Here is a 57288-nt window from a genome sequence, read left to right on the forward strand (position 1 = left end):
CGGGGAATCCGATCGGGTCGGAGGCGTCGGCCACCACGTGGCGCGCACCGATCTCCGCGGCGGCCGCGCGCAACGGGGTTGACGCTTACGGCGCCGGGAACGGTTTGATCACCGATTCGCCGAATTCGTGCAGGGAGTCCGGCGCGGCGAAGTCGGCGAACCAGACGTAGAACCGCTGCACCCCCTGCGCGGCCAGGCCGGTGAAGTGCCCGGTCAGCTCGTCGGAATCCCCGCAGATCAGTCCGGACCCCAGGTTGCCGAATCGCCGAGTGCTCACCGCGCGCACGGCATCGGGGTCGCTGCCCGACCCAACGAAGCCCACCATCTGCTGGATCGACAACCGGGCCGTCCCCGCGGCGGGGGCCAGCTTCGGCAGCCTGTCAAGCTGGTGCGCCGGCAGATTCCACCAATCCGCATATCTGCGAACGAGTTCCATCATCCGGGGCCCACTCCCACCCAGAACCAGCGGTATCGGGTGGGACCTACGGGGAGCCTGCGCGGCGTCCTCGGCCTCCCCCGTCCCGTCGCCCCAGTACTGCCTGAGCAGTTTCAGGTGACGGTCGAGCTGATCGACCCTGGCTTTCGGATCCTGCTGGCCGACATCGAATCTGGCGAACTCCGCGGGCCAGGACCCCGCCCCCAGACCCAACTCGAACCGGCCGCCGGACGCCTCCGACAGCGTGACGGCCTGTTTGGCGAGCACCGCGGGATGGCGGAACGCGTCGCAGAGCACCAGATGACCGATCCGCAACCGCTCGGTCTTGGCGGCCACCCAGGTGGCAATCCCCATTGCCTCCCAGATGTTTTCGTCGCGCAGCCCGGGCGCCTCGAGGTGATCGATGAAGGCGATGCCGTCGAAACCGCTGGCCTCGGCGTGCCGCGCGCGCTCCGCGATGTCGGCCACCGCCAACCGGACCTGCGGCAGGAACAGATACCACTCGACCATGCGCCACCTAAGCGTGTGATTCGGTGCGATTGCACCGGCCGGGCTAGTTTATTATCTTTACTATGTTAGAGGTCTTATGGATGTAGGGCTGAACTCGGAACAGCTGTCGCTGCGCGACGCCGTACGCGACATATTACGTACGGAATGCCCGCCTGAGGCCGCCCGTCAAGCGATCACGGATCCGGAGCGCTGGCGCGCCCTGTGGAAGACCGTCGTCGACCTCGGCTGGACCGAGCTCGCCGCCTCCTCTGAGGAAGGGGCGGGCGACTACGGACCGGTCGAGCTTGCCGTGGTTCTCGAGGAATGCGGCGCCGCCATCGCGCCGATCCCCTTGCTGAGCAGCGTCGGTCTGGCCGCGGGGGCGCTGCGCGACACCGGCCTCGACTCGGTCCTCACCGAGATCGCGGATGGGGTCGTGGCCACGCTGGCCGTTCAGGCGCCCGGGTCGCGAGTGCCCGGGGCGCCGATGACACTGCGTGACGGGCGCCTGCGTGGCCGGGCGGTCGCGGTCCCCAACGTCTCGCGCGCCGAGTTGGTCGTCACGCTGGCCCGCGCCGACGACGGTGACACCCTCGCGGCCGTCGCGCGGTGTGGCGACGGGGTCGCCGTGGTGCCGGCGGCCGAATCCACCGACCCCGCCCAGCCGTTGGCCGGGGTCGACATCGACGCCGAGCCGGTGGCCGTCGCCAGCGTTGACATCGAATCGGCATTGACGGCGCCGTGGGTGGCGTGCGCCGCCGACCTGGTCGGTGTGGCGAGCGCCGCGTTGCATCGGTCCGTCGAGCACGCGAAGTCGCGGCGCCAGTTCGGCCAACCGATCGGCGCATTCCAGGGAATCAAACACGCGCTGGCCGACAACTACGTCAGCCTGGAGCGCGCCCGTAGCCTCACCTACGCGGCGGCGGCCGCGCTCGCCGATCCGGCCACGGCGCCCGGCGATGCCTGGACCTCCGCCGCCCTCGCCAAAGCGGCGGCCGGTGAGGCAGCCGCCGCTTGTGCGCGCACCGCGGTCCAGGTGCACGGTGCGCTCGGACAGACCTGGGAGCACGACGTGCACCTCTATGTCCGGCGCGCGTGGCAGGGCGCAGCGCTGCTGGGCGACAGTCGCGCGCTCTACCACGAGGTGGGCCGCCGATTCTGCGGGGGCGCCGCGTGAGCCGCACCGGCGACGATGCAGAGCGCAGCGATGAGGAGGAGCGGTGCCCGGTGAGCCGCACCGGCGACGATGCAGAGCGCAGCGATGAGGAGGAGCGGTGCCGGTAACCGCAGTGGTGGAGGAGTTCGGCGCCTGGTTGGCGGAGTTTCTGCCCGACGACTACTACGAGAAGTATCGGCAGTACCGGTGGGACCTGGGATTGCGGCGCGAGTACCAGCGCGCCGCCTTCGAGTCCGGATGGATCCAGCCGACCTGGCCCCGCGAGCACGGCGGCCGATCCCTGGGCTTGCGCGACGCCATGGAGGTCCGGCTCGAGGCCGCACTGCGGTCGGCGCCCAAACTGCCCAACATCGCCGGCCCCAACGTCGCCGCGCCCGGCATTCGTCAGTTCGGCACCCCGGCCCAGATCGAGCGCCTGCTCGTTCCGCTGTTACGCGGTGACGAGTGGTGGGCACTCGGCATGTCCGAACCCGAAGCCGGGTCCGATTTCGCCGGACTGCGCACGCGCGCCGAACGCGACGGAGACGTCTTCCGGGTCAACGGCCACAAGATCTGGACCACCCAGGCCCACATGTCGCGGTGGTGCACCCTGTATGCCCGCACGGATCCCGACGCGCCGAAACACCGCGGCATCTCCTGCCTCATTCTGGATCTGCACGCGCCCGGGGTCAGGATCGAGCCCATCCGCATGGCGTCGATCTCCGACGAAACGTTCTGCGAGGTCTTCCTGGACGACGTCGCGGTTCCGGCGGACAATCTGCTCGGACCGCTCAACGGCGGCTGGAACGTCGCCCTGTCGTCGCTGCACCATGAACGCCAGATGATCTGGATCATGAACTGGGTCGAGATCAAGCGCGGACTCGACTCGGTGCGCGCCGCCGGCGCCGCGGGCGTGAGCCACGACGTCTACACCGAGCTGGGTTCGCTGCTGGCCGACGCCGACGCGTTGCGGGCCACCGGATATCGCGCGCTGGGCAACGAACTCGCGGGACGGCCCAGCCCGGAAGCCGACACCATGAAGCTGCTCGGATCGCTTACCTTGCAGCGTGTTTGGGAACTCGGCGCGGCCGCCGCGGGCCCGGAGTCGGCCGCCGACCCGGATCTGCTGTTCGAACGCCAGGACGCGCTGGCCGCAACCATCTACGGCGGAACGTCGGAGGTGCAGCGCAACATCATCGCCGAGCGACTGCTCGGGCTGCCGAAGGGATGACCACGATGGATTACGACCTCGGCGACGACGCCGGCCAACTGCGAAACCACCTGCGCGAGCTGGTCGCCAACCATATCCCCGCCGACTTCCTCGGTGCGTGCACCGAAAATCCGCAGGACCTCGCCACCACCGAGACCTTCTGCAAACTGCTGGCCACCGAGGGACTGCTGGCGCTGGCGTGGCCGAAAGAGCATGGTGGCGGCGGTGGTTCGGTTTGGCAGCAGACGGTGCTGCGCGAGGAGATGTGGGCCCAACACGAGCCTCGCGGTCCGCAGTACATGGGGATCAACTGGGTTGGTCCGGCGCTGATGCGTTACGGGACCGAGGAACAGAAAGCCAAACACCTGGCGGCGATCGCCTCCGGGGACGTCATCTGGTGCCAGGGCTTTTCCGAGCCCGAAGCCGGAACCGACCTGGTGTCGTTGCGTACCCGCGCCGTTCCCGACGGTGACGGATGGCGCATCACCGGCCAGAAGGTGTGGACGTCGTACGCGCTGATGGCTTCCTGGTGCGTGCTGGCGGCGTGCACCGACCCCGACGCTCCAAAACACAAGCGGCTCACCCTGTTTCTGATCCCGATGGACCGGCCGGGCTTCACCGTCCGGCCGATCCCGTCGATGCTGGGCCCGCACCACCTCAACGAGATGTTTTTGGACGACGTGCAGGCGTTTCCCGGCGACGTGCTCGGCGAGGTCGGCGACGGCTGGCGGGTGATGCGCGAAGCGCTGGCTTTCGAGCGGGTGGGCATCGCCCGGTACGCGCGGTGCGAGTCGCTGCTCGAACGCATGCGCAGCCAGCTCGGCGACGAGTGGAACGAACTGTCCGAGACGATTCGCACCCGATGGGTGCGGGCGCTGGTCGACCTACGAGTCGCCCGGCTGCTGGCCTATCGCGCCGTGTCACTGCAGGACGATCCGGCGGCGGGCGCGGCCGCCAGCGCCGCTCGCATCGTCACGACGACCCTCGATCAGCAGGTGGCCGAGCTGCTGTTCGACGTGCTGGGCCCCGCGGCGCTGGACAGCGGCAGTTCCGCCGCACTGCACGGGGCGATCGAAGACCATTGGCGTTATGCACAGGCAGCCACCGTGGCATCGGGCACCATCGAAGTGCAGAAGATGCTGGTGGCACGAGACGTGTTGGGAGCGAGCCGGTGAAAACCGATCTGCCGCAAGACATCAGCGACTTCGCCGCCGTCGCCGGCAAGCGGCTCATCCGATTGGGTGGACCGCCGGCGGCGCTGCGCGCCGAGACCGACGACACCGTCCGCGACGCGGCCCGCGCCGCGTTGAACGAGGTGGGCGCGTTCGACCTCGACGTGCGCTCGGCCCCGGACGATCTGCTGGCCGCCGCGGTGCTGTGCCAGGCCGCCGGCGCCACGGTGCTGTCCTATCCACTGGTGGAGGAGCTGCTGGCGATCGACGGCGCGCGCCTGGCCCTGGTGAATCCGAAAGCCCCGCGCATCGACCACGGCGACCTGGCCGGTGACTGGATCGCCGCGGACCTGGACGGCAATCGGTATCGGCCGCGGCCGGCGGCGCGGACCGGCGCCAAGCTGGGGCCGTTCCTGGTTCCGGCCACTCTGAGCGCACCCGAGGGAAGCGTCGGAGCCGCCGACGTTAACCTTCATCTCGTGCTGGGATCATGGCGGATTCTGGGGGCGGTGCAGCAGTCGTTGCAGATTGTCACCGACCATGTGCGCGCCCGGATTCAGTTCGGCAAGCCACTCGCGGACTTTCAGGCCGTCAGGTTCGCCGTCGCGGACGCCGCCGTGGCGGTCCGCGGACTCCATGAACTCGCGAAGTACACGATCTGCCGGCCGGAATCACTGCCGGCGCAGATCCATTCGGCCGATGCCCTGGTCCTTCGGCTCAAGGCCGCCGACACCGCGCGGCAGGTGATGCGCACGTCCCACCAGCTGCTCGGGGCGCTGGGTTTCTGCGACGAGTCCGACGTCAGCGTGCTCGACCGGCACACCCAGCCGCTGATCCGGTTGCCCGTGGGCACCGAGGAACTCGCCCTTCGCCTGATCCCCAGCGTGTCGGACGGGTCGCTGGAGACGCTGTTCAGCGAGCCGGTATCGGCATGAGTTGTCCCGGCGACGAGAAGGAGCGGCGCAGTTGAGCACCGAACCTGTCGCGGCCGAAGCGCCGGCGAACCCCTTCGCGGACGGGGTCCCGTTCGGAACCAAGCTGCAAGAGCTCGCCGAACAGCGTCGGGATGACCCCGCCGTCACGATCGTGGCGCTGGACGGGACCGTCCAGTCGTTGACGTTCGGTGAGCTCGACGCCCGCGCCAACCAGTGGGGCCGGGCACTTGCCGCCACCGGGGCTGCGACCGGTTCCCTTGTGGCGCTTGCTATTCCGAACTCCCAGCATCTGGTGCTGGCGACGCTGGGCTGCTGGAAGATCGGCGCGGTTCCGGTGCCCATGCATTGGGACCTCCCCGAGTGGGAGCGTGACCGGGTGCGCGAGGTGATCGACCCGGCCGTCGTCGTCGACGAAAAGAGCCGCTGGGAGCTCGACGCCCGCGCGGCCGGCGAGCCCGACGGCCCCCTGCCGGTGGCCGTCTCCCCCACCGCCAACGGGATTTGCAGCAGCGGTTCCACCGGCGTGCCCAAGGTGATCCTCAACCTGGCGCCGTCGCTGTGGATCCCCCAGCAGGGTGAGCCGTTCTTGTCGAACTGGACACCGGTGGCCCAGCCGCAGACCATCATGGTGCCCGCGCCGATGTATCACACCAACGGCTTCGCCACCTTCCTCATGCTGCTGGCGGGCGACCATCTGGTCATACTCGAAAAGTTCGACGCCGCACTGGCTCTCGATGTGATCGAACGCTTTCGGATCACCAACTTCACGGCCACGCCCACGATGCTGGCGCGCATCGCGGCCCGGCCCGACGTCCGGCAGCGCGACCTGTCCAGCATCGTCTTCATCCTGCAGGGCGCGGCGGTGATGCCGCCGTCGCTCCTATATACCTGGTTCGAACTGCTCAGCCCGGAGCAGATCGTGACGGCGTACGGCATGACCGAAAACCTGGGGCTCACCGCCCTGCGCGGCGACGAGTGGCTCGCCCACCCGGGCAGCGTGGGTCGCGGATTCCGGGACACCGAGATCCGGATTCTGGACGCCGAAAAACGGCCGCTGGGCCCCGGCGAGGACGGGGACGTGTATCTGCGGGCGCCGATGAGCGCGGGGTACCGCTACCTGGGTGGCGCGCCCCCGCTGCCGTCGACCGAGGACGGCTTTCGCTCCGCCGGCGACATGGGCCACCTCGACGAGGACGGCTTTCTCTACATCGTGGACCGTCGCGTCGACATGATCGTCAGTGGCGGTGCCAATGTCTTTCCGGCCGAAGTCGAGTCGGCGCTCGCCGGCCACCCCGGAATCGCCGACGTCGTCGTGATCGGCCTTGCCGACCCGCAGTGGGGGCGCCGCGTGCACGCGGTGATCCAGCGCGCCGACGGCGCCGAGCCCCTCACCGAACAGCGCGTAATCGAGTACGCGAAGAGCCGCCTCGCCCCCTACAAGGCGCCCAAGACGGTCGAATTCGTCGACGCGATACCGCGCACCGCGGCAACCAAGGTCAACCGCTCGGCGATGATCGAGGCCCGGGGCGGCTGAACGCCGCGTCTGGCAAAGGTGCGTGACGTTAGCGAAGCGCCGTGGGCGGGAGCCGATCGGCGGCCGGTGACTGTCCGTTGGTCCCGTTGGTCGGCAACAGCAGGGAACGAACTAGGCCGCGGCTTCCCACGGGGGCCAACAGCTGACTGGCCGGGCGGGAGCGCACCCGCTGCGGCCACCAGAACCAGCGCCCGAGCAGCACGGTGATCGACGGCATCAGAAACGAACGCACGATCAACGTGTCGAACAACAAGCCCAGGCCGATGGTGGTGCCCACCTGTCCCAGAATGCGCAAGTCGCTGAACACGAACGAGGACATGGTTGCCGCGAACACCAGGCCGGCAGACGTCACCACCCCACCCGTGCCGGCCATCGCCCGGATGATCCCCGTATTCAAACCGGCACCGATTTCCTCCCGGAACCGCGAAACCAGCAGCAGGTTGTAGTCGGATCCCACTGCCAGCAGCAGGATTATCGACATCGCGAGCACCATCCAGTGCAGTTCGATGCGAAAGATGTCCTGCCAGACCAGCACGGACAACCCGAACGAGGCGCCCAACGACAGTAATACGGTGCCGACGATGACCAGAGCGGCAACCACGCTTCGGGTGATGATCAACATGATGATGAAGATCAAGGTGGTCGCGGCTATCCCGGCGATCAGCAGATCGTATTCGGAGCCGTCTCGCATGTCCTTGTACAGCGCGGCGAGGCCGCCGACAGAGATCCTGGCGCCCTCCAGGGGTGTTCCCTTGATCGCTTCCTTCGCCGCCCCCCGGATCCCATCGACACGCGAGATGCCTTCCGGTGTCGCAGGATTGCCCTCATGGGAGATGATGAAGCGGGCGGCCTTGCCGTCCGGGGACACGAACAGCTTGAGAATCCGCTTGAAGTCCGGGTTTTCGAAAGCCTCGGGCGGCAGGTAGAACGAGTCATCGTTTTTCGCGGCGTCAAACGCCTGTCCCATGGCGGTGGAATTCTCGGCCATGGCCTCGGTCTGGTCGTAGAACGACGACATGCTGCTGTGCATGCTCAACACCATGTTCTTCATGTTCTTCATCACCGCGATCTGCGGTGGAATCTGCGTGAGCATCTGGCGCACCAGCGCAGCCGTGATGTCCATATCCGCGGTGATCTCTCGCAGCTTCGCCGTCTCCTGGTCCACGCCGTCGAATGATTCGAACATGGACCTCAGCGACCAGCAGATGGGGATATCGAAACAGTGCCGCTCCCAATAGAAATAGCTGCGGATCGGCCGCAAGAAGTCATCGATGTTGACGATGTTGTCTCTCAATTGATCGATGATCGCCAGCATGTCGTGCATGTCGCTGTCGGTGCGGTCGGTGGTGGCCGACATCTTCTGCATGACCTGATACATGCGTTCCAGCGTGTCGATCGATTGCTGCATCGTGTCCGCCTGCCTCAGCATGTCCGCCGCCTGGTCCTTCAGATACTTCAGGTTCTCGATGCGGACGGCATTTTGCACACTGATCAGAAACGGTATCGACGTATGTTGGAGGGGCGTTCCCAACGGCCGCGTAATCGCTTGCACCCGTGCGATACCCGGTAGGTGAAAGACCGCTCTGGCCACCCTGTTCAGCACCAGCATGTCGCCGGAGTACGCATATCGTGGTCGGTCTCGAGCAGCAACAGCTCCGGGTTCATCCGGGCGTTGGGGAAGTGCCGCTCGGCGGCGTCGTACCCGACGTTGGCCTTGGTGGATCCCGGCAGATACTTGCGGTTGTCGTAATTGGTCTTGTAGCCGGGCAGGGCGAGCAGGCCGATCAGGGACACGGCGGTCGTCACCGTCAGAATCGGTCCGGGCCACCGCACGATCGCGGTTCCCAGCCGGCGCCATCCCCGGGTGCGCATTCGTCGCTTGGGTTCGAACAGCCGAAAGAAACTGCCGAGGACCAATATGGCCGGTCCCAACGTCAGCGCGCCCAACACCGTGACGAGCATGCCGATCGCGCACGGGGGGCCCAGGGACTGGAAATACGGCAGCCGGGTGAAGCTGAGGCAGTACATCGCACCGGCAACAGTCAGCCCCGAGCCCAGCACGACGTGAGCAGTCCCGCGAAACATCGTGTAGAACGCGGCCGTCGGATCCTCGCCGACGTGGCGCGCTTCGTGATAGCGCCCGACAACAAAAATGGCGTAATCGGTGCCGGCCGCCATGGCCATCACCACGAGCAGGTTGACCGCGTACGTCGAAAGCCCGAAAGCGTTGTGAGAGGCCAATACCGCGACGAAACCCCGGGCCACGACCAGTTCAATCGACACCGTGACGATGATCAGGATCACCGTGGCGATGGAGCGATAGATGAAGAGCAACATCGCCAAGATCACCGCGCCGGTGATCGCGGTGATCTTGGCGATGCCTTTGTCACCAACGTCGACCCCGTCCGCGGTTACCGCCGCGCCCCCGGCAACGTAGGCCCGCACGCCGGGCGGCGGCGGCGTGGTGGCCACGATGTGCCGCACCGAAGTCACCGACTGGTTGGCCAAGTTTTCGCCTTGATTGCCGGTCAGGTGCAGCTGGACGTAGGCGGCTTTGCCGTCGGGGCTTTGCGAGCCGGCCGCCGTCAGGGGATCTCCCCAAAGGTCCTGAACGTGCTCGACGTGCTTGTCCTGGGAAAGCCTGCGGACCAGCCCGTCGTAGTACCGGTGCGCGGCGTCGCCGAGCGGCTTGTCGCCTTCGATCACGATCATGACCGCACTGTCGGTGTCGAATTCGCCGAACACCTGGCCGATACGCGTCATCGCCTGAATAGATGGCGCGTCGGTGGGGACCATCGCCACCATGTGCGCCTTGCCAACTTTTTCCAATTGCGGCACAACGGTATTCGTGATGACGGCAAGCCCCAGCCAGAAGAAGACGATCAGCACCGGCGACCCGTGGATCATTCGCGCCAGAAAAGAACCCGAACGCGACGCCGGTTCGTCCTTCATGCCGCCCAAAAGGCACATGTCAATACCGCTCCGATTAAGTGCAGCCGAGATGGTGAGATCTGCGCGGCGCCGAAGTTCGCTATTTCGGCGACGGCCGCGCAGGTACCCATACGGTGAGGTTCGGGCCCACCTCCGCACATGGTCGGCATATTCGATTGCGCCCAAAAGTTTATTGACCGAAAATTAAAATTTGCGTCAGCAACACACCTTGAGAATGGCGGCAGGCTCAGTTGATTTCGGCATGATGCGACGCGGCCCGCAGCAGCCGAGGAGGATCGCCACGCGTTCGGGCTTCGCGGATACGCCACCGATCGCGGTAACCTCATTCTCGGAGCGCAAGGATTGCGCCACGGAAGGACCACAGCGCCGATGACCGCCCCTAATGACGAAGCCGAAGTGACGCGCGGCGACCGCTTCATCAAGACCGCCGTCGCGATTCTGGGGGAAACGGGACGCACCGACTTCACCGTGCAAGAGGTCGTCGCCCGCTCCAAGACGTCGCTGCGTGCCTTCTATCAACACTTCAACGGAAAAGACGAACTGCTGCTGGCGCTGTTCGACAGAACCATCGCCCAATCGGTGCAGGCATGGCGCGCCGAGACCATGGGACTGGACAGCACCTCGGCACTGAAACTGCTCATCGACCGACTCAGCCAGCAACCGGCATCGAGCACCCAGGACAGCCTCAATCGGGCGCTGACCCTTTACAACCAGCACTTGGCCGAGACCCGTCCCCGCGACTACGCCCGAGTGCTCTCACCGTTGCACCGGCTGATTCGCGACATCGTCGGCCAGGGCATCACCGAGGGGGTCTTCAACCCCGGATTGGATGTCGGTGCGGCCGCCGCCATCGTCATGCAGACGGTGATGGGAGCGCAGCGATTGCACTGGCTCGGTTCGGAATTGAACGGCACACCGGTCGACACCGGACAGCTCTACGACTTCTGCAGCCGCGCCCTCGGCATCCGGGAAACCGACGAAGTCTCGACGGTCCCGTCGCTGGCCGAACTGTTCGGTCAGATCGGCATGCGCCCGGGCAGCCGCAACGGCGAGTTCGCCATGACCATGCCGGTCAGCCCGCAGGTGGTCAATACCTCCGGCGCGCTGCAGGGCGGCCTGATCGCCACGCTGGTCGACGTGGCCGGCGGGCAATTCGGGCTGGACTACCTGCAGCCGGGTACCACGATGACCACCTCGGACCTCTTTGTCCGCTACCTGCGACCGGTCCGGCAGGGCTCGGCCTTCGCGGTGCCCAAAGTGTTGCGATCCGGCCGGCGGGCGATGGTGATGCAGGTGGACATCTTCGGCGACGGCGACGGCGACGACGAACTCCTCGCCACGGCCACGGTGAATTTCGCCATCATCAACGGCCCGACGCCGACGAATGGGCTACGGGCTGACGGCTAGGCCCTTATGCCTTGTTATGCCGAAGTGGTAACGTCATTACCACACAGTGAGAATTGCCTCTGCTAGGAGATCGCCATGCCCTCACGCGAGCTTCCCTACCCCGTATTCGACGCGGACAACCACATGTACGAGCCGCAGGAAGCGCTGACCAAGTTCCTGCCGGACAAGCGCAAGAACGTCATCGACTACGTGCAGGTCCGCGGCCGCACCAAAATCGTGGTGCGCGGCCACATCAGCGACTACATCCCCAACCCGACGTTCGAGGTGGTGGCCCGCCCGGGCGCCCAGGAGGACTACTTCCGCAACGGCTCACAGGGCAAGAGCTACCGCGAAATCCTCGGCGAGCCAATGAAAGCCATCCCCGCCTTCCGGGAACCGGGCGCACGCCTGGAGGTCATGGACGAACTCGGCATCGACTTCGCGCTGATGTTCCCGACACTGGCCAGCCTGGTCGAAGAGCGCATGAAGGACGACCCGGAGATGACCCATGACGTCATCCACGCGCTCAACGAGTGGATGTACGAGCAGTGGACGTTCAATTACTCCGACCGCATCTTCGCCACACCAGTGATCACCCTGCCGATCGTCGACCGCGCGCTCGAGGAATTGGAGTGGTGCCTGGAGCGTGGTGCCCGCACCGTGCTGGTCCGTCCGGCGCCGGTGCCCGGCTACCGCGGCAGCCGGTCGTTCGGGCTCGAAGAGTTCGACCCGTTCTGGCAGGCGTGCGTGCGCGCCGAGATCCCGGTGTCGATGCACGCGTCGGACAGCGGCTACTCCGAATTGCTCAACATCTGGGAGCCGGGCGACGAATTCCTGCCGTTCAAGCCGACCGCCTTCCGCAGCCTGGCCATGGGGCATCGCCCCATCGAGGACGCGTTCGGCGCCTTGATCTGCCACGGCGCGCTGACCCGCAATCCCGACCTGCGGATCCTGTCCATCGAGAACGGCGCCGACTGGGTGCCGACGCTGTTCAGGGGCCTCAAGGGTGTCTACAAGAAGATGCCGCAGGCATTCGCCGAAGACCCGATCGAGACGTTCAAGCGGTGCGTCTACGTCAGCCCTTTCTGGGAGGACCGATTCGCCGAGATCGTCAACATGGTGGGCACCGACCGGGTGGTCTTCGGGTCCGACTGGCCGCACCCGGAGGGTCTGAAAGACCCCATCACCTTCGTCGACGAGCTCGCCGACTTCAGCGATGAGGACAAGGCGAAGATCATGGGCGGCAACATGATGAAACTGATGAAGGTGTCCGCGCCTGCTTCGAAGAAGCCCGTCTCGGCCTGATCGCTGACCGGGCTCAGTCCGGCGACGGCCGAAATTGTGTGTGCGCCCGTGGTTTTGGGCGAAGCCTCGCGGACCGCTCGCGGGCGACACGTCGCCGGTCTTCGGAATGCACCCGTGGACAGGCCCGGTGACGGGCGTGCCGGACGCGCCGATGGTGCACTCGTGCAACCCGTTTCCGCGTACGGGCGTTCCGATCGTTGACGGCTATCGATTTGCGGGAACGTCAATTTTAGGCGGTCGCCCAATGTGTTGAGGTAACACGCCGGTATCAAACCCTTGCGATATGCACCTAATACCATTGCTAATCTGAACATCTACGTGTGCAAAATAGGTCAATTCATTTGACCCGGTTTACGACTCTCCTTTATCCGCAGGCCCGTCGAAAACTCCTAGGAGGCGGCCAGATGGTGGCCGAAAAAGACTGGGACAGAACCGTCGGTACGGCCGACGACGTGCGGCGCGTCTTCGAGAACGTCCCGATGCTGTTGGTGGGCCTCGAGGGGCCCGACCACCGATTTGTCGCGGTCAACGCGGCTTACCGCACACTCAGTCCGCCTATCGACTCGATCGGGCTGCTAACGCGCGACGTTTACCCCGAGCTGGTGAGCCAGGAAATCATCCAGATGTTCGACCGGGTATACCAAACGGGCGAGCCGCAGTCGGGAACCGAGTGGCGGGTGCAGGCCGACTTCGAAGCGGCGGGGCGCGCCCAGGAACATTTCTTCGACTTCGTCGTCACGCCTCGGCGCGCGGAGGACGGCTCGGTCGAGGGCGTGCAGCTGGCCTTCACCGACGTCACCGAGCGGGTGCAGACGCGGATGGCCGCCGAAGCGCGCCTGCAGGAGTTGTCCGAGCGCTACCGCAACGCCCGCGATTCCGCCACCGTCATGCAGCAGGCGTTGCTGGCACCGTCGGTGCCCGTCATTCCCGGCGCGGACGTGGCGGCGCAGTATCTTGTCGCCGCACAGGACACCGCAGCCGGCGGCGACTGGTTCGATGCGATCCCCCTGGGGGACCGCCTGATTCTCGTCGTCGGTGACGTCGTCGGCCATGGCGTCGAAGCGGCCGCGGTGATGTCGCAACTGCGGACCGCGCTGCGGATGCAGGTCGTGGCGGGATATCCGATCGCCGAGGCGCTCGAGGCGGTCGACAGGTTCCGCAAGCATGTGCCCGGTTCGAACACGGCCACGATCTGCGTCGGCGCGCTCGACTTCGCCACCGGCGAATTCCAGTACTGCACCGCCGGACACCCACCGCCGCTGCTGGTGACGTCGGACGCGACCTCGCGCTATCTCGAACCGTCCGGCGGGGGTCCGCTCGGCAGCGGCACCGGGTTTCCGGTACGCACCGAATTCCTCGGCGTGGGCGACTCGATCCTGCTGTACACCGACGGCCTGATCGAACGCCCCGGCCGGCCGCTGGGCGCCAGCACCGCCGAGTTCGCCGAGCTGGCCGCGAATATCGCCGGGGGCCAGCGCGGCTTCGTCATCGAATCATCGGTACGACCGATCGACCGCATCTGTTCGGAGACGCTGGAATTACTGCTGCGCTCGACCGGCTACAACGATGACGTGACACTCCTTGCGGCGCAACGCCGGACACCGCTCGCGCCGCTGAACATGACTTTGGACGCGACGCTGCACGCCGCTCGCGCGGTGCGTACCCGGCTGCGGCAGTGGCTGTCGGAGATCGGCGCCGACGCGGATGACATCTCCGATGTCGTCCACGCGATCTCGGAGTTCGTCGAGAACGCGGTCGAGCACGGGTATGCCACCGAGGTCACCGACGGCGTCGTCGTCGAAGCGACGCTGTCCGGCGGCGGCGATCTGCATGTCTCGGTGATCGACCGCGGACAGTGGAAGGATCACCGCGAAGGCGGGACGGGCCGGGGCCGGGGTCTCGCCATGGCCGAAGCGCTGGTGTCGCAGTCCCATGTCAGTCATGGCCCCGGCGGGACGACGGCCAGTGTTACGCACCACCTTTCGCGACCGGCGGAGTTCATCACCGACTCGCTGGTCAGTCGCGCATCCAGTCGACGGACGGGCAGCTCCGAATTCGTCTCCGCGGTCACCGAACCGGGCCGAATCGTTGTCAGTGGTGACGTCGATTCCAACACCGCGTCCACCCTGGATCGTCAGATCGCGGTCGAAAGCCGTTCCGGCGTCGTACCGTTGACGATCGATCTCAGCGCGGTCACCCATCTGGGGTCGGCGGGTGTCAGCGCTCTTGCCGCCGCCGGGGAGCGGGCGCGCCGACAGGGCAGTGAGTACGTGCTGGTGGCCCCGCCCGGAAGTCCGGCGCACCACGTGTTGTCGCTGGTGCAAATCCCGGTTGTCAGCGGCCTCGCCGAGAACGTCGTCGCCGAAGGCTAAGTCCGCTCCGATCGCCCGCCGTGCCGCACCTGGTTGAACGGCACCCCGCGGTCGGCGGCATATTCGCGGGGGAAACCCAGCACCCGTTCGCCGATGACGTTGCGGGCCATTTCCGTTGTGCCGCCGCCGATGGCGACGGTCTGCCGGGACAAATAGCGCAGTCCAGCCTCCAGGCCGGCGCCCTGCTCCCCGACTACGCCGGCGCTTCCGGCGATCTCCAACGCGGTGTCGACGTCCGTGGTCACGGTCTCGGAGTGAAACAGCCTGATGAGCGTTCCGGCCGCCGGCGGCAGTATGCCGTCTCTGACGCTGCGGTACACATGGCCGATCAACTGCTCGGCCACCGCCCGGTGCACCAGGACCCGACCGGCCTTTTCGTGCACGCGCTGGTTGTCGGCTTGCCCGGTCTTCTCGGCGAGGCTCACGTAATCGACCGGGATCGCGTTGCCTCCCTCGCTGCCGCTGCCGCTGGCGAACTCGGAGCCCTGCCCCACCGCTCGGCGTTCGTGGTACAGCTGTCGTGAGGCCACCGCCCAGCCGCCGTCGACTTCCCCGACGACGGCTTCGCCTCCGACATCGACCCCGTCGAGGAACTCCTCGCAGAACTCAGTGGAACCGCTGAGCATGGTGATGTGCCGCAACGTGATTCCCGGGTGAGCGATGGGCACCAAGAACATGGTCAGGCCTTCGTGCTTAGGCACATCCCAATTCGTGCGGGCCAGACACAGGCCGTAATCGGCGGCGAACGCGCTCGTGCTCCAGGTCTTGGCCCCGTTGATGATCCACCGGTCGCCATGCCGTTCGGCCCGGGTGAGGACGCCGGCGAGGTCCGATCCGCCGCTGGGTTCGCTCAACAACTGCACCAGCACTTCTTCGCCGCGCAGCGCGGCGGCGATGTGCTGCTTCTTCTGGTCTTCACTGCCGGTGTCGAGCAGCGTGGCGCAGCAGATGGTGAACGTCGGGGTGTTGAGGATCAACGGCATTTCGTAGTCGAGGGTTTCGGCGTCGAATGCCTTCTGGTATTCGTAGTCCAACCCCAGGCCGCCATACTCGCGGGGAAAGCAGATGCCGGCGAATCCGCCGTCGTACAAGCGCTTTTGGAGTTCCCGGGCCCTGAGCCATGCCCGCTCGTCGTCCCGCGGGGCCGGTGGCGGGGACTCGCGGTCGATGGCGGGCAGGTTGTCGGCCAACCAAGCCCTGGCCCGGGCCGCGAACTCTGCGACAGATTCGTTGTGCGTCATCTGTCCGAACGACCCGCCTTTTCGAACTCGTACACCCGCAGATTATGTTCCTCGGGCGTCCCGAACATGCCGCGGTACAACGCAACCCGGCGAAGATACAGGTGCAGGTCGTGCTCCCAGGTGACGCCGATGCCGCCGTGCATCTGCACACAAGCCTGGACAATCTGACCTGCCATCTCCCCCACGTAAGACTTGGCGATGCTGGCCGACAGACCCGCCTGCGGCGCGCGGGCGGCCACGTCGGCCACCGCCGCCCAGGTGGTGGCCCGGCAGGCTTCCAGCCACAGCTTCATGTCGGCGAACTTGTGTTTGAGGGCTTGGTACGACGCCAGCGGCCGACCGAATGTGTGCCGGTCCAGCGCCCATTGGGTGGTGAAGTCAAACACCGTTTGCAGGACGCCGACCACTTCGGCACACTGCAACACCTGGGCGATCTGGCTCTGTCGATCGACCAGTGCGGCGGTCTCGTCGGCCGTGCCGACGGCCGCGGACTGCGGTACGACGACGCCGTCGAAGTGCACCCGGGCGTATTGCTTGACCAGGTCCACCGACTGTTGGGGCTCGATGCTGACGCCGGGCGCGTCCGTCGGGACCAGAAACTGGCGAATCTCAGCGGCATTCGGGCCACAGCGCGCCACCACCAGCAGCACCGTGCTCTGGGCGCCCGCCTCGACGCGGTCCTTGCTGCCGTCGATGCGGTAACCGGCGTCGGTTTGGGTCGCCGTCACCGAGGGTTCCAGCGGCGCCCAGCCCTTGCCGGGCTCACACACCGCCCACGACGCCACGGTCTCACCCGATATCAGCGCCTCGATGGTGTCCGCGTGCGCCTCGGAGTTCGTGCACTCCGCCAGGGCCGACAGCACGGTGCTGACCGGGTACAGCGGCCCGGGCGCCACCGTCTTTCCGAGTTGTTCGGCGACCATCGCCAGATCGGCTAGGCCGCTCTCCGAAACGCTTCCGCCGCCCAGTTCCTCCGGAACGAGCAGGCCCGTCCAGCCGAGCTCGGCGGCGCGCCGCCACCATGCCGGATCAAACGACGCACCCTCGGCATGTAGCTCCCGTACTCGGCGCAGCGGCGCTTCCTTTTCGAGAAAAGCTTGGGTGGTCGAGGTGAAAAGGATCTTTTCGGGAGAATCGAGGGTGGTCATGGCGCCGAGGGGGTCCTTCTTGGCATTCGATCGCTGCGGGTGCAACGGAAACGGTTTGGGTATTTGATCATCCGCCCGATCGGTCCTCGGTTGGCTGGCGTTTCTGATGTTAGCAACGCGCAATACGGTAAGAGATACCGGAGTTCAGTCGGTAAAAGTGATGCCGAGTGTCCGCCGCGGGGAATCGCCGACGCCGCCCGGGTTAGCCGCGCGAATCGCGCTACATGGCGAACACACGGCGTACCGCCTGGGCATGCAGCGCCCGGTTCTCCTGGGAAACAATCCAATCCGGCACCATCGAGTCGAAGCCGTTGAAGGTCGCTGCAATCACATGCAATTCGGTATGGACATAGGCATGCAGGAGCCGGTTGGCATAGTCGATGGCCTCGTCGCGGCAGGGATCGATCTCGGAGCAGCTGACGAACGTGGGTGGCAGCCCCTCGAGGTTCGCCCGGTGCGCGGGGACGTGTTGTCCACTGGCGCTGGCGTGGCCGAGGTAGTGGTTCCACGCCCGGCTCACGGCCGGACCATTGAGACCCGGGGTGCGCTGGAATTCGCGACGCGACGGTGTGGCGTCGGAGTCGAGCATCGGCTGGTGCAGGATCTGCATCAGGATGGGCGGCCCCTCCTGGTCGAACATGCGCTGGGTCAGGCCGGCGACCAGCGCCGCCCCGGCGTCCCGGCCCATCACCGCGATGCGGCTGGCGTCGGCGTCCAACTCCGCGCTGTTCTCGACCGCGTAACGGAAGGCCGCTTCGACATCGTCCAGCGCCGCCGGGCAGGGATTCTCGGGCGCCAGCCGGTAGTCGACGGAGATCACCAGACAGCCGCCATCGCGGGCCAACTCCACGCAGTGCGCATGGTCTGTCTCCAGGTTCCCGGTGACGAACCCACCGCCGTGGGCGTACAGCACCAGGGGCGCTGCGGATCCGGTACCACCGCGGTACAAACGCAGACCCAGCGGCCGGCCATCCGGCCCCGCGAAGGAGCGGGAGTCGATCCAGACGCCACTGGCGTCGGCCGCTGCGGCGCGCTGGGCGGCCAGCAGGTTGGCGTGCTCCCGTTCGGCGGGCAGCGTCTCGGCGCGGAACTCGAAGGCGCCTAACTCAACGGCGGCATCGCGCAACACCGGGTCGATGCGGGTAAGGCCGTGTGGCCGGGCCAGGTTCGTCTGTGTCATACCTACTCGTTTTCTCCGGCTCGTCATGCAGGCTCGTCGGCGGTCCCGGCCAGGGAGGCGCGCCGGAAGCCACCTTCAAGGTAGACCTGCGCTTTTAGGTGGCGCAGACGAGGTATCAAGCGCCGCGAGAAGATTCCCGGGCCGGCGGCGCGGACGATCGCGCACAAGCCGGCGTTGGGCTTCGTTGCTATTTATACTATGATAGCTAAATTCCGCTCGATACTAACCCGCCGTGGACTCGCGGGCGGTCGGCAATCGGTCCGCGCGAACGGCCTTACTCGGTTGTTTCCAGGAGGAAGCGCTGATGACGCTCAGCACTGACCCGAACAGTCAGCCCGTGGTCCCCCCGCTCGACTTCACCGGCGAAACCAGTCCCTATCCGTTTTTTGAGCACATGCGGCGCACGGACCCGGTCTGGCACGGTTCCCTGGCCGATTCCGGCCAGCTGCCCGAGGAATTGCGGCCCGACGACGAGTGGGTCCTGTTCGATTACGACGGCGTGTCCCAGGCTTTCCGCGACGACCGGGTCTTCACGTCGGCCGCCTACGACAAGACCATCGGATTGGTAATGGGGCACACCATTTTGGCGATGGGCGGCCGGGAACACCACGACCATCGCAACCTGGTGGCGAAGGCCTTTCGCGCCACCGCGCTGGCACGCTGGGAGCCGTCGGTCATCGGGCCGGTGTGCGATCAGCTCGTCGAAGAAATCAAAAACGACGGCCAGGCGGATCTGGTGAAGGCGGTGACCTTCGAGTTCCCGACGCGGATCATCTCCACGCTGCTCGGCCTCCCCGCCGAAGATCTCGACCTGTTCCGCCGACTGTCGCTCGACCTCATCTCGATCCCGACCGATATCGAGGCGGGGTTGAACGCCGCCAACGAGCTCTACGACTACTTCCTCAAGCAGGTCGAGCAGCGCAGGCGCAAGCTCACCGACGACATCATCGGCGACCTGGTCGCCGCAGAGATCGACGGCGAGAAGCTCACCGACGAGGCCATCATCGCCTTCTTGCGGTTGCTGCTTCCCGCCGGACTGGAGACCACCTATCGTTCGTCGGGCAATCTGCTGTACCTGCTGCTGACCCATCCCGAGCAGTTGGCGATGGTCCGTCAGGACCGGTCATTGCTGCCGATGGCGATCGAGGAGGGCCTGCGGTTCGAAACGCCCTTGACCATGGTGATGCGGACCACGACCGAAGAGGTCGAAATCGGCGGTAAGACAATCCCGGCCGACGCGCAGATCGACATGTGTATGGGTTCGGCCAATCGCGACGAGAGCCGCTGGACCGACCCCAACACGTTCGACATCCGTCGCCCGCGCCAAGCCCACATCGCCTTTGCGGGCGGCATTCACATGTGCCTTGGCATGCACCTGGCACGACTGGAAACACGGGTCATGCTGAACAGCCTGTTCGACCGCGTCGAGAGTTTGGCGTGGATGCCCGACGACGGAACCGGCGAGGAATCCAAGATCGTCGGGCTCACCTTCCGGTCGCCGAACAAGCTTCCGGTCACCTTCGCGCCCGCCGTATGAAAAGCCGCGCAGCGATCCTGCACGACGTGGGCGGGCCGTGGTCTGTCGAAGAATTCGAACTGGATCCGCCCAAGGCCGGTGAAGTCCTGGTGCAGATGGCGGCCGCCGGCCTGTGCCACTCCGACGACCACATCCTCAAAGGTGACATGTCGGCCCCCAACGAGGTGATGCGATCCCTCGGGCTGCCCACCATGTTCCCGACCATTGGCGGCCACGAAGGCGCCGGCATCGTGCGTGAGGTCGGGCCCGGCGTCACCGATTTGACGCCGGGTGACCACGTGGTGATGTCCTTCGTCGCCGTGTGCGGCCAATGCCGTTGGTGTGCCAGTGGAATCGAGTACCTCTGCGACCAAGGTATTGGCACCATGGTTCCGGGAATGCCGACCGACGGCACGTTCCGCCACCACACCGCCGACGGCCGGAAGCTGGGCCATATTTCCAAGATCGGCGCCTTTGCCGAACACACTGTGGTATCGACGAATTCGCTCGTGAAGATCGAGCAGCACCTGCCGCTGGCGTCGAGCGCGCTGCTGTCCTGCGCCATCCCGACCGGATACGGTTCCGTCGCCAACCGCTCCAACATGCGGGCCGGCGATACCGTCGTGGTGATCGGTGTCGGCGGGATCGGCACGGGCGCGATCCAGGGTGCCCGGATCAACGGCGCCGCACAAATCGTCGCCGTCGATCCTGTTGACTTCAAACAGAAATCGGCTTTGCAATTCGGTGCGACGCACAGCGTGGCGACGATCGCCGAGGCGCTGGACCTGGTGCGGGGCCTGACGTACGGGGTGATGGCCGACGCCGTGGTGGTCTCGCCATCGTTGATCACCGCCGACGACGTCCGCGATGCGGTGCGGCTCACCCGCAAGGGCGGCACCTGTGTGCTCACCGGCATGACGTCGCAGTTGACCCGGTCGGTCAACATCGACCTGCAGGACTTTATCTTGACCAATAAGACGTTGGCGGGCACCATCTTCGGCTCTTGTAACCCGAAGGCGGACATCGCCAGGTTGGCGAGGCTGTATGAGACCGGCCAGTTGCAGCTCGACGAGATGATCACCAAGCGCTATCGCCTCGACGAGGTCAACGACGCCTACGACGATCTGCTCAACGGCACAATCGTCCGGGGCATCATCGATTTCGGGATCGCCTGACCGGCCGCCGAAGGCCCTATCCGACCTTGGCCATCGTGCGCACCCACAGTTCGCGCGCCAGAACGGGGTCATCGGCCGCGCGATTGGCTTTCGCGACTTTGCCTTTCACGTAGTACTCCCCGACGGTCCAGTCGATGCCGGGCGAGCTGGTAGCCAGCCAGACCAACTGGTCGGCGCCCCTGTCCGCGGTGGCGATGATCCGGCTGACCGGCGTGCGCTGCATGGTCGTCAGAAAGCGCGAGCCCGACGAGTGACCGATGTTGGTGTTCACGAAGCCGGGGTGGACCACCGCAACCGAAAGGCCGTCGTTGCGATAGCGCCGGTGTAATTCCCTGGTGAACAAGATGTTTGCCAATTTCGCCAGCGCATAGGCGGTGCTGGGCCGGCGGCGGTCCGTGGTGTCGAAATCGGCCAACGTGACGTTGCGCAGCAGCCGCTGCGACGAGCTGGAGGTATTGACAATCGTGGCATGCGAGCCGATGAGCACGTCCAGCAACAGCGTGGTGAGCAAGAACGATGCCAGGTAGTTGACCTGAAACGTGATCTCATGGCCGTCGGCCGTCCGCTGCAGCTTGGAGAACACTCCCCCGGCGTTGTTGCCCAACACGTCGATACGTGGGACTGTGACCGGATTTTGTCCGCCAGGGCCCGGACCTGGGACAGCTCAGCGAAGTCGGCCACGAAATAGTGGGCGCCCAACTCCGCGGCCACGGCCGCGGTCTTGCTTTCCGACCGCCCCACCAGCACCACATTGTCGCCGCCGCGGCTGATCCGGCGCGCCGCCGCCGCACCGATGCCGTCGCTGGCGCCCGTGATGACGATCGTCTTTGACGTCACGGCAGAAGTGTATCGATCACCACCGCACCGTCGCGCCGGTGTCGAACGCGATCAGGCCAGTGAGTAACGAACGGGCAAATGTTTGAGGCCGCCGACGAAGGTGGTGGCGACCAGCTCGGGGTCACCGGTCAGCTCAATGGATTTCAGGCGTGGCAGCAGCTCTGAGAAGAAGCTGCCGACCTCCATGCGGGCCAGGGCCGCACCCATACAGAAGTGCACGCCATAACCGAAAGCCAGATGCTTGTTGGGGTCGCGACCGACGTCGAAGCGGAACGGCTCGTGGAAGACGTCCTCGTCGCGGTTTGCCGATACGTACGACAGCAGCACGGATTCGCCTGCGGCGATGGGCACTCCGCGCACGACGGTGTCCTCGGCGGCGGTCCGCATGAATTCCTTGACCGGGGTGACCCAGCGGATCATCTCATCGGTGGCCAGGGGCATCAGGTCGAGGTTGTCGCGCAGGCGTTGCAACTGATCCGGGTTCTCGATGAGCGCCTGCAGGCCACCGGAGATGGTGGCGCTGGTGGTGTCGTGGCCCGCGGTGGCGACGATGAGGTAGTAGGACACGGTGTCGATGTCCGACAGCGGCTCGCCGTCGACGCGGGCGTTGGCGATCGCCGAGGCGAGATCCTCGGTCGGATGCTCGCGGCGCGACGCCGTCACACCGTTGAAGTATTGGAACATGTCGAACAGCGCCGGCAGTTGATCCTCACTGGAGCTACCGCGCTTGAACTCGGAATCATCGCTGCCGAACAGTTCCTGGGTCAGCTTGAGCATGCGGGGAAAGTCGGCCTCGGGCAGGCCCAGCAGTGACATGATCACGTAGAGCGGGTAATTGACGGCGACTTCCTGAACGAAGTCGCATTCGGGACCGGCCGCCATCATCTTGTCGACGTAGATCTTGGCCAGTTCATCGACGCGAACCTTCAAAGCCCGCATCGCCTTTGGGCGAAACCAGTCGGAGCCGATCGCGCGCACCACCCGGTGCTGCGGGTCGTCCAGGTGAATCAGGGTGCGAACGCCGGCGGCGGCCTGCATCTCGTCGCCTTCCGCGGTCGTCAACACCGGTCGCGGCCAGTTGGTGAAGAGCATGTTCTCACGCTCGATGTCCATGATGTCGGCGTGTTTGGTGATCGCCCAGAACGGCCGGTAGTTCGGGACCTCCACCCATGACACCGGAGCGTTGGCGCGCAGGTGAGTCAGTGCCGCATGCAGGCCCTGCTCGTCGGTGTACGCCAACGGGTCCGCCAGCAAGTTGGCGGCCTCGTCCATCGTGGTTGTGCTCACTGGTGAAACTCCTCGATTCGGGGCGCCCACGCCAGCGGAAAACGGACCTTGAGGCGCGGGGCGTCAGGCATGCGGGTAACTTTACAGTAAGCAATCCAGTATGTGACCCTGCAATCGTGGCGGGTGCCACCATAGGACTGCTCGCGCGACGAATCCTCCATGAGGTAGGACATAGGCATGCCAAAAGCCCAGGACTGGGGAGAAACGCTCGGCGATCTCGAGCGACGCCGTCAGCGCGCGTTCGAAATGGGCGGGCCGGAGCGGCTCGACAAGCACCACAACAAGGGGAAGCTCGACGCTCGCGCGCGGATCGAGTACCTTCTCGACCCGGGCACGTTCCGCGAACTCGGCACCCTGGTCGGTGGCGAGATCGCCGCTGATGGCCTGATCGTCGGCTCCGGTGAGATCAACGGCTCGCCGGTGATGCTGGGCGCCGAGGACTTCACCACCCTGGCCGGCAGCATCGGGCCGGGCGGCAATTCCAAGCGCTATCGCATCGCCGAACTGGCGCTGCGCGACAAGATCCCGCTGGTCATGCTGCTCGAAGGTGCCGGCTTTCGCCCCACCGGCGGCCATTACGGGCGCACCCCGACCGACCTGCTCGCCCAGGCGCAATGCTCCGGCCGCGTCCCGACCGTCGCCGCCGTCCTCGGCCCCTCGGCCGGGCACGGCGCCCTGGTGGCGCCGGTCTGCGACTTCCGGATCATGAGCAGGCAGGGCGCGATCTTCACCGCCGGTCCGCCCGTCGTCAAAGAGTCCACCGGAGAAGACATTTCGAAGGAGGACCTCGGCGGACCGGGCGTCGCTTTGCCCAGCGGCGTGATCCACAATGTCGCCGAGGACGACGAAGCGGTGCTCGAGGACGTCCGTCGCTACCTGTCATATTTCCCGCCGAGCGCATGGTCGTACCCGTCGCCGCTACCCGCGGGTGAGGCCTGCGACCCGCGACCGACACCGGAGCTGCTCGACATCGTCTCCCGGGACAACCGCCGCGTATACGACATGCGCGCCGTGCTCGATGTGGTCTTCGACAGCCCCGACTGGCTAGAGGTTCAGCCCCAGTTCGGCAGGGCGATCATCTGCGCGCTCGCCCACCTCGGCGGCCACCCGGTCGCGGTGGTGGCCAACCAGCCCCAGGTGCTCGCGGGCTCCATCGACGCCGACGCCGCGGACAAGGCGGCCCACTTCATCATGGTGGCCGACTCCTTCCACCTGCCGATCGTGTTCCTCGCCGACAATCCCGGCATGCTGCCCGGAAGCCGATCCGAGCGCACCGGCGTGCTGCGGGCCGGGGCGCGGATGTTCGCCGCGCAGACCGCCGCCACCACGTTGAAGCTGCACCTCACGCTGCGTAAGGCGTACGGGTTCGGGTCGATGGTCATGTCGCTGTTGGGTTTCGACCATCAGGTCGCGACCTTCGCCTATCCCGGTGCGACGATGGGCGCCATGAGCGCCGCGGCGCTGAGCCGCGCCTCACACGCCGGTGAAGACCTCTCGGCCAAGCTGCGTAACGCCGAGCTGGAGGCGTCCTATCGGTCGGCCGAGCACATGGGGTTCGACGAACTCATCGATCCCCGGGAGACGCGCGATGCCCTGCTCGCTTCGCTCAAGCGCGGCCTGTCCAGCAGGCAGGCCGCCGCCGAGCCGGTGACCCGAACCGTCATCCTTCCCTAAGTTCGCCCCGCGCGAGTGCATCTACCGACTGCGCCTCTCGGGAAACGCGTCGCCAGTTGCACTTTCGCGGTCAGGAACGGTAGGCCGTGACGATCGGCTCGAGCTCGTCGGGTGTGGCGCCGTGCATGATGACCGCGTCGGCCCCGTAGTCGAATTCCTTGCGGATGCGCTCCACGCACTCATTCGCCGACCCGGTCGCCGAGGGCTCCAGCCATTCGTCGGGAATCAGCGTCGCGATGTGCTCGATCTGCTCGGCCGTGCCCTTGTGGTCGATCCCGCCCGCGATCGATGTGACCACCGGGTCTTCGCGGAACCGTTGCAGCACAGCGGGATCCCAGTCATTGGTTTGGACCAGCAGGTCGCCGTAGCCCTGCAGATAGGTGGCCAGCCGCGCGACGGTCTTCTTCAGCCGCAACTCTTCCGGCAGATGGTCGCCGACGGTCGCAAAGCACGACCACACCCGCACACTGTCGGGATCGCGGCCCGCCTTCTCCGCGGCCGACTTCACGGTTTTGACGCTGCGCTGCAGGGTCTCCGGGGTGAAGTAGGTGTGCAGGATGACGTCGTCGAACACGCGGCCTCCGAGCGCGAGCGTGTTGGGGCCGAACGCCACCAGGGCTAACCGGATGTCTTCGTTGAAGTCCGGATCGAGAAACAGGATCGGGTACTTGCCCATCGGCCCGTCGTGGTTGAAGATCAGCTCGCCGTGCCACAACCGGCGCATGACCTGGGCCCAATCCTCCATCTGCGCGGTCGTCACCGCCGGTATGCCGAAGGCCCCGTAGATCGCGGCGATGCCCCGGCCGACGCCCAGGGTGAATCGGCCGCCGGAAAGGCGATGCATCGTGGTCGCCCACGATCCCGTGATCAGCGGGTGGCGGGTGTTGTGATTGGTTGCGGCGGTGGCGATCTGCATCCGGTTGGTCACCGCGCACGCCGCCCCGACCAGAGACGACGCCTCCTTGACGTTCCACCGCTCGGAGATGAATGCGGTGCCGAAGCCGAGTTCCTCGCCGCGGCGGGCCTCGTCCATCAATGTCGCCGGACCCTCGCCGCCGGCCCCGGCCAGCAGATAGAAGCCCAATTCATCAAGCGCACGGTCACTCAATTCCAAACCCCTTGCTGGTAGCCGCAGTTCCAAACCTCGGTAATCTTGCCATCGACCACGCGGAACACCTCGATGCTGGCGATGTTGGTTTCGGTGCCGTCTTTGGTCCTGATCGTCGAGTCGTAGACGATCGCCACGTGTTCGCCGTCGTCGCCCTCGACGACGACGTTGAGGTCGAAGTGCAACGATTCGGCCGCCTGCCACATGTCCACTACCCGTTGGACCGCTTCGGCGTGCGTCAATGTGCGCGCCGCACCGACCTCGTGCCGGATGACGGTGTCGCCCAACAACTCCTCGGCCAGCTCGATGTTGCGTTCGTTCCACACGACGAGGTTGTAAAGTTCGACCACCGAACGCGCCGTCCACGTCGACGCCATCAGCCGGGCACCGCCTCACGCAGGAACCGGTCGGTGATGCGCTGTACGCGCCGGGAGAAAATGTGCCCGACGTGGCTGCCGTCGTACCAGTACAACTGGCCGGCCCAGCGTTCCTGCAAGGCATTCGTGGGCTCGCGCATCGCCATCCGGTCGTGCCATGCCCCGACGATGAGCCGGCGCTGCGGCGGCGGTGACGGAGTGACCGCCAGGGGATCGATCACCGAGGTCAGCTGGGTGACCACGGGAGATTCCAGCAACGCGCGGAATCCGTCGCGCGAGGGCCCCCAACGCTGAAGGTGTCGCGCAATCATCGCGTTGAGCCCCAGGATGGGCGTGTACAAGGCCACCGCATCGATCTGCTTCTCCAGGTGCGAAACCAGCGCGGCCACCGGGGTGCCCATCGAAATCCCGGCCACCACAACGGCGGTGGCTTGCGACCGCGCCCAGCGCGCCACGGCGCGCACCTCGGAGACGACGCGCATCATTCCCGCGACGTTGCCGAGCGGATCCATGTCGGGATACGCCGGCCATTGCCGGCGCCGGCACCCGTGGCCGGGCTGCACCGGCATCGCGATGTTGAACCCCAGCTTGCGATGTATTCGGCCGATGCCGGACATCAGCAGGTCTTCGGTGCCGCCCTGGCCGGCGCCGTGCACCCACACCAGCCACGGCCTCGGGCCGTCGCGGTGCCGGCACAGGTGCACCACCGCCCGCGCCGGGCCGCCCAACCGGTCGGCCTCCAGGGTCGGCGGCAAGGCCGGGTCGTGTTCGAAAGTCATCCGTTCGTATGCCAGGCCGGCGATCCGGCGCCGGCGTATCGAGGTTGCCCGCAACGGGTTCGGCTCGGCATGCGCGCGGTCGATGCCGAGCGCCGAGAGCTCCTCGGCGGCCGCGGTGCACGCATCCAGCGGGCGCATCGCCGCGGGGTTGCCGCCCAGCAGCGAAAAGCCGCTCAGCACAAGCTCATCGAGCATGACCTCACCGAACTGGCGCGCACCGCGCGGCGACAGCGGTGTCCAGCCGGTCGACTCCTGCAGACCGGCCATCGTGCGCGGCACCAGCATCCCGATTTCCCGGGCCACGTCTTTGGCCAGGCTCAGCCCGCTCAATGCCTTCGCCATGTCGTTCACCTTCAACAGCTAAGCCAGTTTGAAACCGGTGTATCCGCTGGCCGCGATTTCGTCGCAGCGGCGCCGGTACTCGGGGATTCCGCCGGTATAGCCCATATACATCCGTTTCTTGCCGGGCACGTTGCCACCGTTGTACCAGGAGTTGCACGACGGGTGGACCAGAACCGTCGGCGCAACCAGCGCCGTGGTGTGGTCGATCCACTCCTGCTGCGCACTGCTCAGCGCCTCGATGGTGCGAATGTCGTTGGCGCGCAGATACGCGAGGCAATCACCGATCCACTCCACGTGCTGTTCGAGGGCGGCGACGAAGTTCGTCGCCGCGCTGGGGCTGCCCGGGCCCTGAACCGTGAAGAGGTTCGGGAACCCGGCGACCGCCAAGCCCAGATACGACAGCGGGCCTTCGGTGGCCCAGAATTCGCCGAGCGAGGCGCCGCCGCGGCCGCGGACGTCGATCCGGCTGAGCGCGCCGGTCATGGCGTCAAACCCGGTGGCGTAGACGAGGACATCGAGTTCGTGCACCCGGTCCCCGGTGCGGATACCGGCCGGCGTGATCTCATGGATGGGCGACTTCCGCAGGTCGACCAGGGTGACGTTGTCCCGGTTGAAGGTCTCGTAGTAACCCTGGTCGATGATCGGGCGCTTGCAGGCGAAGGGATGCACGGGCACCAGGGACGCGGCGGTGACCGGGTCCTTGACGATGCGGGCCACCGCCTCGCCGTACAGTTCGGCGGCCATCCGGTTGGCGTCGATGTCGAAGAAGATGTCGCCCCAGTTCAAGGCGCCCATCACGCCGTTCTCCTCGATGGCGCGCAATTGTTCTTCGCGCGTCGCCGACTTCAACGGCGGACGGCCGAGCATCTCGAGCAGGACGGAGAAGGCGCTCAGTCGCGCCGCGCCGATCGGATGGGCGCGTTGGGCCGCACGGATTTCGCCGTAGCGGGCCTTCATGTCGTCGAGCTCGCCAGGCTCGAACCGATGCACCCGCCAGGGCAGGGTGTAGGCGGGTGAACGCTGAAACACCGTGAGATGCAGGGCTTCTCGGGCAACCACGGGGATGAGCTGGACGCCGGTCGAGCCGGTGCCGATGACACCCACCCGCTTGCCGGCCAGGTCGACGCCACCCTCGGGCCAGCGACTGGTGAACAGCGACGCCCCGGCGAACGTGTCCATGCCCGGGATGTCGGGCTCCAACGGTACCGACAGGATGCCGGAGGCGGCGACCACGAACGGAACCCGCAACGTTTCGCCGGCCTCGGTGCGCACCGACCACATCGCGGCTTCGTCGTCGAACGTCATCGCGACGACCTTGGTGCCGAATTGGATGTCACGGCGAAGGTCGAGCCGGTCGGCCACGAAGTTCAGGTAGGCCTCGATCTCGGGCTGGGCCGGCATCGACTCGGTCCACACCCACTCCTGCTGGATCTCCCCGGAGAAGCTGTAGGAGTATTCGATGCTCTCGATGTCGCAGCGGGCTCCCGGGTATCGATTGAAAAGCCAGGTGCCGCCCACGTTTTCGGCCATTTCCAGCACGCGGGTGCGTAGCCCCAGTTGCCGCAGCCGGTGCAGCATGTACAGCCCGGAGAATCCGGCGCCGATGACGAGGACGTCGAACGAGGTATCAGCGTCGGCCATCGTCGCCGCCGGTCATCGTCAAGATGGTTCGGGTGAGGCGCAAGGACTTGATCTGCCAGCGACCGTCTCGCTTCTCATAGGTCTCGTGGTAGTGCCCGGCCCCGTACAACTCGCGGCCATCACCGAAGGTCAGCAGGTCCTCCATCGCCCAGATGCCGGTCGCGGTGGTGGCCGACGTGAGCGTGATCTCTGGGGTGTGACAGTGATGCTTGGTGGCAACCCCCTCAAGGCCCCCCATCACCATCGGTGCGAAGTTCACTGGCCCCCCTCCGCCCCTCTGTCGGATGGCGCGGTCTGGGGGTCTGCGCCGGCGGTGGACACCGCCATATCCAGGGTGACAACCAGGTCGGTGGTGAACACGTCGCGCCAGGACTCGAGGTCCTTGGTGTCCAGGAAACGGCAGTAGCGCGCCTTGAGTTGCCGGATGGCTTCCAGCTCGTCAGCCGCTGTCGTCATCTCACTCCCTTGCCGCGCGCGGGCCGGACTGCTGAAATCTATACTGTAATGGATTTAGTATCAATGATCACGGGAGGCGCTGGCTGTGAAAGTCCCATTTACCTGGAAGGTCACCGGCTGGTTCATGGTCGGCTGGTCCCCGGAGTTTCCCGTCGGCGAGGTCCGGCCGTTGCACTATTTCGGTGAGGACCTGGTGGCTTACCGCGACGAGCAGGGCGAGCTGCACGTTTTGGAAGCGCACTGCAAGCACCTCGGCGCCCACATCGGCCACGGCGGCAAGGTGGTCGGCGACTGCGTCGAGTGCCCGTTCCACGGCTGGCGCTGGGGCCCGGACGGCTGCAACAAATACATCCCCTACCAGCCGGACCGGCCCAACCGCGGGCTACGGCTGCAGGTGTATCCCGTCCGGGAGCAATACGACTGCGTGTTCATCTGGCACCACCCCGACGGCAAGGAGCCGCAGTGGGAGATGCCGGATATCTTCCGCAAATTCCCGCAATTCGAAACCGATCCGGCGCAGTACTACCGGGCGTATCCGGAGTTTTCCCGACGGGCGGAGCGCGAACCGGTGCATCCGCAGATCGTCGCCGAAAATGCCCCCGACAGCGCCCATTTCGAGTACGTGCACCACGCCACCGTGACGCCCCGGGTGCTGGACTGGAAGATCGTCGACCAGGAGTGGCAGTTCATCGCGGGGTGGCCGGACGCGCGCAGCGACAATCCCGACGACCTCGCGTTGCGGTTCCACAGCCACCTGTTCGGGCTCGGCGGGGCGATCAGCGTCTTCGAAGGCGCGCAGAACCATCGGCTGATCTTCACCTGCACACCGGTCGACGACGAATGCTCGGACCTGTTCTACTCGATCTGGTGGCCGCGAATCCCCGGCGATGACTCCCCCGTGCCCGAAGGCAAGCTGCGCGACCTCATCGAAAACCAGTTCCTGTCCACCGTGTTCGACGACCTGCAAATCTGGCGCTACCAGAAGTATGTGGAGCACCCCGCGCTCTCGAAGACCGACGCGAAAGGATATATGGCGCTGCGGAAGTGGGCGACGCAATTCTATGACGTCGCGCCGGTGGGCGCCCCCGCATGACGGACCGGCTGGCGGGACTGGCCGCACCCGAGCACACCGCGATCGTCACCCAGGAGTGCCAGGGCGCGGTGATGGGTCCCGACGCCGGACTGGCCGTGCTCGCCGAGGAAGCCCGCCGCGAGGCGCTGCCCAACATCGCGCGCCTGCTGCCCGCGGCCCGCGCGGCGGGGGTGCGCGTCGTGCACTGCCTGGTGCAGCGGCGGCCCGACGGCCTCGGCTCCAACCACAACGCGAAGATCTTCGCGATGAGCGGCGGCAACCGGGTGGACATCACACCCGGCACGCCGGGCGCGGAATTGCTGCCCGAATTGGGGCCGGAGCCTTCGGATTTGGTGCTGCGCCGCTGGCACGGTGTCGGCCCGATGGGCGGCACCGATCTGGACGCGGTGCTGCGCAACCTGGGGGTGTCGACCATCGTCGTGGTGGGCGTTTCACTCAACATCGCGATTCCCAACCTCGTCATGGACGCCGTCAACGCCGCCTACCGGGTGGTCCTCCCCCGCGACGCGGTCGCCGGCATACCCGCCGACTATGGTGCAGCGATGATCGCCAACACGCTGTCGCTGCTGGCCACCGTCACCAACACCGACGACGTGCTCCGGGCTTGGGACGAGGCAGCGCGATGACCGACACAGCGCCGGACGTTCGCGGCGGATTCCCCGACTTCAAACCCGTCGAGGACGCCCCCGCGGAGCTGGGCCCGTTCGTCGCCGCGCTGCGTCGCCTGCAGGACCTGACCGTGTCCACCAAGCCCGACCCCGCGCTGTGGGCCGCCGCGACCGTGCACCTGGAGAATGCCTGCGCGCTACTGGATGGCCACCAGGTCCCGGAGATCGAGGCGGTGGCCGGCCGGGTGCTGACCCTGCCCGGGTTGGCCCATCCCCTGATGCCGCCCTGGATGGTGACCGAGTCTGGTCCCGACGGCGTGCAGATGGCCGGTCATTTCACCACGTCGCACATCGGCGGGAACCGGGCCGTGCACGGCGGCATGATCCCGCTGTTCTACGACTGGCTGTTCGGCATGGTGGTCTCCACCGCGAACTGTCCACCCACCCGTACGGCGTTTCTGCACGTGGATTACCGCAACATCACCCCGATCGACCAGCCGCTGACCGCCCGCGGCCGCATCACCAACGCCGACGGCCGGAAAATTTTCATTGACGCTACTATGACAGACGCCGACGGCACGCTGCTCAGCGAAGCCAACGGCCTGATGGTTCGCCTGCTACCCCACCAGCCGTGAGAGGCACGATGTCCGACACCACAACAACATTCACGGTGCCGGCGGTCGCGAAGGCCGTCGCGGCCGCCATCCCCGACCGCGAGCTCATCATCCAGGGGGAACGCCGCTACACCTACGCGCAGGTGATCGACCGCTCGAACCGGCTCGCCGCCTACCTGCACTCGCAAGGGCTGGGGTGTCACACCGAGCGCTCCGCGCTGGCCGGCCATGAGGTGGGCCAAGACCTGCTCGGTCTCTACGCCTACAACGGGAACGAATTCGTCGAGGCATTGCTGGGCGCCTTCCAGGCGCGGGTTGCCCCGTTCAACGTCAACTTCCGCTACGTGAAAAGCGAGCTCCAGTATCTGCTGGCGGATTCGGGGGCCACCGCGCTGCTCTACCACGCCGCGTTCGCACCGCGCGTGGCCGAGATCCTCCCGGCCCTTCCGCAGCTACGGGTGCTGATCCAGATCGCCGACGACTCGGGCAACGACTTGCTCGACGGCGCAGTCGATTACGAGGCCGCCCTGGCTTCCGTGTCCCCGGAGCCGCCGCCGGTGCAGCACTGTGCCGACGACCTGTATGTCCTGTACACCGGGGGCACGACGGGGATGCCGAAAGGCGTGCTGTGGCGCCAGCACGACATCTTCATGACGTCCTTCGGCGGGCGCAACCTCATGACCGGCGAGCCCTCGGCATCCATCGACGAGATCGTCGAGCACGCCGCCGCGGGCCCGGGCACCAAGCTGATGATCCTGCCCCCGCTGATCCATGGTGCGGCCCAGTGGAGCGTGATGACGGCCATCACCACGGGGCAATCCGTCGTCTTCCCCACGGTCGTCGATCATCTGGACGCCGACGACGTGGTGCGCACCATCGAGCGGGAGAAGGTCATGGTGGTCACGGTGGTCGGTGACGCGATGGCGCGCCCGCTGGTCGCCGCCATCGAGAAGGGGATCGCCGACGTGTCGTCGCTGGCGGTCGTCGCCAACGGCGGTGCCCTGCTGACCCCGTACGTCAAGCAGCGCTTGATCGAAGTGCTGCCGAACGCCGTTGTCGTCGACGGCGTCGGGTCGTCGGAGACGGGCGCGCAAATGCATCACATGTCCACCTCGGGGGCGGTCGCGACCGGCACGTTCAACGCCGGGCCGGACACCTTCGTGGCCGCCGAGGACCTGACGGCCATCCTGGAACCCGGGCACGACGGGATGGGCTGGCTGGCCCAACGAGGCTACGTTCCACTGGGCTACAAGGGCGATGCGGCCAAGACGGCCAAGACTTTTCCGGTCATCGACGGCATCCGCTACGCCGTGCCGGGTGACCGTGCGCGCCACGGCACCGACGGCTCCATCGAATTGCTGGGCCGCGACTCGGTGACCATCAACTCCGGCGGCGAAAAGATCTTCGTCGAGGAGGTCGAAACGGCGATCGCATCGCATCCCGCGGTGGCCGACGTGGTGGTTGCCGGGCGGCCGAGCGAGCGGTGGGGCCAGGAGGTCGTCGCCGTCGTGGCGGTCGCCGAAGGCGCCAGTGTCGATGCCGACGAGTTGGTCGCCCACGCCTCAAACTCTTTGGCGCGCTACAAACTTCCCAAGGCGATCGTCTTCCGCGCGGTCATCGTTCGCAGCCCGTCGGGCAAGGCCGACTACGGGTGGGCGCGTGAGCAAGCGGTGAACGGTTAACCGCGCCGAGGCGTTGATAAGAGCTGCGAGGCAGGGGAATTCGTGGTTCGGTAGCCGGTGCATCAATGCCCCTCTACGGTCGCGCCGCCCCGCGACATCCCCGCCGAGCGTTCGGCGAAGGTTTCCAGTGCAGCGCGGAACTGCCGCTCAACACGTGAGACCAAGTCGGCAACCGTAACTATCCCGTCCACGCAGGCGGCGCTGTGACCGGCGCTGTAGCGCACGCTGGCCTCCCCGGAGCGGTGGTGTGCGGACGCACCCAACCGCGACATATGAAATCCTGCGTCGGTCGCGGGCGCTATCGCCGGTTCCGTTGCGCGGATCATGCTGGTGGGCAGGCCGGTGAATTCGCTTGTCAACTCGATGTCGTCGATGCTCGCCGCCACAACGGCGTTCTTCCAGCCCGGCGGCGCGGCGCTTTCGGCGGTGGCGATGAATGGGGTGCCCATATAAACGAGGTCATAGCCGGCAACGAGCGCGGCAAGCAGGCTCGCGCCGTCGGGCACCCCGCCGGCAAGGATCATCGGCCCGTCCCACACCCGCCGTACCGCACGCGCAAAGACGAGCGGGTTGGCCCAGCCGGTTTGCCCGCCGCCACCGGCCGTGAGTAGCACGAGGCCGTCGGCGCCCGCAGCGATCGCCCTTTCGACGTGGCGCATCGACGCAACATCCGAGAGGACCAGAATTCCTGCCTCATGCAGGGGCCCGACGACGGGTTGCGGCGAACCGACGCTGGTAATCACAGCGGGAACTCGGCGTGCGGTGATGACAGCCAGATCATCGGCCAGCCGAGCATTTGACTTGTGCACCACCAGGTTAGGGATCGCCGGACCCGGCAAGCCGTTCAGTCCGGCTAGCCACCGGTCTACTTCGGCCGGGGCTCCGGCGTTGTGCACCGGGAAAGAACCCCCGATTCCGGCCGCCGCGGCCGCATTGACGATGTCGAATCCCGACACTGCCGTCATTGGCGCCGCGATCAGCGGGATGCGAAATCGCGAGGAAAAAGACGCCCACGTAGTATTCATCGTCACAATATACTTTCTACATATAAAGTAACTTTGAGGGTGTTGGAGGTGGCCGGATGAACCAGGGCCCGATGCACGGGGTGCGCATCCTGGATCTATCGATCGCACTGACCGGCCCGTACGCGGTGGCCCTGCTCGCCGATCAGGGTGCTGATGTCATCAAGCTCGAGCGGCCCGGGATCGGCGACATTGCCCGCTATCTCGGGGTCAGCGTGAACGGCATGTCAGCGCTCTACCTGATGTGCAACCGCGGCAAACGCTCAATCACGGTCGATTTGCGGCACGCGGAGGGCGCAAATATCGTGCGACAGTTGGCTGCCCACGCGGATGTGGTGGTGCAGAACTTCCGGCCCGGGGTGGTCGATCGCCTCGGCATCGGCTACGACGATATCCGCGCGGTCAATCCCGAGGTGGTGTACGCGTCACTGTCCGGGTTCGGCAGCCAGGGGCCTTACCGCGACCGCAGCGCGTATGACACCGTGATTCAGGCATACGCCGGGTTGGCCGCAAATCAGGCCGATCCCGCCGACGGGGTACCGCTATTTCTTCGGCAGACGGCTGCCGACAAGGTGACCGCTTTGTATGCGTGCCAGGCCATCACAGCGGCGCTCTTTGCCCGCGACCGTGGCAATGGCGGCCAGCATCTCGAACTGTCGATGGCCGACGCGGTGGTGTCCTTCCTCTGGGCCGACGCCGCCGGCAACGAAGTCCTGCTCGACTCCGATCACAGCCAGCATTCCAGTTTCGTTGCCGGGTTCGCCCCGTTTCGCTTCACCGACGGCTGGGGCATCGTCACGCCCACCACCGAACGGGACTTCTCCGGGATGTGTCGCGCGTTCGAGGTCGACGGCTGGGATGATCCGCGCATCGCGACGATGGCAGAGCGCAACAAGAACCGTGATGTGGCTGAACATTTGGTCGATCTGTGTTACGCCAAGGCCGCCAACATGACGATGGACCAGGCGACCACGCGACTGGACGCCGAGCGGGTGCCATTCGCGATGGTGCTGCGTCCCGATCAACTCCCCGACGATCCACACGCCCAGGCGATCGGGCTGTTCGAAGAGCGGGAACACCCGATCGCCGGACGGATCCGGCTGCCCCGCCATCCCGCCCGCTTCGCGGTCACACCGGCGACGTTCGCGGCCAACTCTCCGGGTCTGGGTGAACACACCGACGACGTGCTGACCGAACTCGGTTTGGGCGGACGCATTACGGAGTTGCGGGCGTGCGGCGCAATTGCCTGAACCGAGCGGCTACGGCGACAGCAGTCCGCGCACGGCCTGCACGGCGCGATCCGTCGCCACGGACACCGACACCGCGCCGGGGTCCAACAACTGCTGCATGGCGACCCCTCGCAGCAGCCCCACGATGACGAATGCGGTGTTCTGGCAATCGATGTCGACGCGAGCACGGCCGGCCGCACGGGCGACGATTTGGGCGACCCCGGCCCGGAAGTGCCGGTCCCACTCGATGCGCGACGCGCGAAGATCCGGCGCCCCGGCGATGGCCTGGGCCCACAGCACCACATGCACCCGCGCTATGGGATCGGTGCTGGTCACCAATCTGAGGTACGTCTCGATGAAAGTTTTCACACTGTCGACGCCCTCCGCCTTGGCGACGGCCGGCTCGATGTGGCTGCGGTAGAGCTCATCGACCACGTCGTTGAGCCGATCGATGAGCGCGGCCTTCGTGCCGAACAAATGGGTGACCAGCGCATGGCTGTAACCTGCGCGCTGGCCGATCGCGGCAAGCGACAGTTGCCCGAAGCCGCGCTCGACAATCAGTGCCGCCGTCGCGGTGACCAACTTGTGCTCGCTTTCCGCTCGCCGCTCCCGTTGCGTTCGCCGTCCGCTCCGCTGTGTCATCGACGGCACGATATACCCGGCGGCCCACGCGATGCAGTATCGCGACTACGGAAAGCAGTACAAAAAGGAATACCGTGATGGCAACGGTAGGCTATGGTGGACGTCGTGCCACCACCGCAGAAGGACGAGATACTAACGGCATCGACCGAGGTGCGAGCCTCTGCGGATCAGATTTACGCCGTCGTCTCGAACGTCACGCGAATCCCGGAATGGAGCCCCGAGACGACGCGCGCAAAGTGGCTGGCGCCGAATCGCTTCCAGGCCTGGAACCGCAGGCGGCTGGGCCGGTGGCGCACCATGGCGAACGTCGTTGACGCCGTGCCGGGACAGAGATTTGCCTTCGTCGTTCAGGCCATGGGTGGGGACTGGACGCAGTGGACGTACGTCATCGAGCCCGGTTCCGCCGCCGGCGCGACGCGTCTCACCGAAGAGTTCCGAATGTGCGTTGGGTTGCCTTTGAGCGTCGTGGTGTTCGAGCACCTTTTCTTGTTCGTCCGGGACCGTCGTCAGGACCTGCAAAAGAACCTTGATCTTTCGGTGGAGCGAATCAAAGCGATTGTGGAAGCAGAGAATTCATGAAGCATCAGGGGCGTATCGCTGTGGTCACGGGCGCGGGCTCCGGCATCGGCCGCGCGTTGACGCTGGCGCTCACCGCGAACGGGGCGCATGTCGCGGCTTCCGACATCGACGAAAATGGCCTGGCCAAGACCCAGGACGCGTGTCGGCCCGGCCAGGTCACGTCCTACCGGGTCGACGTGGCGGACCGGGACGCGGTGCTGGGCTTCGCCGAGGACGTGCGCGGGCAGCTCGGGCCGGCCTCGATGTTGTTCAACAATGCCGGAGTTGACCTGTTCGCGAGCGTGGCAGACATGTCGTGGACCGATTTCGATTGGCTCATCGGCATCAACGTCGGCGGCGTCGTCAATGGGACCAAGGCGTTCTTGCCGCAGCTGATCGAGTCCGGCACTTCGGAGCGCCCCGCGCGGTTGGTGAACCTGTCCAGTGCCTTCGGTTTGATCGCGGTGCCGTATCAAGGTGCCTACAGCACGGCGAAGTTCGCGGTGCGAGGTTTCACCGAGGCGCTGCGCCAGGAAATGATCATCGAACGCCATCCGGTGACGGTGCACTGCGTGCACCCCGGCGTCGTGCGAACCAACTTCGGGACCAACATGCGCGCCGCCGATACCGAGGACCCCGACATGGCGGCGAAACTCTTTGCGCGCGCGGCTCTCACCTCCCCCGAGAAAGCGGCGCGCCTCATTCTGCGTGGCGCCGAGAAAAACCGGGCCAGAATCCTCATCGGGCCCGACGGGCGCGTGATGGCGGCGATGCCCCGGCTGCTAGGCGCGCGCTATGCCGCTTTGCAGGCCTATGCCGCGAGGGCGACCAACGCCCGCTCGGGGCGCGCCGGCGCTTGATTCGGCGCTAAGCGCGCTTGATTCGGCGCTGCGTGCGGGCCCGCGCGATCCGCAGGGCGGTATTGGCGTAGATGCGCAGCGATCTGCCGAACGGCGGCGCCGCGGTCCCGGTGATGCTGAACGGCAGGTCGTTGCCCACGACGGTGCGGTAATGACTGAAGGTGTCGAAACCGGCCTTGCCGTGGTAGGCGCCCATCCCGCTGCGCCCTACTCCCCCGAACGGGGCGGCCGACGGAATCATCTGCGCCGCAAAATCATTGCGAGCGACGCCACCGCTGCGGGTGCTGCGCACGAAGGTGCGGAAATCATCGTCGGCTGGGCCGTACCAGTAGGCCACCAGTGGCGCGGGCCGTTGGTTGACGTAGTCGATCGCCTCGCTCAGGCGCGAGTACCCCATGACGGCCAGCACGGGGCCGAAGGTCTCCTCGTGGGCGATCCGCATGCGGTCGTCGATGTCGCGGACAATGGTGGGCGCGATCTTGCGGCTGCCGCGGTCGGGCAGTGATTCACCCACGGGAGCAACGGTTTCCACGCGGGCACCGTGCGCGCGCGCATCGTCGATCAGCCCTCCCACCCGGTCGAAATTGGCCTGGTTGACGCTGGAGCAGTAGTCCGGGTTGGCGATGACCGTCGGGAACATGCCGCGCAAGGTTTCGCGCGCGGTGTCGACGAACGCGTCGATGTGGTCGTCGGGCACCATGACGTAATCGGGGCAGACGCAGACCTGCCCGCCGTTGACCATGCGGCCCCGGGCGATACGGGTCGCCGACCGCGCGATGTCGGCGCCCGGAGCAACGACCACCGGGTTCTTGCCGCCGAGCTCCAGGGTGACCGGGACGAGATTCTGGGCGGCCGCGCGTTGCACCAGCGCGCCCACCGACGGCGAGCCGGTGAAAAACAGATGATCGAACGGCAGCGCCGAGAAGGCGGCCGCGACATCGGGGCCGCCGGTGACCACGTCGAGCTCGGTCGGGTCGAAGTACTTGGGCGCGGTCGCCGCCATCAGATCCGCGGTGTGCGCGGTGATCTCCGACATTTTGATCATCACCCTGTTGCCGGCCGCGAATGCGGCCGACGCGGGCAGCACCACAAGGTTGACCGGGAAGTTCCACGGACCGATCACGCCGACGACGCCGAGCGGGGTGGGCTGGACTTCCGCGCGCAGGCCGCACAGCCGCGCGGCGGACATCAATTTGGCCGGGCGCATCCATTGCGCAACATGGGATCTGGTGTGTTCGACCACCGAGGTGATCCCGATGATCTCGGTGAACAGCGATGCCGCCTTGGACCTGGTGCCGTAGTCGGCGGCCATGGCGTCGATGAAGGCGTCGCTGTTGTCCAACAGCAGCGCCATCAGCCGATCGATGCGGTTGCGCCGGACGGCCGCGCTAGGTGGCCCCTCGGCCAGGAACGCGCGCCGCTGACATTCAAGGCTGCTTTGTAGCGCCGCCCGCTGGTCTTGCGCGGCGGCGTCGACTCGTTCGCCGGTTGCGCTCATCGGGCCAACCCCTCTACGTCGACGAGTTTGTCAGGCTCGCCGTACGGCGAACAGCAACACCCTACTCGATGCTTCGCGGCGATACTGGCATAGCTACTGTTAGTATTACCGGATGGTTTTCCAGGTGACGACCTTCGGTGGTACTGGCGCGGCCAGGGCGAGGCGATGACCGTCGCCGAGCTGGTATTCGATCCGTTTTCGGCGGACTTCTTCAACGGACCGTATGAGACGTATCGGCGGATGCGCGCGGAAGCCCCGGTTTACTACAGCGAGCGGTACGACTTTTATGCGCTGAGCCGTCATGCCGACGTCGCCGCGGCGTTCAAGGACTTCGAGACGTATTCGTCGGCGTACGGGGTGGACCTGGGGATGGTGCGGACGGGGCAGAAGGTGCCGGCGAAGATGATCATCTCGCTGGATCCGCCCGAGCATCGGCATATGCGCAGCCTGGTCAACAAGGTGTTCACGCCACGGGCGATCACGGCGCTCAAGGCGATGGTGACCGAACAGATCGAGCACTATCTGGAGGCCGCCGATCCCGACGAATTCGATGTCGTTCAAGACTTCTCGGCGTTGTTCCCGGTGGAAGTGATCACCCGGATGCTGGGGGTGCCTGCCGACTATCGGCAGAACGTCAGGCTCTGGATTGACGAGTTGCTGCACCGCGAGCCGGGCCAGATCGAGATGTCCGATGCCGGCAACCAGGCGATGGCCAACTCCTGGGTGATGTACTACGAGCTCATCCAGCAGCGGCGCGCGCAACCGCAAGACGACATGATCTCCAGCCTGATCGCGGCCGAGATCGAACGTGAGGACGGTGAAACGACCCGGCTCAAAGGTTCCGAGATCGCCGGGTTTGCAACGTTGTTGGGCGGTGCGGGCGCCGAAACGGTGACCAAGCTGATCGGCAACGCGACGACGGTCTTCGCCCGCAACCCCGAGCAATGGCAGAAGCTGCTCGACGACCGCAGCAAGGTCCCCGCCGCCGTCGAAGAGCTGCTGCGCTACGAGGCGCCGGCACAGTACAACGTGCGCCGATCGATGAAGGACGTACACCTGCACGGAGTAACCATCCCGGCGGGCAAGCCCGTCTTCCTCATCGGCGGTTCGGCGAACCGCGATCCCGACGCGTGGACCGACGCCGATGTCTTTGACATCGACCGTGACCGCGCCGAGGCGCAGAACCTCGGCTTCGGGTACGGCATTCACAGCTGCCTCGGTGCGGCGTTGGCCCGGATGGAAAGCGCGATCGCACTGGAGAAGTTGCTCGATCACATGCCGCGCTATGAGGTGTTGTGGGACCGCTGCGAACGGGTGGCCATGCAAAACGTGGCCGGGTGGTCCCGGGTCCCGGTGCGGGTGCTGAGATGACTGACGGCGGCGGCGCGGCGCTGCTCCCCTATCGCGTGCACGCCATCGCGTCGACCACGGCCGACCTGGTGGAGCATGCCGGCGGGTGGCTCTTCGACCACGTGATGGCCGGGTGGAAAGTCACGGTGTTGCTGCCGGATTGCGCCGATCCGCGGCCGATGCACGTCCTCGGCGCCGCCGTGGGCGATCTGGAAACGGTGCTGACGACGGCGCACGATCTGGCGGAAATGCCGGCCGCGCTGGTCGTCGCCGCCGACCTCTACGGCCACGATTCACGGGTGCGCCGATTCGTGCGTGCGGCCTGCGACGACCATAGGGTCCGCACACTGCTGTGGGGCCAAGAACCAGCGGGCCGCAAGCAGGGCATCCGCTCGGTTCATTACGGACTGGGCGCGGCGGCTCGCGCATTCAAGGCCGAGGCGTTGGCTGCCTCAGGAGTCCGGAAGTCAACCATCGAGCCGGCCGAGGTCTTTCGGGCTGCCGGCGGTCAGCGTGCACATCGACGTATAGACCGCGTCGCCGCCGGCCTGCTGAGCCAGGGATAGGAGCGGTTGTGAACACACTGCCGACGAGCCACGACATCCACGCGGAACCACCAACTGCCCTGGATGTCGTTGACGGGGCCGATCTCACGGGCAAGACGTGCGTGATTACCGGAGCGTCCTCGGGCCTGGGCCGCGAATCGGCCAGAGCGCTGGCCGCAGCGGGGGCGCAGGTGGTATTGGCGGCACGCAACCGCGACGCGCTGGCCGAAACCCAGACATGGATTCACGCCGCCAATCCGGATGCCCGGATCGCGACCGTCCAACTGGATCTGACCTCGCTGAGCAGCATTCGCGCGGCGGCCGCCGCGATCCAAGATCTTGCCCCGTCGATCCATGTCTTGATGAACAATGCCGGGGTGATGTTCACGCCGTTCGATCGAACGGTAGATGGCTTCGAAATACAGTTCGGCACTAACCATCTCGGGCACTTCGAACTCACGCGACTCCTCATCCCGCAGCTCGTCGCCGCGTCCGGCGCTCGCGTGGTCGTCCTGTCGTCCGATGGCCACCGGATGAGTGACCTTGATTTCGATGATCCCAACTGGGAGCGGCGGCCCTACGACAAGTTCCTGGCGTACGGCGCGTCCAAGACCGCCAATATCTTGCACATGGTCGAACTCGAACGACGACTTCGCGACGAGGGGATCGGCGCCTACGCCGTGCACCCGGGCATCGTGGCAACCGGCCTGGCCCGGCACATGGGCAAGAAGGATTTTGCGCACCTTGCCGATCGTGCCGCGGCAGAACGGAAACGGGACGCGCCCGCCGTCGACGTCACGCGCGATTTCGTGATGCCCGACCGTGGGGCGGCGACCCAGGTATGGGCCGCCGTCGCGCCCGAGCTCGACGGTGTCGGGTCGGCATACCTCGCCGACTGCCGTATCCGCACCGACGTCGCACCGTATGCCCTTGATGAGCAACGCGCCGCTCGGCTCTGGTCCCTGTCGGAAGCGCTTTGCGACGACCGTTGACGCGAAAGGCCTCTGCGGCGGGCCCCCGCGGAGTCCTCCTGCCCGGCTGACCCGGATAGTATACTGTAATCTTTACAGTACGACCGTGTACCCGAGCCGGAGAGCAGCCGTGGAAAGTCAGCTTGAGGATGCCGTCGCCGCCGCCTTGCCGACCGGCTACCTGCGTGACCCATACCCCCACTTCGCCCGGAAACGCAGCGAGGGCGGAGTGTTTCGCGGCACGGTCATGGACTATTCGAAAACCCCCGAGTCGCTGCGGCCCAAGCGCTCCTTCGCGGCGATGTCGTTCGACGCGGTGAACAAGGCGTTTCGCGACGGCCGGGTCTTCAGTTCGGCGATGTATGACACCACCATCGGCTTGTTCATGGGCCCGACCATCCTGGCGATGGAGGGCAAAAAGCACCGCGACCACCGCAATCTGGTGTCCGCGGCGTTCAAGTCCAAGGCCCTCGCCCGCTGGGAGCCGACGGTCGTGCGGCCGATCTGCAACGCCCTCATCGACGAATTCGTCGACGCCGGCCGCGCCGATCTGGTTCGGCAGTTCACCTTCGAATTTCCCACCCGGGTCATCGCCACCCTGCTGGGCCTGCCGTCAGAGGATCTGCCCATGTTTCATGGGCGGGCGGTGGAGCTGATCAGCTACACCGTCAACTACGAGCGCGCCTTCGAGGCGTCGGCGGCGTTGAAGGACTACTTCGTCGAACAAATCGACGCGCGCCGGGCCAACCCGACCGAGGACATCATCGGGGACCTGGTCACCGCGGAGATCGACGGCGAAAAGCTCAGCGACGAAGCCATCTACTCGTTTCTGCGGCTGCTGCTGCCCGCCGGGCTGGAAACCACCTACCGGTCATCGGGCAACCTGCTCTATCTGCTGCTCACCCACCCCGAGCAGTTCGCCGCGGTGCAGGCCGATCGCGGGCTGGTCGCGCTGGCGATCGAGGAGGGGCTGCGCTTCGAGACACCGCTGACCACGGTGCAGCGATTCACCACCGAGGACACCGAATTGGAGGGGGTCAAAATTCCGGCCCGGTCGGCGATCGACGTGTGCATCGGCTCGGCGAACCGGGACGGACGTCGCTGGGAGCGCCCAGAAGAATTCGATATCCTCCGTGCGCACATGCCGCACATCTCGTTCGCCGCCGGCGAGCACACCTGCTTGGGTCTGCACCTCGCGCGCATGGAGACCCGGGTCGCCCTCGAATGCCTGCTGGATCGCCTGACCAACATCCAACTGCTCACCGATGACGACCCGCATATCCATGGTCAGCCGTTCCGTTCGCCGACGGCGCTTCCGGTTACGTTCGACGCGAAGTAGGGTCCGGGAATGGTCAAGGTAATGCAGGGCTTTCGGGTCCTCGAGGTTGCGCAGTTCACATTCGTCCCCGCCGCCGGCGCCATCCTCGCCGACTGGGGCGCCGACGTCATCAAGGTCGAGCACCCGGCGCGCGGCGACACTCAGCGCGGCTTCGTCAACATGGGCGGCTTCCAGCTCGATCCCGACCGGCATCCGTTGATAGAGCATCCCAACCGCGGCAAGCGCAGCGTCGGGATCGACGTCTCCACGCCGGGCGGCCAGGAAGTGATCTACGAACTGGCCAAGACCGCCGATGTGTTCCTGACCAACTACATGCCCGCGCAGCGGCAAAAGCACAAGTTCGACGTAGAGCACATCCGCGCCGTGAACCCCAACATCGTGTATGCCCGCGGATCGGCCTACGGCGACAAGGGCGCCGAGCGTGACGTCGGCGGCTATGACGGAACGGCGTTCTGGACGCGCAGCGGAGTCGGGTACGCGCTGACCCCCGAGGAGTTGGGCGGCGCACTGGGACAAGGCATTCCCGCGTTCGGGGACTCCATTGGCGGCATGTTCATCGCCGGCGGCATCTCCGCTGCGCTGCTGCACCGCGAGCGCACCGGTGAAGCGCTCGAGTTGGACGTGTCGTTGCTGAGCACGGCGTGGTGGGCGGCCGGAGCGAGCGTGACGCAGGGCATGGAGACCGGTGAGGTCATGCGCACCCCGATGCCAGGATCTGCCGCCGCGTCGGTGAATCCCTTCCTGGGCAACTACGAAACCTCCGACGGCGGCACAATCAATCTGTGCATCGTCAGTCCGACGGGCTACATTCGCGACACTTTCGAGCACCTCGGCATCCCCGAGGCGGCCGATGACCCCCGCTTCGCCGACGTGCTACCGCTGATCCAAAACGCCGACGCGGCCGCCGAGCTGATCTCAAAGGCTTTCGCCGGCAAGTCTTTTGACTACTGGCGACAGCACCTGAAAACGATGAAGGGCCAGTGGGCACCGTTCCAGAGCCTCATCGATCTGGCCGGCGACGAGCAAGCCATCGCCAACGACATGATCGTCGAAGTGGAGGCCAACGACGGCGGCACGCCGTTCAAGGTCGTGCGCGGGCCGGTGCAATTCAACCACGAACCCCTCGTCACCACCCGGGCCCCACAGGCCTCCGAGCACACCGAAATCGTCCTGATGGAACTCGGGATGGACTGGGACCGCATCGCCGAACTCAAAGAGTCAGGAGCTATCGCTTGACCACCAGTACGAACGACGTCGCGATCATCGGCGTGGGTCTGCACCCCTTCGGCCGCTTCGAGGGCAAGTCCGCGATGGAGATGGGGGTCGACGCCATCCGGCTCGCGGTCACCGACGCGGGCGTGCAGTGGAAGGACATCCAAGCCGCCACCGGAGGCAGCTGGACGGTCGCCAACCCCGACGCAATCGTCGCCATGGTCGGGCTCTCCGGCATCCCCTTCACCAATGTGTTCAACGCCTGCGCGACCGCGGCCAGCGCCGCCAAGGCCTGCGCCGACGGAATCCGGTTGGGCGACTACGACATCGGGATCGCCATCGGCCTGGACAAACATCCGCGCGGCGCCTTCACCGAGGACCCGGCTCTGGTCGGGATGCCCCGCTGGTATGCGGAGAACGGGCAGTACCTCACCACCCAGTTCTTCGGCATGAAAGCCAACCGCTACCTGCACGAGCATGGCATCTCCCAGCAGACACTGGCCAAGGTGGCGGCCAAGAACTTCCGTAACGGCGCGCAGAACCCGAACGCGTTTCGGCGCAAACCGATTCCGGAAGACGAGATCCTCAACTCGACGATGCTGAATTACCCGCTCACCCAGTACATGTTCTGCGCGGCCGACGAGGGCGCCGCCGCCGTGGTCATGTGCCGCGCCGACATCGCGCACCGCTATACCGACAAGCCGATCTTTTTGCGGGCGGTCGAGGTGCGCACCCGCCGCTACGGTGCCTACGAGGTGAACACCACCTTCGCGCCAGTCGACGAGGATGTGGCACCGACCGTGTATGCCGCCAGAGCTGCGTTCGAAAAGGCCGGTGTGGCACCGGAAGACGTCGATGTCATTCAGCTGCAGGACACCGATGCCGGCGCGGAGATCATCCACATGGCCGAATGCGGGTTCTGCGCCCACGGTGAGCAGGAGAAGCTGCTGGCCGACGGTGCCACCGAGATCAGCGGCTCCATGCCGATCAACACCGACGGCGGGCTGATCGCCAACGGCGAACCGATCGGGGCGTCCGGCCTGCGCCAAATCCACGAATTGGTGCGCCAACTGCGCGGCGAAGCGGGCGATCGCCAGGTGGCCGGCGAACCGCGCGTCGGGTTCGCTCAGCTCTACGGCGCGCCCGGCACCGCCGCGGCGACGATTCTGACCACCTAGCGCAAGCAGACCCCGCCGAGCGCTGGCCCGCCGAGCGCTAAGAGGCTTTCTGCGCGACCGGCGGTGCGTAGGCCGGCTTGCCCAGCCCCAGCATGTACTGCGCGATCATGTTGCGGAACACCTCGAGGGTGCCGCCGTAAATCCCGACCAGCGGGGCGAACCGGTATACGTACTCCGCGGCGCCGTCGTCGGCCGCACCGTCGGTGCCGATCGGCAGCGTGGACGCGGTGCCGAGGATATCCATCAGGTCCGGTGAGACGTCGCGCATCGTCTGCGCGAGTGCGACCCGCCCGAAGATGCCGGGCGCGCTCAGCGCCGCTTCTATCCGCGCGGCGCTGCGGCCCAATCGGTACGCCACCGCCCCATCGTCAATGAGCCTGCGCCCGCCTCCGTCCCGCTCTGCCACCTTGCCCGCGGCCTTGTCCAGCGCGTCGGCCATGAACCCGGCCTGGTGCATCATGATCGACACATCCTGCAGGCCGTCGGGGGCGGCCGCGACCGCGCCGTGCTCAACGTTCAGCGGCTCGCGCAGCACCGTCCAGCCCGCGTTCACGTCGCCGAGCCGATACTTGTCGTCCACGCGCACGTCGCTGTAGTAGACGATGTTGGTGCGGTCACCGTCGACGGTGCGGATGCCCTGGATCTCGATGCCCGGAGAATCCAGCGGGACCAGAAACATGGTCAGGCTCTTGTGTTTCGGAGCCTGAGGATCGGTGTTGGTGATCAAGAAGACGTACTGGCAGTTGTGCGCCCCGGTGGTGAACATCTTGGAGCCGTTAATGATCCAGCCGTTCCCGTCCCGCACCGCCCGGGTTTTGCAGGTGGCGATGTCGGATCCGCCCTCGGGTTCGGTATAGCCCAGGCACAGCCGAACATGGCCGCTGAAGACGCCCGGCAGCACTTCATCCCGCAATTCGCTCGATCCGAACCTCGCGACCGAACGGGCCACCATGGAGGTGGTGCCCCAGGTTACCCAGGGCACATGGGCGCGCCGCTTCTCCAGCTCCCAGATGCGGCGATGTACCCGGCTGAAGCCGCCTTCGGCTTCCGGCTTCCATTCGCGTTCCAGATAGCCGGCGGAACCCAGGGCCAGGTGCACCCCTTCGTCGAAGTTGTCGCCCGTTTCGCGGTCGCGCCGCTTGACCTCGTCCGTCACCTGCGCGCGCAGGAATTCGCGCGCATCGTCCAGGAAACGCTGATCGTCGTCGGACAGCGAGACGCGTGAGAAATCCACTTATGTGCCCTCTCCACTTTCGCGTGCGGCGACGAGTTCGCCGATGTACTTTGCGCTGGCGCCGGGATCCCCGCCGGCCAGGGCCCAGCCGCGGGCACGCACCAGGTACGCCGTGGCGGCCGCCTCCGCCGAAACACCGAGACCGCCCTGCACATGCACCGCCATGGTCGCGGCCTTCGCCGCCTCTTCGGCCATGAACACGAACGCCGCGGGTGCCAACTCGGGGCGTTCCTCGGGCTCGTTGTCCAGGAACCAGGCCGCGCGCCGCGCCAGATTGCGACCACCCTGCACGGTGATGGCGATGTTGGCCAGTGGATGAGAGATGCCCTGCAGCGTCGAAATCGGCACGCCCAGCGTGTAGCGGGTCTTGGCGAATTCGGCGGCGATCGTCATGGTCTCTTCCACCAGGCCCACCAGCGCCGCGGCCGACAGCACCCGCCACTCGTCCAGCGCGCGTTGGTATTCCGCTGCCGCATCGGGTCCGCTGGCCAGCACGGTGCGGGTGTCGGCGGTCGCCGGATCCACCCAGGCCATCGGCAGGCGGCCGATGTTGTCCACCTTCGTCGGGCGGGTGCCGAAGGTCAGCGCGACGACGTCCCCGTCTGCAGTGCCGTCGCGCACGATGATCTGGTCGGCGATCGACCCGGTCGGCAGCAGCCGTGCCCCGGAGACGTTGTCGTGCTGGGGATCGAACGCGGTGAGTCGCTTGCCTTGGACCACATCAGGTTCCGACGCGCCGAGCCGGGCCAGCAGCCGGGCCGCGCAGACCTGGTCGATCCACGGCACCGGCGCCAGTGACCGGCCGATTTCCTCGGCCACCAAGGTCAGATCGACGAGCGTCGCACCGTCGCCGCCCGCGGACTCCGGCAGCGCCATGGTCGTTGCACCCATGGCGCACAGTCGTTCCCACAGGTTCTTGTCGAAGCCCGTCTCCTCCGCGGCACGCACGGTCTCGATCGGGCAATGCGTCTTGAAGAAATCGCGGTACGCGGCCTGCAACGCCTCGTGGTCGGCGGTCAGGCTGTAGTCGAGCCTGCGTAGTTCGTAACGGTCCATACTCAGCGTTCCTCCTGGCCACCGAAGAAGAATTCTTGCGCGTTGTTGTAAAGATAGTTTTCGAGGACGTCGGCAGGCAGATCCAGCGCGGCGGCCTCGGGCACGACACGGTGCATTTTCAGGACCGGCCAGTCGGAAGCGAAGATCACCTTGCCCTGCCCGCGGGTCTGCATGTAGTGCAGCAGGCTCTCCGGCAACCGCTTCGGCGACCATGCCGACGTCATCAGGCGCAGGTTGGCGTATTTGATCAGCAGCCTGATCGCGATGTCCCACCAGGGATCCGCGCCGTGGATCATGCACAGTTTCAGTTCCGGGAACCGCACGCACACCCGGTCGAGGTGGATCGGATTCTGCACCTCCCCGGGGATGGGCGGCCCGGGGATGCCGGTGTTGACGCACAGCGGAAGCTCGAGCTCGGCGCATTTGGTGTAGAGCGGGTAGTAGACGGCGTCGCTGGGCGGGTATTGGCCGTCGCCCCAAAAACTCGGCCCCACAACCGCATACGCCACGGGGAGGTCCTTAACGACGGCGGAAAGCTCCCGCAGCGAGGGCATCGGGCGCAGTAGGTTCACGCCGCCCATCGCCAGGGCGAACCGCTCGGGCTTCTCCTCGACGAATTTGCGCGCGGTCACCGACGGCTTGGCGAGGTTGTCCATCAGGATGGCTTTGCGCACACCCCGGGTGTCCATTTCGTCGAGCAGCTCGGACAACTGGACGGGCTCGAACATGGACTCCGGCCCCTTGAAGTAATCGTCACGTACTTTGAGCATCCAGGTCGGTTGCTTCTCGGTTTCGCCGAAGTGCACGTTGACCAGGCAATCGATTGCTTTCATGTGGACATCGGCGCCTCTGCTGTTGCTTGACGTTTCGCCCAACGGTAATCGGCCTTCCCATTGCCCAAGCGTTGGACGTGCTCGACGAACAGGAATTCCTTGGGCGCCTTGAACCGGGCGAGTTGCGTGGTGCAGTGCGTGTGTAATTCATCGGACGCGGCGGCGGCTTCCGCGCGGAGTTCGACGAGAGCGACGAGTTCTTCGCCCCAACGCTCGCTGGGGCGCCCGACCACCAGTGCGTCGGCGATCGCCGGGTGGGCGCGCAGCACCTCTTCGACTTCCTCGACGAAGACCTTCTCGCCGCCGGTGTTGACCACCAGCGAGTCGCGGCCGAAGAGTCGCAACGTGCCGTCAGGCTCCAGGCCGGCGCGGTCGCCCGATATCACCACTCGCTTGCCGTCGATCTCCGGGAACGTCTTGCGGGTGGCCTCGGGATCGTTGAAGTACCCCAACGGGATTCGCCCTTCCCGGGCGACCCAGCCCACCTCGGGGTCACCCGGCGAGAGAAAGTGGCTGTAGTCCTCGGAGAGCACCAGTCCGCCCGCCCGCAGGGTGAACGTGTCGGATTGCGTGTCACGCCGGCTGTGGCCGAATCCCATGTTTCCGGTCTCCGACGAGCCATACCCGTTGATCACCGTGACCTGAGGGATCAATTCCACGAGGGCGCGTTGGTATTTCGGATTCGTTGCGGCGCCGCCGGTGCCTATCGCGTACAGCGACGACAGGTCGTAGGAGCCGAGCCGCAGTTCTGCCACCAGTGGCGCGGCGTAGGCGTCGCCGACCATCGTCATCAACCCAACCTTCTCGCGCTGCGCCGTCTCCAAAACCGTTCGCGGGTCCAGCTTTTTGCCGGTGTCGTACATCACCACGGGCGTGCCGGCCATGATCGCCGAGAACGCCGTCCACATGCCGGCCGCGTGCATCAGCGGCGATACCGCGAACCACGGTGCCCCGGCCGCCTCACGCACCTTGTCGTGGATCTCCTGGGCGCAGGCATGGTCCGCCCCCACCATCGACGACACATAGATGTCGGACTGCCGCCACAACACGCCCTTGGGCCGGCCGGTGGTGCCGCCGGTGCAGATCATCAGCAGGTCATCCGGCGATGCCGTGACGTGCAGGTCGGTATCCCCCCGCGCCAGCGCATCTTCCAGCGACACCGCGCCGGGCAGGTCCGGGGCATCGCTGCCGTCGTCGACCGCGATCAACAAATCGACGCCGTCACGAGGGAGAACGTCGGCGAACTTCGCGCCCAGCGCGCGGTGGTAAATGACCGCCCGAGGCTGTACGTAATCGAGAAGTTCACCGACTTCGCGCGGCGTGTAGTAGTAGTTGATGTTCACCGGGACGGTCCGGGCCTTGAGGCACCCGATGACCATGTCGGGGTAGAGATCGTTGTGCATGACCAGCGCAACCCGGTCCTGCCCGCATTCCCAGTTCTGCAGTTCCGCCCGCTCCCGGTGAGCGCCGAATCCCTTGCTCGCCAGGAAGTTCGCCAACCGACGGGTGCGGTCCGCGGACTCGGCGAAGGTGCTGCGGTGGTCGCCGCACACCGTCATCGTCCGGTCGCCAATGACGCCCGCGATCTCGTCGAGCACCGCCCCGATGGTCCATTCGCTCATGCGCGTGAGCGGCTAAACAGCCGACCCGACCTTTACGCCAAGCAGATCCAACGCGTTGTCCCGCATGATCTTTCGGACATCGGAGTCGCTGAAGCCTTTCAGCTCGTCGGTGAACGATAGCGGCGACTCGAGACCTTCGCCGTGCGGCCAATCAGAACCGAACAGGATCTTGTCGACCCCGATGACGTCGGCCAGCGCCGGCAGATCGTCCTCGTAGTAGGGCGCGATCCACACGTTGTTGCGCAATTGCTCCACCGGGTCCTGTGGGAAGAACTTGGGCTGGTTGTTGGCCGCCTTCTTCAGACGTTTGACCAGCCGGTGCACGAAGTATGAGCCGTTTTCGATGCTGACCGCCTTCAGTTTCGGATGACGGGTGAACACGCCATGCACGATCATCGAGGCCATCGTGTCGTGAATGGCCCGGTCGTCCAGGAGCACCTGATCCAGCGGATCCTTGGCGCCGAAGCCCTCGAACGTCGACTTGCCGCCCCACAGCGCGGCGATCGCCAGATAGCCGCTGTCGGACAGGTGGAAGCCCACCGGCACCCCGGCCTCGGCCAGCCGGGCCCACACCGGGTCGTGGCTGGGGTCACCCAGCGACCGCGGCTTGACCATCCCGGGAACCGGGGCGGGTCGCACCAGCACCAGCTTGGCGCCGCGCGCCAACACGAACTCGACCTCTTCGACCGCCTGTGCCGGGTCGGCCAGGGAAATGATCGGGGCGGAGACGATGCGGTGATCGGGACGGTCGAAGCCCCAGTCCTCGTCGAGCCACAGGTTGAACGCATGTACCGACGCCATCGTCGCCTCGATGTCGTGTTTGAGCGCTTCCTCGACGCCGCACGCGAAGGTCGGCAGCATGAACACCGTCTCGATGTCCTGGGTGTCCATCACCGTGATGCGCGCATCGCGGTTCTGGTACTCCGGGTGCTCGGCGAGTCGTTCGACCTTCATCAGCGACGCCGGGTCGACACCTTCCGGGATCTCGCCGCGGAACAACAGATCCAGGCAGCCGGGCACGATGATCGGGTCGAACGTGACGTTGGGGATGAAGTGGTTGATGCGCTCACCCATCAAGGCCCAACTGCGTTTGCCGTCGCTGACGATCTGCACACCGCGGCGCTTGAACCGCTTGTCCAGGTGCCGGGTGAATGAGTCGACCGGTTCGTAGTAATGGTTGTCGACGTCGATTGCTTGGTAGCCCAACGCGTTCATGATGATCCTTTCGGCTCAGGTCGCCAACGGCGGAAACTTCGGGGGCCGCTTCTCCAGGAAGCTGGTGATGCCTTCGATGACATCGGGCCGCAGCAGCGACTCGTGCATGAGTGTCTCGGCGCGGGTGCTGACATCGGCGACATCGCTCAGCGCGTCGCCGTAGGCCTGCTGCTTGATCACCGCCAGTGAAGCCGGTGAACAGTTGCGGGCGATGTCCTCGGCGTACGCCAAGGCGCGGGACATCAGTTGTTCGGGCGCGACGACGTCCTTGACCAAGCCGAGTTCCGCGGCCTCCTCGGCGAAGAACGTGCGCCCGCTCAGCAGCAGGTCCATCGCCGCGCCCCAGCCGGCGAGCCGCGGCAGTATCCAGGAGATCCCGTACTCGGCGATCAAACCTCGCCGGGTGAACGCGGTGGCGAATTTGGCTCCGGCGGCCGCGAACCGGACATCGCACATCAGGGCGTGGGTCAGGCCGATGCCGACGCAGGCGCCGTTGACTGCGGCGATGATTGGCTTGCGCAGCTCGGTGAGGAAGTGCGGGTGGCGGTCGCCGACCAACGTGGTGACGTCGGTGTCGCCGTCACCGAGTTTTTCGTCGATGGATCCCGCGCCACCCAGATCCGCGCCCGCGCAAAATCCCTTGCCGGCACCGGTCAGCACGATCACCCGGACCGCGGGGTCGGCTTCGGCACGGTCGATGCCGGCGTAGAAGCCCCTCGAGATGTCGGGACCCCAGGCGTTGAGTCGCTCGGGGCGGTTGAATGTCACGACCGCAACACCGGCTTCAGTGGTCTCATACAACACCGCCTCATCGGTGACCACACGGTGCGCGGCGCTCATTCCTGCCATCCCCTCATAGCTGTCCGACTGGCGAGTTAGTACCCATACTGTATACCTATCGGTACCGCATTCCACAACTGCCGCCGAACGCCCCTGAACCGCGACTAAACTGCGATTTTCGGTGGTCGGCCCGCCAGTGCGATCGCCCCGGGATCGAGGGTTGGCGACGGTTGTGGCGATTGACACGCCGGCGTCATGTTTGCGTCCACCACGTGATCGGGAACGCGTAGAGGAGCCAATCATCACATGGGGAAGGAGAGGCAATGGTTGACACCAAGAGCGGCCCGGTCGAACTCGTTCGGGGCATCGTAGAAGACGTCCTCGGGAAGACCAAGCAGGTCATCGGCATCATCATCGGCCACAACGACCTGGTCGAAGAGGGCAAGGCCCAGCAGGACAAGGCGGACGCGCAGCGCAGCGCCGGGAAAAAGGAAGCGGCCGCCGAGAAGGCCCGCGGCAAGGCCAAGACGTACGAGGAACGTGAGCGGGCCGAACAGCAGTAAACGGCCGACTGAGCGAGCGGGCCCGGTTCGTTCACCGGGCCCGCTTCGCGTTGTAATCCGTTCTACTGCAACACCGTCCGGATCAAGCCCAGGCGCTGGTAGGCGTGCTCGATCTGAGCCTTCGCCTCGGCGGGCAATTCTGCCTGCGGGGGGCGGGAATGCGGATACGCACCGATCGGCAACCCCAACAGTGAAGCGGCGTACTTGAACGCGCCGCCCCAATGGGTGAAGTAATCCGCGCGCCCGGGGTAGCACGTCCACCACGATCCGACGTCGAGGTCGAACTGATCCAGCCCGGACTCGCGACCATAGTCCATGGCCTCGACGAGCTTGTCGCTGCGCACCAAATCCCAATACTCGGAAAACAATCGCCGCTCCGGCGTCTCGATCAGGTAGCCCGAAGTACCCAGCTGCGCCGGGCACACGATCCCGTCGCGCAGCCACCCGGCTCGGTACACTGTTTTGTCGCATTCCCACACCACCAGGCCGGGTGCCAGCTCGTGCAGCAGGCGGCTGCTCGCCGGCCGGAAGGCGCCCTCCTTGGTGGCGCACACCGCGGGCACCTCGTCGTAGATCCGTGCACTCTCGGCCGGGGTCAACACGTAGCCCGACGACGGCGAATTGAACATGCCCAGAGCAATATTCGTGCGCGCGGCGACGTAGTGGAAAAAGCGCAGCACGCCGTCGCCGCCGTGGGCTTCCATCATCGGCGTCTGGATGTAAGCGATGTCGGCGCCCGCCTCCTGGGCGTGCAGCGTCAGATCCACGCAGTCCTTCGCCGACATGGCCGCCGTGCAGGCCTGCACCACCACGCCGGGATTAATGCTGCGCGCCTCTTCGACCGCGACCTCCAGCAGGCGCTTCCGCTCCTCGAGAGTCAGCGACCAGAACTCGGCGATGCCACTGGTGCACCACAGCATCGGATGCCCGAGATCACCGACGCAGTAGCGCACCAGCGTCCGATAGGCGTCCCAGTCGATGTCGTCGCCGTCGGTGCCGCAAAACGGGGTGTAGAGGGAGTCGCCGATCCCCCGCAATGCGCCGGGCGCCCACGCACGCGCCTCCGCTGCCGTAGCCACAGTCGACTCCTCCTGTCTCCCAATCGTTTTCTTCGACCCATGCTCAGGTGAAGTCTGAACCACCGTCGACGTTGATGTTGGCGCCCGTCATATACGAGTTGCGCCGCGAGACGAGGAAAGCGGCGACCGGGCCGATTTCGTCCGGGAGGCCCGCCCGCGGCATGTGCGCGGGATGACCGAAATGCTTCTCGATCGCCCCCATCAGGGCATAGGGATCGTGGCCGTCGACGCCCACCGAATTCGCCCAGCCGACCAGTGATTCCGACGCGATGCTGCCCGGGGATACCACGTTGACCAAGATCTCGTCCTTGGCCAGTAGCAGGGACAGGTTCTTCGAAACGCTCGTCAGCATCGACTTCGCCGCCGTGTAGGCAGGCAGCATGACACTTTGCCGCTGAGTCGAGTGCGCCGAGAAGTTCACGACCCGCGCCCATTGCGCCTTGCGCAGCAGCGGGAGCGCCGCGCGCACACAGCGCACCATGCCCAGCACCCCGTCTTCGACCGACTGGCGCCATTGGTCGTCGGTCAAATCCTCGAAGGTGCCCGCAGCGCCCGGCCCCACTGTGATGACCAAAGCGTTGAGTTCGCCGTCCCAGCGCTGGGACAGCTCGCCGAACACTTCCTCGACCGCGGCGTCATCCCCGATGTCGGCGACGAGGCCGAGTGCGTCCGGGCTGCCCCGTTGCGTGAGATCGGTCACCGCGGAGTCCAGCGCATCACGGCTACGGCCGACCACCGCGACGCGGGCACCCTCGTCGGCAAGGCAGCGCGCGGTGGCCAAGCCCATCCCGCGACTACCGCCGACCACCACCGTGGTGGCATTCGCCAGCCCTAGATCCATTGCTTAATCCGTAGCTCTAACCTGGTCATTTTCGCCTGTCCAGCCGATTTACCAAAAAGCCTACGATAGGTATTACAGTAGCAGAGGGAAAATGCGACACGTAAGCGTATACGCAGGTCAGAACAGAAGAGCCGGTAAATTCGACTTTACCGGTAGCACGGCTGCCAGACCGCATGCACGAAACAGATTTTGATGGAGGTTCCCGTAGTGGCAAAACAGGCAACCGCCGATAAGCGCCAGCGACGCGAGCGCGGGTCCATCAATCCCGACGACATCATCAGCGGCGCATTCGAACTCGCGGAGCAGGTATCGATCGACAACTTGAGCATGCCGCTGCTCGGCAAACATCTCGGTGTGGGTGTGACGAGCATCTACTGGTATTTCCGCAAGAAGGACGACCTGCTCAACGCGATGACAGACCGCGCCCTGAGCAAGTACGTGTTCGCGACTCCCTATGTCGAAGCCAGCGACTGGCGCGAGACCTTGCGCAACCACGCGCGCTTGATGCGCAAGACGTTCATGGGTAACCCAATTCTGTGCGACCTGATTCTGATTCGGGCGGCCCTGTCTCCGAAAGCGGCGCGGATGGGCGCACAGGAGATGGAAAAGGCGGTTTCCAATCTGGTGCAGGCCGGCCTGTCGCCGGAGGATGCGTTCGACACCTATTCGGCGGTTTCGGTTCACGTCCGCGGATCAGTGGTGCTGCAACGGCTCTACGAAAAGAACCAATCGTCGGATGTCGGACCGCGCGCCATCGAGGACGCCGTTGCCATCGACCCGGAAAAGACCCCGCTCCTTGCTCAGGTAACCCGCATCGGACACCGGATCGGGGCCCCCGACGAAACCAATTTCGAGTACGGGCTCACCTGCATCCTCGATCACGCCAGTCGGTTGATCGACGAGAGCAACGGATCCAAGGGCAAGGCGGGGGCAAGCCGCCCGCGCAAGACATCGACCGCGCGAGGGCGGTCCAAGGCGCCGGCGAATCGCTAGCTGCAGCCGAAAACGCTTGTCACGCCTCGGGTTCGGGCACGTGGAAGTGCTCGTCGCGTAGCCGGAAGGCCTCCCTGGCGCCGTGCTGGGCGCGGGTCTTGACGAAGTTGAATTCACCGGGCGCGAATTGCAGGTTGGTGCCGAAGGCGTGGAACAGATAGCTGGCGACCTCCTCGCCCTGGTACACCTGGCTCTGCTCCACAAGCCGGAACGCCTCCTTGGCGATGACGACCCCGTCGGCCGGCATCTTCGCCGCCTTCTCGGCCCAGTAGCGCGCCCGGGCGGTCACCGAACCGGGATCGCAGGTTTCCGTGAAGATTCCGAGCTGTTCGATCTCGCCCGCCTCGATGATGTCACCGGTTAACAGCAGACGCCGGGCCAGCACCGGCCCGAGCCGGTGGAAGAACATGTGCAAGCTGCCCAACGCGGGGCCCAGGAAACGGGTTGCCGGCATGCCGATCTTGGTGTCCCGCGCGATGACCGAGATGTCGGTCATCAGGGCCATCTCGAAGCCGCCGCCCAGCGCATAGCCGGCGATCTCGCCGACCGTCACCTTGGGGAAGCCCATGAAATTGTGATAGAAGCCAAAAGACTTGCGGTCCACGGTGAGTCGCCGGCGCTGGCTCGGGCGCCGTTTGGCCGCCTCATCATCCGAGGCCGTGGCCTTGTCGCCGTACCACCCGTACGCATTGTTCATGTCGGCTCCGGTGGAAAAGACTCCCTGCGCCCCGCGCAGTAACACCACCGTGAGGTCGTCGTCTTCGGCCACCCGATCCAGACAACGGGCGACGGCCTCGCGCATGGTGGCGTCGTAGGAGTTGCGTTGTTGGGGATTGTTCAGCGTGATCGTCGCGATGCGCCGGTCGCGATCGATGTCGAACAGCACACGATCGTCAGGGGTGCTCGAAGCGGTCATTTGTCGGACTCCTTTCGGCGCCTGCCGAATCGCGATCCGGCAAGCTT

50 protein-coding genes and 3 pseudogenes (1 of these 53 only partly in view) are annotated in these 57288 nt (G+C 66.0%); 26 read left to right on the plus strand and 27 right to left on the minus strand.

Annotated elements, in window-relative coordinates:
* Both A5775_RS25310 and A5775_RS06305 read right to left on the minus strand, forming a co-directional pair.
* Positions 1-76 (minus strand): annotated as a pseudogene (locus A5775_RS25310) (SDR family NAD(P)-dependent oxidoreductase); the annotation flags it as partial.
* 9 nt (positions 77-85) lie between these two features.
* The gene (locus A5775_RS06305) at positions 86-946 is read right to left on the minus strand and encodes an LLM class flavin-dependent oxidoreductase (RefSeq protein ID WP_067249297.1); all 861 of its coding nucleotides are present in this window, start codon (positions 944-946) and stop codon (positions 86-88) included.
* Positions 947-1022: 76 nt separating this feature from the next.
* Here A5775_RS06305 and A5775_RS06310 point away from each other — a divergent pair, with 76 nt between their 5' ends.
* The 5 genes from A5775_RS06310 (at position 1023) to A5775_RS06330 (ending at position 6932) form a co-directional block, all read left to right on the plus strand.
* On the plus strand, positions 1023-2102 hold the full coding sequence (locus tag A5775_RS06310) for an acyl-CoA dehydrogenase family protein (RefSeq protein ID WP_067249301.1): 1080 nt from the start codon (positions 1023-1025) through the stop codon (positions 2100-2102).
* A gap of 112 nt (positions 2103-2214) precedes the next feature.
* On the plus strand, positions 2215-3312 hold the full coding sequence (locus A5775_RS06315) for an acyl-CoA dehydrogenase family protein (protein ID WP_067249304.1): 1098 nt from the start codon (positions 2215-2217) through the stop codon (positions 3310-3312).
* The gene (locus A5775_RS06320) at positions 3309-4466 is read left to right on the plus strand and encodes an acyl-CoA dehydrogenase family protein (RefSeq protein WP_197512385.1); all 1158 of its coding nucleotides are present in this window, start codon (positions 3309-3311) and stop codon (positions 4464-4466) included. Before A5775_RS06315 ends, A5775_RS06320 begins: the two co-directional genes overlap by 4 nt.
* Positions 4463-5398 carry an acyl-CoA dehydrogenase family protein gene (locus A5775_RS06325; protein ID WP_067249307.1) on the plus strand — a complete coding sequence of 312 codons (936 nt, stop codon included), beginning with the start codon at positions 4463-4465 and terminating at the stop codon, positions 5396-5398. The genes A5775_RS06320 and A5775_RS06325 overlap by 4 nt, the downstream gene beginning before the upstream one ends.
* A gap of 31 nt (positions 5399-5429) precedes the next feature.
* The gene (locus A5775_RS06330; protein WP_067249311.1) at positions 5430-6932 is read left to right on the plus strand and encodes a class I adenylate-forming enzyme family protein; all 1503 of its coding nucleotides are present in this window, start codon (positions 5430-5432) and stop codon (positions 6930-6932) included.
* 28 nt (positions 6933-6960) lie between these two features.
* Here A5775_RS06330 and A5775_RS06335 read toward each other — a convergent pair.
* Positions 6961-9884: pseudogene (locus A5775_RS06335) on the minus strand (RND family transporter).
* 369 nt (positions 9885-10253) lie between these two features.
* Here A5775_RS06335 and A5775_RS06340 point away from each other — a divergent pair.
* From A5775_RS06340 to A5775_RS06350, 3 genes are all read left to right on the plus strand, one after another.
* Positions 10254-11291, plus strand: coding sequence for a hotdog fold thioesterase (locus tag A5775_RS06340; protein ID WP_067249314.1), 1038 nt, complete (start codon positions 10254-10256; stop codon positions 11289-11291).
* Between the two features lie 75 nt (positions 11292-11366).
* Positions 11367-12575: an amidohydrolase family protein gene (locus tag A5775_RS06345; protein ID WP_067249317.1), complete on the plus strand. Its 1209-nt coding sequence runs from the start codon at positions 11367-11369 to the stop codon at positions 12573-12575.
* A gap of 404 nt (positions 12576-12979) precedes the next feature.
* Positions 12980-14947, plus strand: a complete 1968-nt coding sequence (locus A5775_RS06350; protein WP_067249320.1) for a SpoIIE family protein phosphatase — start codon at positions 12980-12982, stop codon at positions 14945-14947.
* Here the strand turns inward: A5775_RS06350 and A5775_RS06355 are convergent.
* The 3 genes from A5775_RS06355 to A5775_RS06365 all read right to left on the minus strand — a co-directional run bounded on the left by A5775_RS06355 (position 14944) and on the right by A5775_RS06365 (position 18516).
* Positions 14944-16188 (minus strand): acyl-CoA dehydrogenase family protein, encoded by a 1245-nt coding sequence (locus A5775_RS06355; RefSeq protein WP_067249324.1) that lies wholly within the window; start codon positions 16186-16188, stop codon positions 14944-14946. The genes A5775_RS06350 and A5775_RS06355 overlap by 4 nt on opposite strands.
* Positions 16185-17336: an acyl-CoA dehydrogenase family protein gene (locus A5775_RS06360; RefSeq protein WP_067249327.1), complete on the minus strand. Its 1152-nt coding sequence runs from the start codon at positions 17334-17336 to the stop codon at positions 16185-16187. Before A5775_RS06360 ends, A5775_RS06355 begins: the two co-directional genes overlap by 4 nt.
* A 220-nt stretch (positions 17337-17556) precedes the next feature.
* Entirely contained in the window at positions 17557-18516 is a 960-nt protein-coding gene (locus A5775_RS06365) for an alpha/beta hydrolase (protein ID WP_067249331.1), read from the minus strand.
* Between the two features lie 304 nt (positions 18517-18820).
* On the opposite strand from A5775_RS06365, the gene A5775_RS06370 reads away from it, so the two are divergent.
* Together A5775_RS06370 and A5775_RS06375 are read left to right on the plus strand one after the other, a co-directional pair.
* Complete coding sequence (locus A5775_RS06370; RefSeq protein ID WP_067249501.1) at positions 18821-20053, plus strand: cytochrome P450; 1233 nt, start codon at positions 18821-18823, stop codon at positions 20051-20053.
* A complete protein-coding gene (locus A5775_RS06375) occupies positions 20050-21207 on the plus strand; it encodes a Zn-dependent alcohol dehydrogenase (RefSeq protein WP_067249334.1) in 1158 nt (385 codons plus the stop codon). Before A5775_RS06370 ends, A5775_RS06375 begins: the two co-directional genes overlap by 4 nt.
* A gap of 16 nt (positions 21208-21223) precedes the next feature.
* Here A5775_RS06375 and A5775_RS06380 read toward each other — a convergent pair.
* Positions 21224-22044, minus strand: a pseudogene (locus A5775_RS06380) (SDR family NAD(P)-dependent oxidoreductase).
* Positions 22045-22095: 51 nt separating this feature from the next.
* A complete protein-coding gene (locus A5775_RS06385) occupies positions 22096-23316 on the minus strand; it encodes a cytochrome P450 (protein ID WP_067249339.1) in 1221 nt (406 codons plus the stop codon).
* Between the two features lie 192 nt (positions 23317-23508).
* On the opposite strand from A5775_RS06385, the gene A5775_RS06395 reads away from it, so the two are divergent.
* Positions 23509-25005: an acyl-CoA carboxylase subunit beta gene (locus A5775_RS06395; RefSeq protein WP_067249347.1), complete on the plus strand. Its 1497-nt coding sequence runs from the start codon at positions 23509-23511 to the stop codon at positions 25003-25005.
* Positions 25006-25075: 70 nt separating this feature from the next.
* Here A5775_RS06395 and A5775_RS06400 read toward each other — a convergent pair whose 3' ends face one another.
* The 6 genes from A5775_RS06400 to A5775_RS26205 are packed head-to-tail and all read right to left on the minus strand — an operon-like array spanning position 25076 to position 29708.
* Positions 25076-26113: a TIGR03857 family LLM class F420-dependent oxidoreductase gene (locus A5775_RS06400; RefSeq protein WP_197512388.1), complete on the minus strand. Its 1038-nt coding sequence runs from the start codon at positions 26111-26113 to the stop codon at positions 25076-25078.
* On the minus strand, positions 26110-26490 hold the full coding sequence (locus tag A5775_RS06405) for a nuclear transport factor 2 family protein (RefSeq protein ID WP_067249355.1): 381 nt from the start codon (positions 26488-26490) through the stop codon (positions 26110-26112). Before A5775_RS06405 ends, A5775_RS06400 begins: the two co-directional genes overlap by 4 nt.
* Entirely contained in the window at positions 26490-27611 is a 1122-nt protein-coding gene (locus A5775_RS06410) for a PHB depolymerase family esterase (protein ID WP_067249504.1), read from the minus strand. The genes A5775_RS06405 and A5775_RS06410 overlap by 1 nt, the downstream gene beginning before the upstream one ends.
* Before the next feature lie 18 nt (positions 27612-27629).
* Positions 27630-29252, minus strand: a complete 1623-nt coding sequence (locus A5775_RS06415; protein ID WP_067249358.1) for an NAD(P)/FAD-dependent oxidoreductase — start codon at positions 29250-29252, stop codon at positions 27630-27632.
* Positions 29239-29511 carry a nuclear transport factor 2 family protein gene (locus A5775_RS26200; RefSeq protein ID WP_369827787.1) on the minus strand — a complete coding sequence of 91 codons (273 nt, stop codon included), beginning with the start codon at positions 29509-29511 and terminating at the stop codon, positions 29239-29241. Before A5775_RS26200 ends, A5775_RS06415 begins: the two co-directional genes overlap by 14 nt.
* Positions 29508-29708 (minus strand): nuclear transport factor 2 family protein, encoded by a 201-nt coding sequence (locus tag A5775_RS26205; RefSeq protein WP_369827788.1) that lies wholly within the window; start codon positions 29706-29708, stop codon positions 29508-29510. Before A5775_RS26205 ends, A5775_RS26200 begins: the two co-directional genes overlap by 4 nt.
* Before the next feature lie 85 nt (positions 29709-29793).
* Between A5775_RS26205 and A5775_RS06425 the strand changes: the two genes are divergently transcribed.
* The 4 genes from A5775_RS06425 to A5775_RS06440 are packed head-to-tail and all read left to right on the plus strand — an operon-like array spanning position 29794 to position 33705.
* Positions 29794-30801, plus strand: a complete 1008-nt coding sequence (locus A5775_RS06425) for a Rieske 2Fe-2S domain-containing protein (protein WP_067249362.1) — start codon at positions 29794-29796, stop codon at positions 30799-30801.
* Complete coding sequence (locus A5775_RS06430; RefSeq protein ID WP_067249367.1) at positions 30798-31427, plus strand: cysteine hydrolase; 630 nt, start codon at positions 30798-30800, stop codon at positions 31425-31427. Before A5775_RS06425 ends, A5775_RS06430 begins: the two co-directional genes overlap by 4 nt.
* Positions 31424-32044 carry a PaaI family thioesterase gene (locus A5775_RS06435; RefSeq protein ID WP_067249371.1) on the plus strand — a complete coding sequence of 207 codons (621 nt, stop codon included), beginning with the start codon at positions 31424-31426 and terminating at the stop codon, positions 32042-32044. Before A5775_RS06430 ends, A5775_RS06435 begins: the two co-directional genes overlap by 4 nt.
* Positions 32045-32052: 8 nt before the next feature.
* Complete coding sequence (locus tag A5775_RS06440) at positions 32053-33705, plus strand: acyl-CoA synthetase (protein WP_067249375.1); 1653 nt, start codon at positions 32053-32055, stop codon at positions 33703-33705.
* Positions 33706-33767: 62 nt separating this feature from the next.
* Here A5775_RS06440 and A5775_RS06445 read toward each other — a convergent pair whose 3' ends face one another.
* Positions 33768-34730 carry a nitronate monooxygenase family protein gene (locus tag A5775_RS06445; protein WP_067249378.1) on the minus strand — a complete coding sequence of 321 codons (963 nt, stop codon included), beginning with the start codon at positions 34728-34730 and terminating at the stop codon, positions 33768-33770.
* 56 nt (positions 34731-34786) lie between these two features.
* Between A5775_RS06445 and A5775_RS06450 the strand changes: the two genes are divergently transcribed.
* A complete protein-coding gene (locus A5775_RS06450) occupies positions 34787-35977 on the plus strand; it encodes a CaiB/BaiF CoA-transferase family protein (protein WP_067249380.1) in 1191 nt (396 codons plus the stop codon).
* Positions 35978-35986: 9 nt separating this feature from the next.
* On the opposite strand, the gene A5775_RS06455 is transcribed toward A5775_RS06450, so the two are convergent.
* On the minus strand, positions 35987-36598 hold the full coding sequence (locus A5775_RS06455) for a TetR/AcrR family transcriptional regulator (RefSeq protein ID WP_067249383.1): 612 nt from the start codon (positions 36596-36598) through the stop codon (positions 35987-35989).
* A 93-nt stretch (positions 36599-36691) separates the two neighbouring features.
* Here A5775_RS06455 and A5775_RS06460 point away from each other — a divergent pair, with 93 nt between their 5' ends.
* Complete coding sequence (locus A5775_RS06460; protein WP_067249386.1) at positions 36692-37177, plus strand: SRPBCC family protein; 486 nt, start codon at positions 36692-36694, stop codon at positions 37175-37177.
* Positions 37174-38016, plus strand: a complete 843-nt coding sequence (locus A5775_RS06465; RefSeq protein ID WP_067249389.1) for an SDR family oxidoreductase — start codon at positions 37174-37176, stop codon at positions 38014-38016. The genes A5775_RS06460 and A5775_RS06465 overlap by 4 nt, the downstream gene beginning before the upstream one ends.
* A gap of 7 nt (positions 38017-38023) precedes the next feature.
* Here the strand turns inward: A5775_RS06465 and A5775_RS06470 are convergent, their stop codons facing one another.
* Positions 38024-39514, minus strand: coding sequence for a coniferyl aldehyde dehydrogenase (locus A5775_RS06470; protein WP_082952904.1), 1491 nt, complete (start codon positions 39512-39514; stop codon positions 38024-38026).
* A gap of 165 nt (positions 39515-39679) precedes the next feature.
* On the opposite strand from A5775_RS06470, the gene A5775_RS06475 reads away from it, so the two are divergent.
* From A5775_RS06475 to A5775_RS06500, 6 genes are all read left to right on the plus strand, one after another.
* Positions 39680-40885, plus strand: a complete 1206-nt coding sequence (locus tag A5775_RS06475; RefSeq protein ID WP_067249393.1) for a cytochrome P450 — start codon at positions 39680-39682, stop codon at positions 40883-40885.
* Entirely contained in the window at positions 40882-41430 is a 549-nt protein-coding gene (locus A5775_RS06480; protein ID WP_067249396.1) for a hypothetical protein, read from the plus strand. The genes A5775_RS06475 and A5775_RS06480 overlap by 4 nt, the downstream gene beginning before the upstream one ends.
* Before the next feature lie 8 nt (positions 41431-41438).
* A complete protein-coding gene (locus tag A5775_RS06485; protein ID WP_231995124.1) occupies positions 41439-42401 on the plus strand; it encodes an SDR family NAD(P)-dependent oxidoreductase in 963 nt (320 codons plus the stop codon).
* Between the two features lie 109 nt (positions 42402-42510).
* Positions 42511-43719, plus strand: a complete 1209-nt coding sequence (locus A5775_RS06490; RefSeq protein WP_067249399.1) for a cytochrome P450 — start codon at positions 42511-42513, stop codon at positions 43717-43719.
* Between the two features lie 21 nt (positions 43720-43740).
* Positions 43741-44955, plus strand: a complete 1215-nt coding sequence (locus A5775_RS06495; RefSeq protein ID WP_067249516.1) for a CaiB/BaiF CoA-transferase family protein — start codon at positions 43741-43743, stop codon at positions 44953-44955.
* Positions 44952-46109, plus strand: coding sequence for a thiolase family protein (locus A5775_RS06500; protein ID WP_067249402.1), 1158 nt, complete (start codon positions 44952-44954; stop codon positions 46107-46109). Before A5775_RS06495 ends, A5775_RS06500 begins: the two co-directional genes overlap by 4 nt.
* Before the next feature lie 37 nt (positions 46110-46146).
* Here the strand turns inward: A5775_RS06500 and A5775_RS06505 are convergent, their stop codons facing one another.
* Genes A5775_RS06505 through A5775_RS06530 form a run of 6 tightly spaced genes read right to left on the minus strand, consistent with a single transcriptional unit; the run spans position 46147 to position 52909 of the window.
* Entirely contained in the window at positions 46147-47343 is a 1197-nt protein-coding gene (locus A5775_RS06505; RefSeq protein ID WP_067249405.1) for an acyl-CoA dehydrogenase family protein, read from the minus strand.
* The gene (locus A5775_RS06510) at positions 47344-48399 is read right to left on the minus strand and encodes an acyl-CoA dehydrogenase family protein (protein ID WP_067249408.1); all 1056 of its coding nucleotides are present in this window, start codon (positions 48397-48399) and stop codon (positions 47344-47346) included. It lies immediately after the preceding gene.
* 2 nt (positions 48400-48401) lie between these two features.
* Positions 48402-49232 carry an amidohydrolase family protein gene (locus A5775_RS06515; RefSeq protein ID WP_067249411.1) on the minus strand — a complete coding sequence of 277 codons (831 nt, stop codon included), beginning with the start codon at positions 49230-49232 and terminating at the stop codon, positions 48402-48404.
* Positions 49229-50854 carry an acyl-CoA synthetase gene (locus A5775_RS06520; protein ID WP_067249415.1) on the minus strand — a complete coding sequence of 542 codons (1626 nt, stop codon included), beginning with the start codon at positions 50852-50854 and terminating at the stop codon, positions 49229-49231. Before A5775_RS06520 ends, A5775_RS06515 begins: the two co-directional genes overlap by 4 nt.
* A gap of 12 nt (positions 50855-50866) precedes the next feature.
* Entirely contained in the window at positions 50867-52069 is a 1203-nt protein-coding gene (locus tag A5775_RS06525; protein WP_067249419.1) for an amidohydrolase family protein, read from the minus strand.
* Between the two features lie 15 nt (positions 52070-52084).
* The gene (locus A5775_RS06530) at positions 52085-52909 is read right to left on the minus strand and encodes an enoyl-CoA hydratase (protein ID WP_067249422.1); all 825 of its coding nucleotides are present in this window, start codon (positions 52907-52909) and stop codon (positions 52085-52087) included.
* A gap of 263 nt (positions 52910-53172) precedes the next feature.
* Here A5775_RS06530 and A5775_RS06535 point away from each other — a divergent pair, with 263 nt between their 5' ends.
* Positions 53173-53412, plus strand: a complete 240-nt coding sequence (locus A5775_RS06535) for a general stress protein CsbD (protein WP_067249425.1) — start codon at positions 53173-53175, stop codon at positions 53410-53412.
* A gap of 62 nt (positions 53413-53474) precedes the next feature.
* On the opposite strand, the gene A5775_RS06540 is transcribed toward A5775_RS06535, so the two are convergent.
* Entirely contained in the window at positions 53475-54491 is a 1017-nt protein-coding gene (locus A5775_RS06540) for a dihydrodipicolinate synthase family protein (RefSeq protein ID WP_067249429.1), read from the minus strand.
* Positions 54492-54534: 43 nt separating this feature from the next.
* Positions 54535-55332 carry an SDR family NAD(P)-dependent oxidoreductase gene (locus A5775_RS06545; RefSeq protein WP_067249433.1) on the minus strand — a complete coding sequence of 266 codons (798 nt, stop codon included), beginning with the start codon at positions 55330-55332 and terminating at the stop codon, positions 54535-54537.
* 192 nt (positions 55333-55524) lie between these two features.
* On the opposite strand from A5775_RS06545, the gene A5775_RS06550 reads away from it, so the two are divergent.
* Positions 55525-56325 carry a TetR/AcrR family transcriptional regulator gene (locus tag A5775_RS06550; RefSeq protein ID WP_067249437.1) on the plus strand — a complete coding sequence of 267 codons (801 nt, stop codon included), beginning with the start codon at positions 55525-55527 and terminating at the stop codon, positions 56323-56325.
* 19 nt (positions 56326-56344) lie between these two features.
* On the opposite strand, the gene A5775_RS06555 is transcribed toward A5775_RS06550, so the two are convergent.
* Complete coding sequence (locus A5775_RS06555) at positions 56345-57241, minus strand: enoyl-CoA hydratase/isomerase family protein (RefSeq protein ID WP_067249440.1); 897 nt, start codon at positions 57239-57241, stop codon at positions 56345-56347.
* Positions 57238-57288, minus strand: the end of a protein-coding gene (locus A5775_RS06560; RefSeq protein WP_067249443.1) for a hypothetical protein. 633 nt of this gene lie beyond the right edge of the window; 51 of the gene's 684 nt are visible here — the last part of the coding sequence; the start codon falls outside the window, past its right edge — the gene reads right to left on this strand; the stop codon is at positions 57238-57240. The genes A5775_RS06555 and A5775_RS06560 overlap by 4 nt, the downstream gene beginning before the upstream one ends.

The sequence above is a fragment of the Mycobacterium sp. 852002-10029_SCH5224772 genome (genome assembly GCF_001667315.1).
Lineage (GTDB): Bacteria > Actinomycetota > Actinomycetes > Mycobacteriales > Mycobacteriaceae > Mycobacterium.

Excerpts from the sequence above, each read along its gene's own strand:
- A5775_RS06370 (WP_067249501.1), top strand. The coding sequence starts at position 18,821 with ATGACGCTCAGCACTGACCCGAACAGTCAGCCCGTGGTCCCCCCGCTC.
- A5775_RS06385 (WP_067249339.1), bottom strand. The coding sequence starts at position 23,316 with ATGGACGAGGCCGCCAACTTGCTGGCGGACCCGTTGGCGTACACCGAC.
- A5775_RS26205 (WP_369827788.1), bottom strand. The coding sequence starts at position 29,708 with ATGACGACAGCGGCTGACGAGCTGGAAGCCATCCGGCAACTCAAGGCG.
- A5775_RS06535 (WP_067249425.1), top strand. The coding sequence starts at position 53,173 with ATGGTTGACACCAAGAGCGGCCCGGTCGAACTCGTTCGGGGCATCGTA.
- A5775_RS06495 (WP_067249516.1), top strand. The coding sequence starts at position 43,741 with ATGCAGGGCTTTCGGGTCCTCGAGGTTGCGCAGTTCACATTCGTCCCC.
- A5775_RS06360 (WP_067249327.1), bottom strand. The coding sequence starts at position 17,336 with ATGACCACCCTCGATTCTCCCGAAAAGATCCTTTTCACCTCGACCACC.
- A5775_RS06440 (WP_067249375.1), top strand. The coding sequence starts at position 32,053 with ATGTCCGACACCACAACAACATTCACGGTGCCGGCGGTCGCGAAGGCC.
- A5775_RS06410 (WP_067249504.1), bottom strand. The coding sequence starts at position 27,611 with ATGGCGAAGGCATTGAGCGGGCTGAGCCTGGCCAAAGACGTGGCCCGG.
- A5775_RS06550 (WP_067249437.1), top strand. The coding sequence starts at position 55,525 with ATGGAGGTTCCCGTAGTGGCAAAACAGGCAACCGCCGATAAGCGCCAG.
- A5775_RS06415 (WP_067249358.1), bottom strand. The coding sequence starts at position 29,252 with ATGGCCGACGCTGATACCTCGTTCGACGTCCTCGTCATCGGCGCCGGA.
- A5775_RS06445 (WP_067249378.1), bottom strand. The coding sequence starts at position 34,730 with ATGAATACTACGTGGGCGTCTTTTTCCTCGCGATTTCGCATCCCGCTG.
- A5775_RS06515 (WP_067249411.1), bottom strand. The coding sequence starts at position 49,232 with ATGAAAGCAATCGATTGCCTGGTCAACGTGCACTTCGGCGAAACCGAG.
- A5775_RS06375 (WP_067249334.1), top strand. The coding sequence starts at position 20,050 with ATGAAAAGCCGCGCAGCGATCCTGCACGACGTGGGCGGGCCGTGGTCT.
- A5775_RS06470 (WP_082952904.1), bottom strand. The coding sequence starts at position 39,514 with ATGAGCGCAACCGGCGAACGAGTCGACGCCGCCGCGCAAGACCAGCGG.
- A5775_RS06305 (WP_067249297.1), bottom strand. The coding sequence starts at position 946 with ATGGTCGAGTGGTATCTGTTCCTGCCGCAGGTCCGGTTGGCGGTGGCC.
- A5775_RS06555 (WP_067249440.1), bottom strand. The coding sequence starts at position 57,241 with ATGACCGCTTCGAGCACCCCTGACGATCGTGTGCTGTTCGACATCGAT.
- A5775_RS06475 (WP_067249393.1), top strand. The coding sequence starts at position 39,680 with ATGACCGTCGCCGAGCTGGTATTCGATCCGTTTTCGGCGGACTTCTTC.
- A5775_RS06435 (WP_067249371.1), top strand. The coding sequence starts at position 31,424 with ATGACCGACACAGCGCCGGACGTTCGCGGCGGATTCCCCGACTTCAAA.
- A5775_RS06365 (WP_067249331.1), bottom strand. The coding sequence starts at position 18,516 with ATGACACAGACGAACCTGGCCCGGCCACACGGCCTTACCCGCATCGAC.
- A5775_RS06510 (WP_067249408.1), bottom strand. The coding sequence starts at position 48,399 with ATGGACCGTTACGAACTACGCAGGCTCGACTACAGCCTGACCGCCGAC.
- A5775_RS06460 (WP_067249386.1), top strand. The coding sequence starts at position 36,692 with ATGGTGGACGTCGTGCCACCACCGCAGAAGGACGAGATACTAACGGCA.
- A5775_RS06455 (WP_067249383.1), bottom strand. The coding sequence starts at position 36,598 with ATGACACAGCGGAGCGGACGGCGAACGCAACGGGAGCGGCGAGCGGAA.
- A5775_RS06450 (WP_067249380.1), top strand. The coding sequence starts at position 34,787 with ATGAACCAGGGCCCGATGCACGGGGTGCGCATCCTGGATCTATCGATC.
- A5775_RS06480 (WP_067249396.1), top strand. The coding sequence starts at position 40,882 with ATGACTGACGGCGGCGGCGCGGCGCTGCTCCCCTATCGCGTGCACGCC.
- A5775_RS06530 (WP_067249422.1), bottom strand. The coding sequence starts at position 52,909 with ATGAGCGCCGCGCACCGTGTGGTCACCGATGAGGCGGTGTTGTATGAG.
- A5775_RS06310 (WP_067249301.1), top strand. The coding sequence starts at position 1,023 with ATGGATGTAGGGCTGAACTCGGAACAGCTGTCGCTGCGCGACGCCGTA.
- A5775_RS06545 (WP_067249433.1), bottom strand. The coding sequence starts at position 55,332 with ATGGATCTAGGGCTGGCGAATGCCACCACGGTGGTGGTCGGCGGTAGT.
- A5775_RS06350 (WP_067249320.1), top strand. The coding sequence starts at position 12,980 with ATGGTGGCCGAAAAAGACTGGGACAGAACCGTCGGTACGGCCGACGAC.
- A5775_RS06520 (WP_067249415.1), bottom strand. The coding sequence starts at position 50,854 with ATGAGCGAATGGACCATCGGGGCGGTGCTCGACGAGATCGCGGGCGTC.
- A5775_RS06525 (WP_067249419.1), bottom strand. The coding sequence starts at position 52,069 with ATGAACGCGTTGGGCTACCAAGCAATCGACGTCGACAACCATTACTAC.
- A5775_RS06345 (WP_067249317.1), top strand. The coding sequence starts at position 11,367 with ATGCCCTCACGCGAGCTTCCCTACCCCGTATTCGACGCGGACAACCAC.
- A5775_RS06465 (WP_067249389.1), top strand. The coding sequence starts at position 37,174 with ATGAAGCATCAGGGGCGTATCGCTGTGGTCACGGGCGCGGGCTCCGGC.
- A5775_RS06320 (WP_197512385.1), top strand. The coding sequence starts at position 3,309 with ATGACCACGATGGATTACGACCTCGGCGACGACGCCGGCCAACTGCGA.
- A5775_RS06405 (WP_067249355.1), bottom strand. The coding sequence starts at position 26,490 with ATGGCGTCGACGTGGACGGCGCGTTCGGTGGTCGAACTTTACAACCTC.
- A5775_RS06355 (WP_067249324.1), bottom strand. The coding sequence starts at position 16,188 with ATGACGCACAACGAATCTGTCGCAGAGTTCGCGGCCCGGGCCAGGGCT.
- A5775_RS06340 (WP_067249314.1), top strand. The coding sequence starts at position 10,254 with ATGACCGCCCCTAATGACGAAGCCGAAGTGACGCGCGGCGACCGCTTC.
- A5775_RS06395 (WP_067249347.1), top strand. The coding sequence starts at position 23,509 with ATGCCAAAAGCCCAGGACTGGGGAGAAACGCTCGGCGATCTCGAGCGA.
- A5775_RS06430 (WP_067249367.1), top strand. The coding sequence starts at position 30,798 with ATGACGGACCGGCTGGCGGGACTGGCCGCACCCGAGCACACCGCGATC.